The 57,671-nt window shown below is 44.0% G+C and carries 39 protein-coding genes and 1 pseudogene; 35 read left to right on the top strand and 5 right to left on the bottom strand.

Annotation, left to right across the window (positions count from 1 at the left end):
- Positions 1–84: 84 nt before the first annotated feature.
- Positions 85–1,671, bottom strand: coding sequence for an asparagine synthase B (gene asnB, locus T515_RS10780; protein ID WP_036610905.1), 1,587 nt, complete (start codon positions 1,669–1,671; stop codon positions 85–87).
- Positions 1,672–2,006: 335 nt separating this feature from the next.
- Between asnB and T515_RS10775 the strand changes: the two genes are divergently transcribed.
- The 31 genes and pseudogenes from T515_RS10775 (at position 2,007) to T515_RS10625 (ending at position 49,283) form a co-directional block, all read left to right on the top strand.
- Complete coding sequence (locus T515_RS10775; protein WP_036610902.1) at positions 2,007–3,206, top strand: LL-diaminopimelate aminotransferase; 1,200 nt, start codon at positions 2,007–2,009, stop codon at positions 3,204–3,206.
- Positions 3,207–3,480: 274 nt separating this feature from the next.
- The gene (locus T515_RS10770; RefSeq protein ID WP_242839367.1) at positions 3,481–4,734 is read left to right on the top strand and encodes a glutamine synthetase family protein; all 1,254 of its coding nucleotides are present in this window, start codon (positions 3,481–3,483) and stop codon (positions 4,732–4,734) included.
- Between the two features lie 132 nt (positions 4,735–4,866).
- Positions 4,867–5,469, top strand: coding sequence for an ANTAR domain-containing response regulator (locus T515_RS10765; protein WP_036610900.1), 603 nt, complete (start codon positions 4,867–4,869; stop codon positions 5,467–5,469).
- 164 nt (positions 5,470–5,633) lie between these two features.
- On the top strand, positions 5,634–7,742 hold the full coding sequence (locus tag T515_RS10760) for a glutamine synthetase III family protein (RefSeq protein ID WP_036610897.1): 2,109 nt from the start codon (positions 5,634–5,636) through the stop codon (positions 7,740–7,742).
- A gap of 25 nt (positions 7,743–7,767) precedes the next feature.
- Positions 7,768–12,411, top strand: a complete 4,644-nt coding sequence (gene gltB, locus T515_RS10755) for a glutamate synthase large subunit (RefSeq protein ID WP_081832780.1) — start codon at positions 7,768–7,770, stop codon at positions 12,409–12,411.
- 280 nt (positions 12,412–12,691) lie between these two features.
- Positions 12,692–14,698, top strand: coding sequence for a methyl-accepting chemotaxis protein (locus T515_RS16690; protein WP_051671651.1), 2,007 nt, complete (start codon positions 12,692–12,694; stop codon positions 14,696–14,698).
- A gap of 421 nt (positions 14,699–15,119) precedes the next feature.
- Positions 15,120–17,669 carry an MMPL family transporter gene (locus T515_RS10745; RefSeq protein ID WP_036610895.1) on the top strand — a complete coding sequence of 850 codons (2,550 nt, stop codon included), beginning with the start codon at positions 15,120–15,122 and terminating at the stop codon, positions 17,667–17,669.
- On the top strand, positions 17,653–20,778 hold the full coding sequence (locus T515_RS10740; RefSeq protein ID WP_036610892.1) for a hypothetical protein: 3,126 nt from the start codon (positions 17,653–17,655) through the stop codon (positions 20,776–20,778). Before T515_RS10745 ends, T515_RS10740 begins: the two co-directional genes overlap by 17 nt.
- Before the next feature lie 196 nt (positions 20,779–20,974).
- The gene (locus T515_RS10735) at positions 20,975–22,306 is read left to right on the top strand and encodes an MATE family efflux transporter (RefSeq protein ID WP_036610889.1); all 1,332 of its coding nucleotides are present in this window, start codon (positions 20,975–20,977) and stop codon (positions 22,304–22,306) included.
- Positions 22,307–22,594: 288 nt separating this feature from the next.
- Complete coding sequence (locus tag T515_RS10730; RefSeq protein WP_036610888.1) at positions 22,595–22,885, top strand: co-chaperone GroES; 291 nt, start codon at positions 22,595–22,597, stop codon at positions 22,883–22,885.
- Between the two features lie 133 nt (positions 22,886–23,018).
- Positions 23,019–24,641, top strand: a complete 1,623-nt coding sequence (gene groL / locus T515_RS10725) for a chaperonin GroEL (RefSeq protein ID WP_036610886.1) — start codon at positions 23,019–23,021, stop codon at positions 24,639–24,641.
- Between the two features lie 376 nt (positions 24,642–25,017).
- Positions 25,018–25,509 (top strand): DUF6106 family protein, encoded by a 492-nt coding sequence (locus T515_RS10720; protein ID WP_036610884.1) that lies wholly within the window; start codon positions 25,018–25,020, stop codon positions 25,507–25,509.
- Between the two features lie 233 nt (positions 25,510–25,742).
- Complete coding sequence (locus tag T515_RS10715; protein WP_036610883.1) at positions 25,743–27,377, top strand: dicarboxylate/amino acid:cation symporter; 1,635 nt, start codon at positions 25,743–25,745, stop codon at positions 27,375–27,377.
- 231 nt (positions 27,378–27,608) lie between these two features.
- A complete protein-coding gene (locus tag T515_RS10710) occupies positions 27,609–29,111 on the top strand; it encodes a class I SAM-dependent DNA methyltransferase (protein ID WP_036610881.1) in 1,503 nt (500 codons plus the stop codon).
- Positions 29,112–29,305: 194 nt separating this feature from the next.
- Positions 29,306–30,274, top strand: coding sequence for a site-specific tyrosine recombinase/integron integrase (xerA, locus tag T515_RS10705; RefSeq protein WP_036610938.1), 969 nt, complete (start codon positions 29,306–29,308; stop codon positions 30,272–30,274).
- Positions 30,275–30,308: 34 nt separating this feature from the next.
- The gene (locus T515_RS10700; RefSeq protein ID WP_036610879.1) at positions 30,309–31,352 is read left to right on the top strand and encodes a restriction endonuclease subunit S; all 1,044 of its coding nucleotides are present in this window, start codon (positions 30,309–30,311) and stop codon (positions 31,350–31,352) included.
- Between the two features lie 650 nt (positions 31,353–32,002).
- Positions 32,003–33,181, top strand: coding sequence for a restriction endonuclease subunit S (locus T515_RS17130; protein WP_081832779.1), 1,179 nt, complete (start codon positions 32,003–32,005; stop codon positions 33,179–33,181).
- Positions 33,182–33,194: 13 nt separating this feature from the next.
- Positions 33,195–33,410 carry a DUF3791 domain-containing protein gene (locus tag T515_RS10685; protein ID WP_036610876.1) on the top strand — a complete coding sequence of 72 codons (216 nt, stop codon included), beginning with the start codon at positions 33,195–33,197 and terminating at the stop codon, positions 33,408–33,410.
- Positions 33,407–33,886, top strand: a complete 480-nt coding sequence (locus tag T515_RS10680; protein ID WP_036610873.1) for a DUF3990 domain-containing protein — start codon at positions 33,407–33,409, stop codon at positions 33,884–33,886. The genes T515_RS10685 and T515_RS10680 overlap by 4 nt, the downstream gene beginning before the upstream one ends.
- A 3-nt stretch (positions 33,887–33,889) precedes the next feature.
- Entirely contained in the window at positions 33,890–34,114 is a 225-nt protein-coding gene (locus T515_RS10675; protein ID WP_036610869.1) for a hypothetical protein, read from the top strand.
- A 151-nt stretch (positions 34,115–34,265) separates the two neighbouring features.
- Positions 34,266–34,421: pseudogene (locus T515_RS18470) on the top strand (hypothetical protein); the annotation flags it as partial.
- A 156-nt stretch (positions 34,422–34,577) separates the two neighbouring features.
- Positions 34,578–37,946 (top strand): DEAD/DEAH box helicase family protein, encoded by a 3,369-nt coding sequence (locus tag T515_RS10670; RefSeq protein ID WP_036610866.1) that lies wholly within the window; start codon positions 34,578–34,580, stop codon positions 37,944–37,946.
- Between the two features lie 318 nt (positions 37,947–38,264).
- Positions 38,265–40,190 (top strand): clostripain-related cysteine peptidase, encoded by a 1,926-nt coding sequence (locus T515_RS10665; RefSeq protein ID WP_036610864.1) that lies wholly within the window; start codon positions 38,265–38,267, stop codon positions 40,188–40,190.
- A 346-nt stretch (positions 40,191–40,536) separates the two neighbouring features.
- Positions 40,537–42,003: an IMP dehydrogenase gene (guaB, locus tag T515_RS10660; RefSeq protein WP_036610862.1), complete on the top strand. Its 1,467-nt coding sequence runs from the start codon at positions 40,537–40,539 to the stop codon at positions 42,001–42,003.
- 250 nt (positions 42,004–42,253) lie between these two features.
- Positions 42,254–44,341: an NAD(+) synthase gene (locus T515_RS10655; RefSeq protein WP_036610860.1), complete on the top strand. Its 2,088-nt coding sequence runs from the start codon at positions 42,254–42,256 to the stop codon at positions 44,339–44,341.
- Between the two features lie 102 nt (positions 44,342–44,443).
- On the top strand, positions 44,444–45,232 hold the full coding sequence (locus tag T515_RS10650) for a TrmH family RNA methyltransferase (protein ID WP_036610858.1): 789 nt from the start codon (positions 44,444–44,446) through the stop codon (positions 45,230–45,232).
- Between the two features lie 149 nt (positions 45,233–45,381).
- Entirely contained in the window at positions 45,382–46,392 is a 1,011-nt protein-coding gene (gene argF, locus T515_RS10645; protein WP_036610931.1) for an ornithine carbamoyltransferase, read from the top strand.
- A gap of 9 nt (positions 46,393–46,401) precedes the next feature.
- The gene (locus tag T515_RS10640) at positions 46,402–46,707 is read left to right on the top strand and encodes a DUF6637 family protein (RefSeq protein ID WP_051671650.1); all 306 of its coding nucleotides are present in this window, start codon (positions 46,402–46,404) and stop codon (positions 46,705–46,707) included.
- A 114-nt stretch (positions 46,708–46,821) separates the two neighbouring features.
- Positions 46,822–48,030, top strand: coding sequence for an RNA polymerase sigma factor RpoD (rpoD, locus tag T515_RS10635; protein WP_051671649.1), 1,209 nt, complete (start codon positions 46,822–46,824; stop codon positions 48,028–48,030).
- A gap of 87 nt (positions 48,031–48,117) precedes the next feature.
- Positions 48,118–48,882 (top strand): epoxyqueuosine reductase QueH, encoded by a 765-nt coding sequence (locus tag T515_RS10630; protein ID WP_242839366.1) that lies wholly within the window; start codon positions 48,118–48,120, stop codon positions 48,880–48,882.
- 104 nt (positions 48,883–48,986) lie between these two features.
- Positions 48,987–49,283: an HPr family phosphocarrier protein gene (locus T515_RS10625; RefSeq protein ID WP_036610856.1), complete on the top strand. Its 297-nt coding sequence runs from the start codon at positions 48,987–48,989 to the stop codon at positions 49,281–49,283.
- A 186-nt stretch (positions 49,284–49,469) separates the two neighbouring features.
- Here T515_RS10625 and T515_RS10620 read toward each other — a convergent pair whose 3' ends face one another.
- Positions 49,470–50,330 (bottom strand): Mrp/NBP35 family ATP-binding protein, encoded by an 861-nt coding sequence (locus tag T515_RS10620; RefSeq protein WP_036610855.1) that lies wholly within the window; start codon positions 50,328–50,330, stop codon positions 49,470–49,472.
- A gap of 254 nt (positions 50,331–50,584) precedes the next feature.
- Positions 50,585–51,469, bottom strand: coding sequence for a LysR family transcriptional regulator (locus tag T515_RS10615; RefSeq protein ID WP_036610854.1), 885 nt, complete (start codon positions 51,467–51,469; stop codon positions 50,585–50,587).
- A 588-nt stretch (positions 51,470–52,057) separates the two neighbouring features.
- Between T515_RS10615 and T515_RS10610 the strand changes: the two genes are divergently transcribed.
- The 4 genes from T515_RS10610 to T515_RS10595 all read left to right on the top strand — a co-directional run bounded on the left by T515_RS10610 (position 52,058) and on the right by T515_RS10595 (position 55,857).
- Positions 52,058–52,531 carry a LeuD/DmdB family oxidoreductase small subunit gene (locus tag T515_RS10610; protein WP_036610853.1) on the top strand — a complete coding sequence of 158 codons (474 nt, stop codon included), beginning with the start codon at positions 52,058–52,060 and terminating at the stop codon, positions 52,529–52,531.
- A gap of 1 nt (position 52,532) precedes the next feature.
- Positions 52,533–53,780 (top strand): 3-isopropylmalate dehydratase large subunit, encoded by a 1,248-nt coding sequence (locus T515_RS10605; protein ID WP_036610852.1) that lies wholly within the window; start codon positions 52,533–52,535, stop codon positions 53,778–53,780.
- A 163-nt stretch (positions 53,781–53,943) separates the two neighbouring features.
- Positions 53,944–54,435, top strand: coding sequence for a LeuD/DmdB family oxidoreductase small subunit (locus T515_RS10600; RefSeq protein WP_036610851.1), 492 nt, complete (start codon positions 53,944–53,946; stop codon positions 54,433–54,435).
- A gap of 177 nt (positions 54,436–54,612) precedes the next feature.
- A complete protein-coding gene (locus T515_RS10595; protein WP_036610848.1) occupies positions 54,613–55,857 on the top strand; it encodes a 3-isopropylmalate dehydratase large subunit in 1,245 nt (414 codons plus the stop codon).
- A 137-nt stretch (positions 55,858–55,994) separates the two neighbouring features.
- On the opposite strand, the gene T515_RS18465 is transcribed toward T515_RS10595, so the two are convergent.
- Both T515_RS18465 and T515_RS10590 read right to left on the bottom strand, forming a co-directional pair.
- Positions 55,995–56,078, bottom strand: coding sequence for a putative holin-like toxin (locus tag T515_RS18465; RefSeq protein ID WP_242840089.1), 84 nt, complete (start codon positions 56,076–56,078; stop codon positions 55,995–55,997).
- A 189-nt stretch (positions 56,079–56,267) separates the two neighbouring features.
- Positions 56,268–57,383: a ribonuclease H-like domain-containing protein gene (locus tag T515_RS10590; protein ID WP_036610843.1), complete on the bottom strand. Its 1,116-nt coding sequence runs from the start codon at positions 57,381–57,383 to the stop codon at positions 56,268–56,270.
- Between the last annotated feature and the right edge of the window lie 288 nt (positions 57,384–57,671).

Here is a 57,671-nt window from a genome sequence, read left to right as displayed (position 1 = left end):
TTCTGTATCTGCCTCCGATTAATAATCGGGGGGAGCCCCTAGGGCTTAAAAGAAGTAAAATGAATCCTTAAGGGTTAATCCATCTTACTTTCCGGAATCTCCGTAGTTTGAAAGAACTCTTGCGGACGGATCGTTTACATTGCAGCCCGGCCATGTTTTGTTGGGCATCCAGAAATCAACTACCATTTCTGACTGGCCGGGATAGTACTTCTCAAATATCTCACGGAAAAGAAGAGATTCCTTTGTGAAAGGTGTGGCATGAGTGTACTTACCGCACTTTTCCTTAAACTCTTCGTCAGTGTAATGAGCCTCTGCATACTCTGCGATGTCATCCTTTAATGAGTGACCTACGGCATCGGAGAATGCTGCTTTTTCACGCATGAGGATGCTTTCCGGAAGGATGTGATCCTTTTCAAATGCGTGACGAAGGAGATATTTACCCTTGTTGTATTTATTGAGTTTCTTCTCAGGATCGATGTGCATTACGTAATCAACGAAATCAAGGTCACCGAAAGGAACTCTTGCCTCCAGAGAGTTTACGCTGATACAGCGGTCTGCACGAAGAACGTCATACATATGAAGCTCACGTACACGTTTCTCTGCTTCCTTCTGGAATTCCTCCGCAGAAGGTGCGAAATCAGTGTATTTATATCCGAAAATCTCGTCAGAGATCTCGCCTGTAAGAAGAACGCGGATGTCAGACTGCTCATGAATTGCTTTACATAAAAGGTACATACCGATAGAGGCACGTACGGTGGTGATATCGTAGGTTCCCAGTGCTGCAATAACAGGCTCGATGGCATTGACAACCGAATCCTTGTTAATGATTACTTCGTGGTGGTTTGAACCGATAAAGTCCGCAACCTCACGGGCGTACTTAAGATCGATGGCGTCAATGTCCATTCCGATGGCATAGGTCTCGATGGGCTTGTTAAGAAGTTTTGCGGAAATGGCACATACAAGGGATGAGTCGAGACCTCCGGAAAGAAGAAAACCAACCGGTGCATCTGCATCCAGACGCTTTTCCACACCCTTTACGAGAAGATCATGAATATGGGATGAGATAGCATCCATGTCATCGGAGCAGTTATATTTGTTTACTTTTGAAATGTCATGATAGCAGTGGAACTCCCCATCCTTATAATAATGTCCGGGTGGGAAAGGCTTGATTTCATGACAGAGACCTACCAGGTTCTTGGGTTCTGAGGCAAATGTCATAATACCTTCTTCGGTGGTTCCGTAGTAAAGAGGACGGATTCCGAAAGGATCCCGGGCTGCGATGTAGGAGCCTGTCTCTGCATCATAAATCACAAGTGCATATTCAGCATCCAGCATTCTGAACATATCTGTGCCGTATTCTTTGTAAAGAGGGAGAAGAATCTCACAGTCTGAATCTGATTTGAATGTATAGCCCTCTGTTATGAGGCGTTCCTTCATTGAGCGGAAGCCGTAGATCTCACCGTTGCAGACTACCCATGAACCGTCAAGATTGAAAGGCTGCATTCCGGCTTCATTAAGTCCCATGATGGAGAGACGATTGAAACCGAGGTAGCCGTTACCTGTGTCAACTATTCTTGTTGCGTCAGGTCCTCTTGATACAGTTTTTAAGAGCGCTGTTTTTACGACTTCATACTGTGCGCGCTTGTCACAGAATCCAATGATACTACACATATTGATACTCCCCTGAAAAAAATGATATAACGCAAAGACGGCAAAGGAAGCCCGGTGAATTAAACCGACTCCTTTGCCGTCTTTATGGCTCAAAATTATTACGCAGAGGAAAGTGAATGTCAAGAGAAAAATTACCGGCTATGACTGCCATGAAAAATAGTGATTTGAAAATCCCTTGACATAACCGGCACTTACCGTATAATTAGCGAAAAGGGCAACGGCGTCCTGGTTATGTACCAGATGCTTGTTGCCCTTTTTTAGTGTATAAGTCTTGTGTCAGCGGAGCAATGCGCAGGACTTATATATAGATGTGGAAAATACTGGGGAGTATAAAAATGTCTACAAAGATCAATCAAAATTATCTGAAGCTTAATGAAAGCTATCTTTTTTCGGAGATTGCCAGACGAATACGTGTATGGCAGTCTGAAAATCCTGAAGTATCAAATAAACTTATCCGTATGGGAATAGGAGATGTAACCAGACCCCTTCCCAGGTCAGTGGTGGACGCGATGATCACTGCGGCAAAGGAAATGGGAGAGGCAGAGACATTCCGGGGATACGGACCTGAGCAGGGCTATGACTTCCTTAAAGAAGCAGTCCGCAAATACTATACAAAATTTGGTGTAGAGCTTGATTCTGACGAAATCTTCATTTCAGATGGAGCCAAGTCTGATCTGGGAAATATCCTTGATCTTTTCGATAAAGACAATACAGTCCTTGTTACGGATCCTGTATATCCGGTTTATGTGGATACTAATATGATGGATGACCGTAAAGTTATCTTCGCCATGTCTTCCGAGGAAAATGATTTCCTGCCCATGCCGGCACCGGAATATAAGGCTGACATCATCTACCTTTGCAGTCCAAACAATCCTACAGGAGCTGTATACAACAGAGAATCCCTTGCAAAGTGGGTAGAGTTTGCAAAGGAAAACGGCTCCATCATTCTTTTTGATGCAGCTTATGAATGCTTTGTTACAGGAGATTATCCACACAGTATCTTCGAGATACCCGGAGCAAGGGAGGTTGCCATAGAGTTCTGCAGTCTTTCAAAGAAGGCAGGCTTCACCGGCACAAGATGCGGTTATACCATTGTTCCTGATACTCTGGAACGTGAAGGTGGAAATCTCAATAAGATGTGGCTTCGCCGCCAGACAACAAAATTCAACGGAGTCAGCTACATCACCCAGAGAGGAGCGGAGGCTATTTTTTCACAGGAAGGTGAAAAGGAGATAGAGGAGAATATCCGGTACTATCGTGATAATGCAAAGATCATCACTGATACCATGGATAAGCTTCATATCTACTACACCGGAGGAAAGAATTCTCCGTATATCTGGCTTAAGTGTCCCGGAGATATGGACAGCTGGAGCTTCTTCGACAGGCTTCTGAAGGAGGCCTATGTTGTAGGAACACCGGGAGCGGGTTTCGGAAAATCGGGAGATAAGTTCTTCCGTCTCACAGCGTTTTCAACTCATGAGAATACAAAGGAAGCCATGGAGCGATTTGAAAAATTCGTTATGAAAACAAGATAAACTGATATGTATCAGTTATAGTTTAGACGGGACAGGATTTTTTAAAGAGTCAGAGGGGGAACCATATAAGACCGTAAAGCTGAGGCGAGAAAAATCAGAATTGGATTCCCTCTGACTCGAAAAGTCATTGATCCACAAACATAACTATTTTAGAACAGCGAGTTAAATAAAAATGAGTTTCGACAATACAATTTTTAATTCCTATGATAATATTGTGTCAGACTTTGATCGTAAGTCTGACACACAACGCCGGTCCTTTGAGGCGAATGATTTCATGGAGGGACTGACGTTTCCGAATATAGAGGTGAAAGACATGAATTCCTACGAAGATGTCCTCGAGTTTGTTGAAGAGGAAAATGTCAAATTTATAAGACTCGCATTTTTTGATGTATTTGGAGTCCAGAAAAACATTGCAATCATGCCGGATGAGCTGAAAAGAGCTTTTACGGAAGGTGTAAGCATTGACGCAAGTTCAGTTGCCGGATTTGGTGCAGAGGTTCACTCGGATCTCTTTCTGAGACCGGATCCCACTACCATGTCTATAGTGCCGTGGAGACCTATAGACGGAAGAGTTGCCAAGATGTTCTGCGATATAGAGTATCCGGACGGAAGTCTCTTTCAGAGAGACAGCCGATGGCTTTTGAAGCAGGCTGTGAAATTTGCAGAGGAAAAGGGATTCCGTATTAACTTCGGAACAGAGGTTGAGTTCTACATCTTTAAGCTGGATGAGAACGGAAACAGAACCACGATTCCTCAGGATATGGCCGGTTACATGGACATAGCACCTGAAGATCACGGTGAGAATATAAGAAGAGACATCAGCCTTGCCCTTGTGGATATGGGTATAAGACCTGAGTCCAGCCACCATGAGATGGGACCGGGACAGAATGAGGTTGATTTCAGATATTCAGATCCGCTGATGGCTGCGGACAATGCTTCTACATTTAAGTGGGTGGTAAAATCCGTTGCTCATTCAGACGGAGTCTGGGCAGATTTCAGCCCGAAACCTATTCCCAACAAGCCGGGTAACGGAATGCATATAAATATTTCCGTAGAGGCCAGGGACGGACAGGACTACACAAAGTATTTCATGGCAGGAATCATGGAGCACATCCGTGAGATCTCGCTTTTCCTTAATCCGACAAGAGAGAGCTATGAGAGACTCGGTGATATGAAGGCGCCGAAGTTCGTAAGCTGGTCAGAACAGAATCGTTCACAGCTTATTAGAATTCCGGCAACGAGATCACAGCTTAAGAGGATAGAGCTTCGTTCTCCGGATCCTATGGCTAATCCGTACCTCGCATTTACGCTTCTTATATATGCGGGAATTGATGGTATAGACAGAAAGCTGCAGCCTATGGAGCCTCTTGATGTGAATCTCTTTAAGGCAGATACAACAGTAACCGACAGTCTCAAGAGACTGCCTCAGTCTCTTGATGAAGCTATCGCTTACGCAAAGGGGTCAGACTTTGTGAGAACACTTCTTCCGGAGGGATATCTTCAGGCATATTCCGGGGAAGAGCTGTAGGGATTTTTATCGAATCAGATTTATTTCCAATAGTACTGTAGTGTTGATTTGTACGGTACAGTGTTTTGGAAAAATGGGCATGTTTTTTGAGGATTTCAGGTACTGCAAAAGTACCGTTTTAGGGAGATAAACATGGAGAGAGCGGAGCAAGGGAGCAGCGTACTCATCGCGGCGGCTGCTGAAAAGATTGCTGTCCAGATCAAGGGTATACTGCCCGCGGGATTTGGAAAAGTCTCATTTCAGCCATCCATGACGAAGCTTAAGCAGAAGCTTACGGAAGAGAGGTACGACATCATCATTATCTGCACGCCTCTTCCGGATTACGGACTTCAGTCTGTTATAGATCTGGCTGCCAAATATCCGGCTTCGAGCATACTGATGCTGGTGGACAAAGACGTTTACCAACAGGCAGTTTACCGTGCCGGAGATTCCGGAATCATGATGCTGGCGAGACCGCTGAGTGCCGCAGGTTTTACGGCAACAGTCAGACTTCTCGGTACTGTGAGCCGGAAGATGCAGAGCCTTTATAATGAGAATCTGAAGCTTCAGCAGAAGCTTTCGGATGAGCGTTATATCTCAAGAGCAAAGGGACTGCTCATAGAGAAGGAGGGCATGACCGAAGGGGAGGCCCACAGATTCCTGGAGCAGCAGGCTATGAATACTTCCGTTACCAAACGTGAAGTGGCCATGAAGGTCATCCGGGAAAGCGGAAGGATAATCATTAATAAAATGTGATTTCACGGCTTCTGTCATGGGAGCTTTTGAAATATATATGCGGTTTTCATTAAGCCGCAGGTAGACATTAACATAATACAGAACATGTAAACTAAGAGGACAATGGCGTTCCACGAGATATTTCGTGCGCTATTGTCCTCTTTTGAATTTTAAGGAGGAAAGCTATGAGTACATCAACTATTTCTGAAATTTACGGAAGTCTTGTTTTCAGTGACAAGATCATGAGGGAGAGACTTCCCAAGGACATCTATAAGGCCGTTCACAAGACTATCCAGAACGGTACACATCTGGAAATAGATGTTGCTAATACAGTAGCTGCAACCATGAAGGAGTGGGCCCTTGAAAAAGGTGCTACACACTACACTCACTGGTTCCAGCCGATGACGGGTCTCACTGCAGAGAAGCACGACAGCTTTATAACCCCGACAGCAGATGGCGGTGTACTTCTTGAATTCTCCGGAAAAGAACTCGTTAAGGGCGAGCCGGACGCTTCATCCTTCCCATCAGGCGGCCTTCGTGCCACATTTGAAGCAAGAGGCTATACCGCCTGGGACCCATCTTCACCGGCATTTATAAAGGACGGAACACTTTACATTCCGACAGCATTCTGCTCATACACAGGAGAAGCTCTTGATAAGAAGACACCTCTTCTTCGTTCCATGGAGACTCTAAGTGAATCTGCAACAAAGCTTCTTCACATCCTTGGAAAGACAGCAGTCACAAGAGTAGACACCACAGTGGGATCAGAGCAGGAGTACTTCCTTATAGACAAGGATCTCTATAAGGACAGAGAGGATCTTCTTCTCACAGGCCGTACACTTATCGGTGCATCGGCTCCAAAGGGACAGGAGATGGAGGATCACTACTTCGGAGTTCTGAAGCCAAAGGTTTCCGCTTTCATGCATGATCTTGATGAAGAGCTCTGGAAGCTGGGAATTCCCGCAAAGACAAAGCATAATGAGGTTGCTCCTTCACAGCATGAGCTGGCACCTGTTTTCGAAACAGCAAACATAGCAGTTGATCATAACCAGCTCACCATGGAGATCATGAAGAAGGTGGCAGACAAGCATAATTTCGCATGTCTCCTTCATGAGAAGCCATTTGAGGGAATCAACGGTTCAGGTAAGCACAACAACTGGTCCATGGTTTCATCCGAGGGTGAGAACCTTCTTGATCCCGGCAAGACACCTGAGAAGAATACACAGTTCCTTCTGTTCTTAAGTGCCATCATCAAGGCTATCGATGATTATGCAGATCTCATGAGAGTATCCGTTGCCACAGCCGGAAATGATCATAGACTCGGTGCAAACGAGGCACCGCCAGCCATCGTTTCTGTTTATGTCGGAGATGCTCTTGAGAAAGTTCTTGAGTCCATCGAGAATGATGAAGCTGATTTCAAGTCAGATGCGGCAGCACAGATGGAGACAGGTGCTCACGTACTTCCTCATTTCAGAAAGGACAACACCGACCGTAACAGAACATCACCATTTGCATTTACAGGAAATAAGTTTGAATTCCGTATGCCGGGTTCATCACTTTCAGTTGCAGACCCTAACATCGTACTTAACACAGCTGTAGCTGAGGCTATCGACTATATAGTTGAGAGACTTTCAGGAGTTCCGGAAGAGAAGGTTGAAGAAGAGGCAGGAAAGCTCATAAAGGAGCTTGTTGATAAGCACAGAAGAATCGTATTCAACGGAAACGGCTACACAGACGAGTGGGTTGAGGAAGCAGAAAGAAGAGGACTCTACAACCTTAAGTCCCTTCCTGCAGCTATGCCCAGACTCATCGCAGCAAAGAACAAGGAGCTTTTTGTAAAGCATCACGTATTTACAGAAACCGAGATCGATTCAAGATATGAGATCTTCCTTGAGAACTATTCAAAGACCATCCGCATCGAGGCACTTACCATGCTTGAGATGGTAAAGAAGGACTTCACAGAAGGTCTTCTCAAGTATCAGACAGAGGTTACAGCAACAGCCCTTTCCAAGAAGCAGCTTCTTTCAGGCGTATCATGCGCACTTGAAGCAGGAATCCTTGAGAGACTTGACAGGGAGGCAGAGGAGATCAGAAAGGGAGTAGACAAGCTTGAAGCAGATCTTCTCGTAACAGAAGGTCTTACAGACAGCCTTGCCCAGGCAGTTGCATATCATGACAGTGTTCTCGCAGACATGGATGCTCTGAGAGTACATGTTGATAAGGCAGAGAGCATGATTCCTGAGAGCTGCCTGCCATATCCTACATATTCAAAGCTTCTTTTCTCATTGAGATAAGAAAAAAACCGGGGAGTATATATAAATGGAGAATTATCAAAATTTAAACCAGGAGTCCAATGCAGCAAACGGTAACTGCTACACAGTACCGGAGGAGCTTCGGGGCCACAATACCTTATGGAGGCCGGTTTCCGGGGGACATCCGGAGGAACTTGGCAGCGATGCCTGCGGTATCGGAACAGTGGTTAATATCGACGGCACAAAGGACACAAAGGTCCTTGACGATGCCCTGCATATCGTCGAGAAGCTTGAGCACAGAGCCGGAAAAGATGCCAGCGGAAAGGTTGGTGACGGTGTCGGAATCCTTCTTCAGATAAGTCACGAGTTCTTTAAAAAGGCTGCAAAGAATGCAGGTATAGAGCTCAAGGAAGAAAGAGATTACGGCGTGGGCATGTTCTTCTTTCCGGAGGATGAAAAGAAGAGAGCATTTGCAAAGCGCATGTTCGAGGTTATCGCAAAGAAGAACGGACTTACCGTGCTTGGCTGGAGAGCTGTTCCCACACATCCTGAGATTCTCGGCAAGGTGGCCCTTGATTGTATGCCCTGCATCGAACAGTGTTTTATCGCAAGACCTTCCGGTGTGGAAGCAGGAATAGATTTTGACAGACGTTTATATGTACAGAGACGAGAGTTTGAACAGTCATCGGAGGACACGTATATCTGTTCATTAAGTTCCCGTTCCATCGTTTACAAGGGAATGTTTCTGGTGGGACAGCTTCGTGCCTTCTACGATGACCTGAGGGACCCGGACTATAAGACAGCCATCGCCATAGTTCACTCCAGATTTTCAACAAATACCACTCCAAGCTGGGACCGCGCACATCCTTATCGTATGCTTGCCCATAACGGTGAGATCAATACCATCCGGGGAAACATTGACAGAATGCTTGCCCGTGAGGAGACCATGTCAGGACCTTTCCTTGAGAAGGAAGTTGAGAAGATATTCCCGGTGGTTGACAGAAACGGTTCCGATTCCGCAATGCTGGATAATTCCCTTGAGTTCCTTTACATGAACGGAATGGAACTGCCCCTTGCCATGACAGTCACCATTCCCGAGCCATGGAAGCACAACCGCTTCATGGATGACAAGAAGAAGGATTTCTATCATTATTACGCAACCATGATGGAACCCTGGGACGGACCGGCAGCCATCATTTTCTCAGACGGAGACGTGGTGGGAGCAACTCTTGACAGAAACGGTCTGAGACCATCGAGATATTACATTACCGATGACAACAGACTGATACTTGCTTCAGAAGTGGGAGTTCTTGACATTGACCCTAAGCATATAGTTGAAAAGTCAAGACTTCAGCCGGGCAGAATGCTTCTTGTGGATACAAAGGAGAAGAGAATCATTTCTGATGATGAAGTAAAGAGGCATTTCGCCGAGGCCCATCCTTTCGGAGAGTGGCTTGACAGAAATCTTCTCCATCTTGAGGATATCAAGATTCCGAACCACAAGGTTGAGACTCACAGTAAGGAGCTCCGTGGCAAGCTTTACAAGGCCTTCGGCTATACCTATGAGGATGTGAAGTCCATCATTCTTCCTATGGCTCAGAACGGTGTTGAGGACACAAATTCCATGGGACACGATACGCCTCTTGCGGTTTTTGACAAGAGACATAAGCCCCTGTTCTGTTACTTCAAGCAGCTGTTTGCCCAGGTTACAAATCCGCCTATCGACTCTCTTCGCGAGAAGGTGGTTACGGATACAACTGTATATCTCGGTTCTGACGGAAATCTCCTTCAGGATAAGGCGGAGAACTGCCGTGTGCTGGAGATTTCAAACCCTATTCTCACAGGGGTTGAACTTCTGAAGATAAAGGAGCTTAATGCTCCCGGCTTCAAGACTGCGGTAGTTTCTTTACTTTACTATCAGAATACATCTTTGGAGCGTGCCATCCAGCAGCTTGAAATTGCTGTGGACCGTGCATACCAGAGAGGCGCTAACATTATCATCCTGAGCGACAGGGGAGTTGACGAAAACCATGTGGCTATTCCGTCACTTCTTGCGGTAAGTGCAGTGGAGCAGCATCTTGTCCTTACAAAGAAGAGAACTGCAGTATCCCTGATTCTTGAGTCGGCAGAGCCAAGAGACGTGCACCAGTTTGCTGCCATCCTTGGATTCGGTGCCCGTGCCATAAATCCTTATCTTGCACATGAGTGTATCGCCGAGATCATTGATGAAGGACTCCTTGATAAGGACACTCATACTGCCATCGAGGACTACAACAAGGCGGTAATGGGAGGCATAGTCAAGATTGCAGCCAAGATGGGTATTTCAACCCTTCAGTCCTACCAGTCTGCAAAGATTTTTGAGGCCATCGGACTCAGCCGGAAGTTTACGGATAAATATTTTACAGGAATCGTTTCAAGAGTTGGCGGTATCGGTATTCCGGAGATCTCAGAGAGTGTCAACTGGAGACATGAGCTGGCCTTTGACCCTATGGGGGTGAACGGTAATGTGGAGTCTGAATTTGTAAACTTCAACGGCAGCAATTTCTGCCGCGGAAAGGACTTTGAGGATCATTTCTATAATCCAAAGACCGTCATGGCGCTTCAGAAGGCTGTGCAGAAGGGGGACTACAAGAAGTTCAAGGAATACACTGCCATGGTGGATGATGCTTCAGTTCCCCACACACTTCGCGGTATCATGAAGTTTGTCCCGAAGAACAAGCCCATCCCTCTCAATGAGGTTGAGCCGGTGGAGTCCATTGTTAAGCGTTTCAAGACAGGAGCAATGTCTTACGGCTCCATTTCTCTTGAAGCCCATGAGGCTATGGCCATCGCCATGAACCGTCTCGGCGGAAAGTCGAATTCCGGTGAAGGCGGTGAAGATCCGGGAAGATACGGAACAGAGAGAAATTCTGCCATCAAGCAGGTGGCTTCCGGACGTTTCGGAGTTACGGGCTCATACCTTAATTCCGCAAACGAAATACAGATAAAGATGGCTCAGGGTGCAAAGCCCGGTGAGGGCGGACATCTTCCGGGGAAGAAGGTTTATCCATGGATTGCAAAGACCAGATTTTCAACTCCGGGAGTGTCACTGATTTCTCCGCCGCCTCATCACGATATCTACAGTATCGAGGATCTGGCACAGCTTATCTATGACCTTAAAAATGCAAACCGCCGTGCCCGCATATCTGTAAAGCTTGCTTCTGAAAACGGTGTAGGAACCATCGCCTGCGGTGTTGCCAAGGCAGGAGCCCAGGTTATACTCATAGCGGGCTATGACGGAGGAACGGGAGCAGCCCCTATGACTTCCATTCACCATGCGGGACTTCCATGGGAGCTTGGCATAACTGAGGCTCACCAGACACTTATCCGTAACGGACTTCGCAACAGGGTAATGCTGGAGACGGACGGTAAGCTTATGACCGGTCGTGATGTTGCAATCGCAGCACTTCTTGGTGCCGAGGAGTACGGCTTTGCCACAACAGCACTTGTGAGTCTCGGATGTATGATGATGAGAGTCTGCCACAAGGATACCTGTCCTTTCGGTGTTGCAACCCAGAACGAGAAACTTCGTGCAAAGTTCAAGGGCAAGCCTGAGTATGTTATGAACTTCATGAAGTTCGTGGCAGCAGAACTCCGTGAGATCATGGCAGAGCTTGGCTTCAGGACTGTTCAGGAAATGGTCGGACGTACCGACTGTCTCGCAGTTTCAGAAGAGAGAACAGCGGTTTCGGAGAGAGCAAAGAAGGTTGATCTTTCGGCTATTCTTGATCCTGAATTTGCAAGTCTTCCTGAGAATGTACGTCACTTCGATCCTGAGCATGTTTATGATTTCCATCTGGAGAAGACATTGGACGAGGACGTACTTCTTCCTAAGTTCAAGGGGGCTTTAGAGAAGGGGGAGCATCACGAGGAAAAGGTTAAGGTTTCAAGCACAAACCGTACCTTCGGAACCATTCTCGGCTCAGAGATAACTGACAAATACTGGATGGGGGCAAAGACCCAGGAACTTCAGGATGATACCTTTGTGGTTGAAGCCTATGGCGGCGGCGGACAGTCCTTTGGAGCATTTATTCCAAAGGGTCTCACCATAAGACTGCACGGTGATGCCAATGATGGTTTCGGAAAGGGCTTAAGCGGCGGAAAACTGATACTTACCCCGAATCGTGAGAGCAGATTCCGTGCCTGCGAGAACATCATCGTCGGTAATGTTGCACTTTACGGGGCAACTTCAGGAAAGTGCTATGTTGAAGGTATCGCGGGAGAAAGATTCTGCGTAAGAAACTCGGGAGCAACAGCTGTTGCAGAGGGCTGCGGTGATCACGGTCTTGAGTATATGACAGGCGGCCGTGTGGTAATCCTTGGCCGTACCGGAAAGAACTTTGCGGCCGGTATGTCCGGCGGAATCGCCTATGTTCTGGATGAAGATCATTCGCTGTATCTGAAACTCAACAAGGATATGGTTCAGCTTCAGGAAGTGACAGAAAGGTATGACGTAAAGGAGCTTAAATCCATACTTAAGGACTATGTTCTGGAGACAAACTCTGCAAGAGGCATAGAGATACTTGAGAATTTTGAAGAGTTCCTTCCATCCTTCAAGAAGATAGTTCCAAATGATTATCAGAAGGTACAGAATGCGGTGAATCACTTCGAGGACAGCGGATCATCACCCCAGGATGCCGAGATGGAAGCCTTCAGGATGCTGTTCAGCTGATGGGATATAAGAAAATAAACTAACGAAAGGGGAATGCTCCGGGATTGACCGGGCATTCCCCTTTTATTATCGGAGTCACAGAGCGTGGGGAACAGAATTGATATTCTTTGCTTTATATTCTGATGGTTTCTGCCGACATATCTTTTAGCAAAAACCGTTCGTGAAATACATTTAAATCAGAACTTTTAATCAGATATCAGTTTTTAAGAAAACTGATAAGCATCATCAGCCGTAGGAGGTTGTATACCGGGCTGATGCTTCCGAAGGACAGGAGAAAGAGATGAAATTATTTAAAGCTAAAGAAGATGCTATGTCTCACAAAGGACCAAAGAGGAGTATAAGTGCGACCCTGCTGTTTATCCTCCTCCCCATTACCATACTCAGTATAGTATTTATTATTTTATTCTTAAGCGGACAGGCGGAATCCCAGATCAAGGAACATTCCATAAACATTCTTCAGGCAGAGTCGGATTATAATGCCGAGCGTTTCGGTGCCAGAATCATCAATGTTGTTGCCAGAGCAGAATCATTTGCAAAATCCGCAGAATCAGCGGAGTTCCCGGACAGAAAGGCTTATCAGGACTTCATGAGCGCCTCCAACAAGATGGGTGACCTTGATAATCAGGGAATATACACCGGTTTTATGGATGGAGAGATGCTTTATGCTGATTATACCGAGGTTCCCGAGGGTTACGACCCCAGAGCAAGAGGCTGGTATAATGATGCACTTAACGATAACTATGAAACCTTTACAGAGACAGCTCCCTATGTGGATGCTCTTTCGAACAAGCTTTGCGTATCTTTCATAAGAAAGATCAATCTTAGAGACGGTTCCTATGGTGCCTGCGGTGTTGACATATTCCTGGATGAGATTGCAAACGAAACTGCAACCCTCACTCCCATGAACACCGGAATGACTGCCATCGTCGCTGACGGAATGATACTTGGAAATCCCGATGCGTCCATAAACGGTAAGATGGTTTCGGAAGCCGGTAATGACCTCCTTGCGGAAGCAGTTGAAAAAGTCACTGTGGGTAATCAGCTGGCGATTAAATATGGAAAGGATACTTACTATGTTGCGGCTTCCAAGGTTCCGAATACCAGCTGGGTTCTGTATTCAACCGTAAGAGAGGGAAGTGTTCTTGCAAAGCTTAAAGCTTTCCAGAAGATCTGCTATATAATCATGGTGGTGATCATTGCAGTCATAGTAATTGCGCTTCTTCTTGTTATAAACACTGTCATTACGACGCCTCTTAGAAAGGTTACCGTTGCGGCGGAGCATATTTCTGAAGGTGACTTCAATGTTGCTCTTCCTACAGAGTCTAAAAATGAGATAGGCCAGCTGGCTGTTGCTTTCAGCAAAACGACCCATCAGCTTCAGAACTATCAGGGATATATTGATGAAATCTCCCAGGCCCTTTCTGATATTTCACAGGGTGAGCTCAATGTCAAACTGGAGAAGGAGTATGTTGGCCAGTTCAGTAAGCTGAAGATCAATCTGGACAATCTGGTAACTCAGCTTCGAACAGTTATCGGATCCATCATGAATTCTTCAAAGCTCGTGGATGGTGGTGCAAATCAGATCTCATCCGGAGCCCAGGGACTTGCACAGGGCGCTACAGAACAGGCCAGCTCCATCGAACAGCTTTCTGCAGAGATCAATGAGATCAATGAAGCTACCATTCACATGGCGGAAAGTGCACGTACGGTTGAAGAGCAGATTCACAATGCTGAGGAGCAGATCAATACAAGTAATAATCAGATGATTGACCTTCGAAAGGCTATGGAGGACATAACGGATAAGTCACAAAGGATTTCATCTATTATTAAGACCATCGACGACATCGCATTCCAGACCAATATTCTCGCACTCAATGCCGCAGTAGAGGCAGCCAGAGCAGGAGCAGCCGGAAAAGGTTTCGCAGTTGTAGCCGATGAAGTTCGTAACCTTGCGGGTAAGTCGTCAACAGCGGCTCTTGATACCTCTAACCTTATTACGGAAACCATTGCCGCGGTTCAGACCGGAGACAAACTCACAGAGAAGACTGCAAGTTACCTTAAGAGTACTCAGGAATCAACGGAGAAGGCTGTTCAGCTTATCGCAGAAATCACAGAAGCCACAGAGAATCAGCAGAAGTCTCTGAATGGTGTAAAGCAGGGCATCGATCAGATCTCCAGCGTGGTTCAGACCAATGCAGCAACCGCGGAGCAGAGTGCGGCAGCAAGTCAGGAACTCACCAGACAGGCAGGCGTCCTGAACGACGAGGTCAACAAATTCAAGCTTTAATCTTCAATTTTAGGATTCCGATAAAGGTCGAGCGAGAGGGGATCCATATAAGATCGAGGCGCGCTGAAGCGGAAAAATCAAAAATCAGGTCCCTAAGTGGCTCTAGGCCCTCGCCAATGTCTGAGTTTTCTTTGTGAAAACTCGGACTTGGCGAGGGATCTAAGGAAAAAGATACCAAGAGCCTCTAAGAGACCTGATTTTGTTTTTTTCTCGCCTCAGCTTTACGGTCTTATATGGATCCCCTCCAGCTCTTCTGAAAATTCTAATTTGGCTGAATTATTATAGTTTTTCTAACTTATTATGTTCTTGAGATGGACGAAATAAGATTAAAGGGCAGGTGTAGGCGTTGTTTCCGAGGGGGATATACTGCGCTTATACAGACTCTGAAAAAAGACGGGTATTTAGAAAGAGAGTGTGGGGTATGGAAAATCGGCAATCACCCTTGGTGGCCATCTGTTCTTTTATCGTGGATAAAAGAAATCTGTTTTTTCTGATCTATATCATATTGATCATCTTTTCGCTTTTTTCACAGAACTGGGTGTCTGTGGAAAATGATCTTTCGGCTTATCTCAGTGAAGATACGGAAACCAAACAGGCCATGAATCTGATGGAGAGTGAGTATACTACCTTCGGATCTGCCAAAGTAATGGTTTCCAACCTGTCTCTAAGAGAGGCTTTTTCCGTATGCGATATCATCAAAGGTACACCCGGGGTATTTGAAACCGGATTTCTTCCGGAGTATCTGAATCCTGCATCAGGAGAAATAGCCAAAGAAGATGAGGAACTTACCATAGATGAAATACGGGAGCATTATAATGATTCTTCTGCGCTTTTTGATGTAGTCTTTAAATACCCGGAAGAAGATGAGAGGTGTCTTGAATCCCTGAATGCACTGAAGGCTTCCCTTGAATCCTATGATCTTCATGTTTCAACAACGCTTGGGGATGCCCAGGCAGAAGCCATCGAGGAGGAGATGCAGGTCATCATCGTCATCGTTGCGGCTGTTGTGGTTCTGGTACTGATTCTTACCTCGGAAACCTTCGGTGAAGTTCCTGTGCTTCTTATGACCTTTGGTTCCGCTGCGCTTATCAATAAGGGAACCAACTACATGATGGGAACAATCTCATTTGTTTCAAACTCGGTGGCCATTGTCCTGCAGCTGGCGCTTTCCATCGACTATGCGATTATTTTCTGTAATCATTTCAAGGAACAGAAAGAGTTTTATGAAACCCGTGATGCGGTAATCATAGCTTTGAGTCACTCCATACCGGAAATTACTTCAAGTTCACTGACAACTATTTCCGGCCTTCTGGCTCTTTTATTCATGGGCTTTGGCCTTGGAAGAGATCTGGGACTTACCCTTACAAAATCAATCATCATAAGTCTCTTTGCGGTATTCACTCTGATGCCGGGTCTTCTTGTGCTGTTTTCAAATCTCATGATGAAGACAAAACACAAAAATCTGGTTCCGAAGATTCCCTTTGTGGGACGTTTTGCCTATGCAACCAGGAAATTTATACCGCCGGTTTTTCTGGTGGTCATCATTGTGGGTTATTTCATTTCCTCAAAATGCCCTTATGTTTACGGATATTCAAATCTGAAAACTCCTATAAGGAGCGCTGCCCAGATTACCGAGGATATGATACGGGATACTTTCGGCAGCAACAATCTCATAGCCATAAATATACCCAGTCATGATTACTATAAAATCTCGCGCCTTGCCGCATCTCTTGAATCAATGCCGGAAGTGAAGAGCGTAACGTCTCTTGCCAATACCGAAGCCAAGGGGGGCTACATGGTTTCACAGCCTCTTTCACCGAGACAGTTTTCCGAGATGGCGGATCTTGACTATGATGTGGCTGCCATGGTTTATAGCATGTATGCTTCAGACAAGGATGAATACGGTCATATTATAGGAGGAATCGATAAATATAAAATACCATTCATCGATGTGTTCATGTTCCTGCACGATAAGATAGATGAAGGATATGTGGATCTTAATGAGGAGGACCGTGCCGATATTGACGAGACCTTCGATAAGCTTTTGATGGCAAAAAAACAGCTTCGGGGAGATAGCTACGAAAGAATACTTGTATATCTCAATCTGCCTGAGGAAAGCGACGAGACTTTCAGCTTCCTGAGAGGGCTTCATAAGAAGATAGACCCCATATTTGAGGAGGAGATGGACAAAAATCCTGCTGATAAGGTATTGATCGTGGGTGAATCCACCTCTGAAATGGATCTGGGAAGTCAGTTTGAAACCGATAATATCATAGTTTCGATAGTTTCCTTACTGTTTGTGCTTGTGATCCTGCTGTTCACCTTTAAATCGGTAGGCATGCCGCTGCTTCTTATCATGGTCATTGAGGGGTCCATTTTCATAAACTTCTCTTTCCCTACCATAATGAAGGAAAACATATTCTTTATCAGCTACCTTATCGTTTCTTCGATTCAGATGGGTGCAAATATCGACTACGCAATAGTCATCGGCTCACGTTATGACGAGAACCGGAAGACCATGGGACGTAAGGAAGCCATCATCGAAACCGTGAATTTTGCCTTCCCGACTATCATTACTTCAGGTTCGATACTGGCTATAGCAGGAACCGTTATCGGATTCCTTACATCCGACGGAGCCATCGCAGGTATAGGACAAAGCATTGGACGTGGAACACTGCTTTCGATGTTTCTGGTTCTGTTCGTTCTGCCCCAGATTCTTCTTTTGGGAGACAGGATCATCGCCGTGACGAAGTTCTCTGTGGCAAGACCTATAAAGGCAAGGGCAGAAAGCGGAATCATCAGGGTTGACGGAAGGATCACCGGACATATCGACGGTCAGATAATCGGTACGGTTCATGGTATCGTGCGGGGAGATGTACGGGCCTCCATCATTTCAGGAGATATACGGAAACTTGCGGAAAATGAAGGTCAGAATATCGAGGAGTTTATGGATCATGAAGAAAATGAATAAATATATGGTAAAAGCCTCCGTATTTTTTTTGATGCTCCTGGCCATTCAAGTGACGGTATCCGGAATTATAATCGCGGCTGAGGCTTCACATACCTTTGATATCGATTCCATGGAGGACTATAAAAACTTTGCGAAGCAGTGCCGGTCGGATGTCTGGTCCGAGGGAATGACAGTTAATCTGAATACGGATCTGGATTTCTCTTCCGAAAGCATATTTCCGTCGATATCATACTTTAACGGGAATTTTCAGGGAAATAATCATAAGATCACAAATGTAAGATCAGAGAATCCCGTATTTCGCACCATAGGTTCCGACGGTTCCGTGCGTAATCTGGAGCTTACATCGGTGAATACATCGGAGCGTGATAAAACTGCTGCTTTTGTATCGGAAAATTATGGCACTGTGGAGGGCGTTACAGTAAACAGTTCCGTCAGCGGAAAGAATACGGCCGGAATCCTTGCCGCAGTAAACGGTGAGACAGGAATCATCAGGTCCTGTTATGTATCGGGTACTCTGGAGGGGGACAATGGAACCGGCGGTATAGCCGGGAGAAACGCGGGGCTTATTGATGACTGTACAAGTTCTGCACTGGTCAATACTTCGGTGCGGGAGTCGGGGGTATCCACTGAGGATATAAAGGATATTCTGGAAAATATACTGATAACCCGATCCATCAATAATGTGGAGAATTTCAAAACAAGAATAGATACAGGAGGAATCGCAGGATATAACCTTAAGAGCGGGACTATTAAGAATTGTGAAACCTCCGGGACCACGGGATACAGTCATTTGGGTTATAACACCGGGGGTATAGCCGGAAGAAACGGAGGCACCATAGAGAATTCCGTGAACAAAGGAGCCGTTTTCGGGCGAAAAGACACCGGAGGCATAGCGGGACAGCAGCAGCCGGAGATCACGCTGGATTTCTCCAGGGACGTGCTGGCTTCAATGTCCGAAGAGATAGATGCCATAAATCTTCTGGTGACGGATACCTTAAATACCACAGAGGGTATAACCAACAGCACCTATGCGAGACTGAACGGGATATCAAAAACTCTTACAGAGGTAAAGAATTCCACCAATACCATATACAATGCTTCTCTTGACCGTTTTGATGAACTATCGGAATCCATAAACACCAATACGGAGACCATACTTGATGCAACAGGCTCTATAGGTGATGACATGGGATATCTTGATGACAGTCTTGACAGTCTCAGCAGTATGTCTGACAGTTTAAGTGCATCCATAGATGATCTTGCCTATGCATTTTCCATGTCAGATGCGGATAAAAATGCATTGATAGCACAGAACAATCAGCTTAAGGAGGATCTGAACTACAGCAGCAGTTTTGTGAATGAAGCCAAAAACAATCTTTTGCCGGAAGTTCCGGAGGAAAGACAGGCAAAGGTTTCGGAAGGCCTTACACACATAAACCGGATGGCCGGGGATATACAGGCCATGAAAACCATTCTTGAAGGACTTAGGACCAAGAGGGATCTCATTGCTTCCGGCTCTGTGGAGACGGATCTGGCTCACAGGGATGCCGCCCTCGAGGCTTCCGTGAGCAATATCCTGGATTCCCTCAGTGATATGGATTCGGCATCTTCCCGTCTGTCAAAATTCAGTTCTTCTGTAGGAGGAACCCTTTCCGGTCTTGCCGGCAATGTCAACATTCATATGGAAAGTAATCCTGCAGTACGTGCGGCAGGAGACAATCTCTATGCACAGCTTGACAGCCTTTCTTCGCAGCTTGACAGCCTGAGCGCCTTCGGACGGGATGACAGCATTGAGGTGCTTCAAAATCTTGAAGCCATAAACAACCGTTTCAACAGCATTACCGGGCTTCTCCGTGATGAACGGGATCGCTTAAGCGACAGATTGGATGAGAAGGACCTTTTTAAGGACGTCTCAAATTCCGAAAACTCAACCTCCAAAATCTACCGCTGCAGAAATGCGGGAAACATTTCCGGCGATATAGGAGTCGGTGGGATAGTTGGTACCATGGGAATAGAGTTTGACCTTGATCCTGACAAGGATATCCATAGATCAAATGACCGTTCTCTTAATTACAGCTTCGGAGTTTCAGCTGTGGTGATGGAATCCGAAAATCTGGGAAGTGTCGAAGGCCGGGGCAACTATGCCGGAGGCATCTGCGGAAAGATGGAGACGGGGTTAATCTCCGGTAATAAGAATACAGGTGATGTGGAGGCCCCGGACGGGCATTTTGTTGGTGGAATCGCAGGCTTTGCAGATGGAGAACTTAATAATAATACTGCAAGATGCCGTGTTACCGGAAAGAAAAACGTTGGCGGAATCAGCGGCTACGGCACAACACTACGGAATAACAGCGCAGCTGTCAGTATCCTTGGAGAAGAGGAGTATGCCGGGGCTGTTTCCGGGCAGGTTGAGAAGCTGGATGGGGCTCAAATCAAGGACAATGTTTACTTCGGAGGCAACTACGGAGCCATCGACAACATAGACTATGCGGGACTGGCGGAAGAGTCATCAGGCCCCATAGGTACGCTTCTTGTACAGTTCAGGATGGGAGGCTTGCTGCTTGATATGCAGGAAGTAAAGCCCGGAACCATGCTGAAGGATGTGCCCTTCCCTGAGCCTGAGAAAAAGGAGGGTTTCTTCATACAGTGGGATGCTCCCATGGATACTGTCATAGAGGATGATCTGGTGGTTAATGCCTCCTACTATCTGCCGGTGGCCCTTCTGAATGCACCTCTTAACTATAAGGACAGCAGTAAACCGGTGCTCATGGTGGACGGTCAGTTCATGGAAAAAGATGCACTTGTATTCTCGATGCCTGAGGAAAACCACTATCTGGTAGAAATTCCTGAAGACGGTCTTCCGGAGCGGAAGATCCGCGTGCATAAACCTGAGTTTTTAAGCTGCAGCTTTACGGTGAACGGGCGAAAGCAGGCTACGGAGGACTTCGGAGACTACCTTGTCTTTGTCACCGGGGAAAGAAAGCTTGATATCCTGATTACAAAGGATGAGCTTCCTTTAGGAAAAATTGCTGTTGCCATTGCAGGGGTAGTGATTCTTACGCTGCTGATAGTTTATAAGAAACGTTCAAAGCCGCGTGGCGTCCATTAATATACGGATAGCCTGCGTCGTAAAAATCCAGAAATGAGATCCCTAAGGAAGAAGGTACTGTACCAATTCCGATAAGGGGTCTCATTTTGATTTTTATATTTTGGTTTTATGGCTGTTATTCGCTAAATGCTGTTGTAAAATCTGTGGTGCCAAATTAAAATTTGGGGATAGATTATATATTTTACGGGAGGCAGCATTGGCACAACACAATTTATCCAAGGGCAATCTTTTACATAATATGATATGGTTCTCACTGCCGTATCTTCTAAGTTTCTTTCTGCAGACACTTTACGGGCTTGCAGATCTTCTTATAGCCGGGCAGTTCAACGGTGCGGATGTGATATCCGCGGTTTCCATAGGTTCACAGGTCATGCATATGGTAACGGTGATGCTGGTTGGACTGGCCATGGGTTCAACTGTCATGATCGGACAGTTCGTGGGGGCTGAGGATGAGAAGAAGGTGAGCCGCGCCATAGGCAACACTGTGACGCTTTTCGCAGGAGTAGCAGCGGTGGTTACGGTGCTTCTCCTTATGACCATACACCCCATAGTTTCGGCTCTTTCCACTCCGATTGAGGCGGTGACCGGAACAGTCAGTTATCTCACCATTTGTTTCGCCGGTATCCCGTTCATAGTGGCTTATAACATTCTTAGTTCCATTTTCAGAGGCATGGGGGATTCGAAGAGTCCCCTTATGTTTATAGCTATAGCCTGTTTCGTAAATATAGTTCTTGACTTTGTTTTTATGGGACCGATGCATATGGGAGCCTCCGGTGCCGCATACGGGACGATTCTTGCCCAGGGGGTAAGTGTTATCATTGCTTTCACAGCCATAGTAAAGAAAAAACTGTTTGAGGTGCATCTTTCGGATCTCAGGCCGGACAGGTTTGTTCTGGAAAAGATACTGGGGGTGGGAGTTCCTATTGCCTGTCAGGACGGATTTATCCAGATCTCTTTCATCCTTATTACGGTCATAGCCAATCAGCGGGGCGTAGACATTTCCGCTGCTGTAGGTATCGTGGAAAAGACCATCAGCTTCCTGTTTCTGGTTCCCTCCAGTATGCTGTCTACAGTTTCGACAATTGTTGCCCAGTCCGTGGGGGCGGGAGACAGGGTTAGAGCCCGTAATACTCTTAAGTACGGTGTGATAATGTCTTTCTCCGTCGGTGTGTTCTTCGCGGTACTGTTTCAGTTTATTTCCCCCTGGTTTTTCAGGATGTTTACGAATGACCCTGTTGTTAAGGAATATGCGGTGCAGTATATGCAGACCTATGTTATCGACTGCGCGGTAGCGGGAGTGCATTTCCCGTTCTCCGGATTCTTCAGTGCCTGCAACATGTCCATACTGGGATTTATTCACAATATCCTGTCTGTGGTTTTTGTGCGTGTTCCGGGGGCATGGCTTGCCACTAAAATGTATCCGGAAACTCTGTACGCCATGGGACTTGCGGCACCGGCAGGATCGTTTTTAAGTGTTATCATATGTGTGCTGTTTTATCTGCATTATAAAAATAAAGGGAAGTTCTGATTTCAGGGCATGGTCTTCGGATCATGCTCTTTCTTTTTTATGTGAAATAAATGTGAAAACTGCAAATTGTTAGCACTCGATGCTTGACGTTGCTAATAATGCGTTTTATAATACGATTTGTTGCTGGAGATAAGATTTATATATCAAAAGCACAAAGGTAAGGATAGTAAGGTTATCGGTTTTTTGTAATCCGGTGCCCATGAGGGTTTTCACAAAGGAAATGTAGAAACATTAACCGAAAACCCGCATACAAAACCTATGAAGGTAATAAATTAGGAGGTCAATCAGATGAAGTTAGTTCCATTATTTGACAGAGTAGTTCTTGAGAAAGAGAAGATGGAAGAGACAACAGCCAGCGGTATCGTTCTTCCCGGACAGAATGACAAGGAGAAGCCCGGTCAGGCAGTTGTTGTTGCAGTTGGTCCTGGCGGAGTTGTTGACGGAAAAGAGATCACAATGCAGGTTAAGGCAGGTGATCACGTTCTTTTCTCAAAGTATGCAGGTTCAGAGGTTGAGATCGACGGAACCAAGTACACTGTTGTTAAGCAGAACGACATTCTCGCTATCGTAGAGAAATAATTGAATATTTATCGGTCTTTCAGGATGATGGAGACATTGTTATGGAAGACCGGAGGAACATAGACAGAGATTTCCCGTCGTGAGGTGTCATGGAATGACAGCGCAGGGCGGAGACATTTAGGAGGAATTCAAAATGGCTAAGGAAATTAAGTATGGCGTTGAGGCCAGAAAAGCACTTGAAGCCGGTGTAGACCAGGTTGCAAATACAGTTAAGGTTACTCTTGGACCTAAGGGAAGAAACGTAGTTCTTGATAAGAGCTATGGTGCTCCGCTCATCACAAACGATGGTGTTTCCATCGCAAAGGAGATCGAGCTTAAGGATGCATACGAGAACATGGGTGCACAGCTCGTTCGTGAGGTTGCATCAAAGACAAATGATGTTGCCGGTGACGGTACAACAACTGCTACAGTTCTTGCACAGGCTATCGTTAAGGAAGGTATGAAGAACCTCGAGGCAGGTGCAAACCCTATCATCCTTCGTAAGGGTATCCACAAGGCAGTTAAGGCTGCTGTAGAGTCAATCAAGGCTCAGTCTTCAAAGGTAAAGGGCAAGGAGCAGATCGCTAAGGTTGCAGGTATTTCTGCAGGTGACGAGCACGTTGGTGAGATGGTTGCCGACGCTATGGATAAGGTTTCCAAGGACGGTGTTATCACTGTTGAGGAGTCAAAGACCATGCTTACAGAGCTCGATGTAGTTGAAGGTATGGAGTTCGACAGAGGATATATCTCAGCTTACATGTGCTCAGATATGGACAAGATGGAAGCAAATCTTGACGATCCATATATCCTTATCACAGACAAGAAGATCTCAAACATTCAGGATATCCTTCCTGTACTTGAGAACATCGTAAAGAGCGGCGCTAAGCTTCTCATCATCGCTGAGGATGTTGAGGGTGAGGCTCTTACAACACTTATCGTAAACAAGCTCCGTGGAACATTCAACGTTGTTGCTGTTAAGGCTCCAGGCTACGGTGACAGACGTAAGGAGATGCTTCAGGATATCGCTATCCTTACAGGCGGACAGGTTATCTCTTCAGATCTCGGCCTTGAGCTTAAGGATACAACTATGGAGCAGCTTGGACGTGCCAAGTCAATCAAGGTTTCCAAGGAGAAGACAACCATCGTTGACGGTGAGGGTCAGAAGGCTAACATTGAGGCTCGTATCGCTGAGATCAAGCAGCAGATCGCTACAACAACTTCTGATTTCGACAGAGAGAAGCTTCAGGAGAGACTTGCAAAGCTTTCAGGCGGTGTTGCAGTTATCCGCGTAGGTGCTGCTACTGAGACAGAGATGAAGGAAGCAAAGCTTCGTATGGAGGATGCTCTCAATGCTACTCGTGCAGCAGTTGAAGAGGGTGTTATCGCAGGCGGCGGATCAGCTTACATCCACGCTCAGAAGTCAGTTGAGAAGGTTGTTGAAGAGCTTGAGGGCGACGAGAAGACAGGTGCAAGAATCATCCTTAAGGCACTTGAGGCTCCTCTTTACACAATCGCTTCAAACGCAGGTCTTGAGGGCGCAGTTATCGTAAACAAGGTTAAGGAGACTCCGGACGGACAGGGCTTCGATGCTCTTCACGAGGAGTATGTAGATATGCTTGAGGCAGGAATCCTTGATCCTGCAAAGGTTACAAGAACAGCACTTCAGAATGCAGCATCAGTTGCTTCAACACTTCTTACAACAGAAGCTGTTGTGGCTGATATAAAGGAACCTACTCCCGCTCCAATGCCAAACCCAGGAATGGGCGGAATGATGTAAGTGCATAAAGCCCGGTCGCAGAACGGAAGGGCGTTGAAAGCTCGCTTTCAAAAGCACTTACGTTCTAGCGACGCTAACAGATATCGAAAATAAGCGCGCCAGCGCGGTTTGAGATATCTGTTAGGATTGCGAGAGCGTTAGCGGAGCAATCCGTAGGGCTTTATGCAAAGAGTGTAAAGAGCCCTGTTAGGATTGCGAGAGCGTTAGCGGAGCAATCCGTAGGGCTTTATGCTTGTAGAGGGAAGCGTCATTATGTTTGCACCTCGAATATAAATTTCGTATAATTAAGCTCGGACTGCGAAAAAGCAGTTCGGGCTTTTTTCTAAACTAAAAGATATGCCGATGAATCATATGACCCGGCGGAACGGAGAGATATATGGATGAATATGTAGAGCACATGGTGAAAAGAAATGATCCTGTTTACTGGAAGGCAGCCTTTGTGGGAGCTTTGGTTCTTACGGTGATATCACTGTTTCTGGCACTTCAGTATGCCTTTGCACTGCTTTTGCTTCTTGCAATGATTGCCGCAGACTATGGGATATGGCTTTTTTCAAGTGTAGAATACGAATACACTTATTTCGGCGGAAGTTTCGAGCTGGATGAAGTTCTTAACAAATCCCGCAGAAGAAAGATCGTAGAGACAAACGCTGAGGAACTGGTTCTTTTTGCACCGAAAAACTCGGATGCAGCAAAGACTGAGATGGGAAACGCAAAGATTCTCGACTATTCCGGCAACGGCCCTGAAGATAAGAAATATGCATATATTTATGTCAGAAACGGAAACAAGGTATGTATGTATATCGAGGGCAATGATGAGCTTGTGAAGCAGGTGAGAAGAAATACACCTCAGAAATATAAAGCATATTAAGGAAACACTTTAATCAGCGTTTTCCTGAAGCAAAGACTGTCGCATGAAGGATAAAAAATCCGGATGCGGCAGTTTTTTTATAGATGTGCACCCTTATGAGGATTATATCACGAAAAAATTATAAGAAATCCGATGGTGACGATAAAACTGATATAGCAATTTACTGACATTTTTAATGCATGAAACAACGATATGTTTAAAAAGTGAATTCAATTGTAAAATAGGAGGCGGGGATGAAAGAATTTACTGTAAGAGTGTCGCCGGAGCAGGGAAACTTAACTAATGCCATAGAATTTATAGAAAACAGGCTGACAGAATGCAAGACCGGTGTCAGGGACAGGTCAAAGGCAGTGCTTCTTGCGGAGGAGTATCTCGTTGAGCTCTTTAAGGTTACAAAAGAAAATCGTCCTGTGATCATACGTGTAAAAAGATTTTTGGGAAAAACCACCATAACACTTATGAGTGAAAGCAGGAATGAAGTAAAGGTAGGGACAGTGAATTTCATTCCTGACTTCGACTACTATGAATCCGCTCCCAATGCCGAGGCTGCTATAAGGAACATGATAATCAATGCCAACAGCGATATTATCAGACAGAGCTACAGAAACGGAACCAATAAGATTGTCATAACTGCGGGAATATCAAGTCAAAAGAATCTTATAAATGTTTTGTTTTCAATGCTTCTTGCGGTAATCCTTTGCAGCTTCATGAGAATTGCATTAAGCGGCAATATATGTAACGCAATAAATGAATATGTGTTTATGACAATAAAGACCATATTCTTAAATGCTTTAAAAGCAGTTATTGCTCCCCTTATATTCTTTTCCATTGCTGCGTCGGTTTCTTCCATTACAGATCTCAGTGAATTGGGGAAGATAGGTGTCCGTGTCATGGGCTTTTATGCCATGACTACCTTTGTAGCTACCATAGTTGCATTTACTGCATACAATATCATAAATCCGGGAACCTTTAATGAATTTTCGTACATGATAAGTGAAACACAACAGGTCGGAGAACAGGAGGCGGTCAGCATCCTTGATACGATTATCGGGATAGTTCCTGACAATTTTGTTGGTGCCTTTGTTGATTCCGCTACACTGCAGCTTATTTTCCTTGGCATACTTGTTGGAGGAGTGGTGCCGCTTATGGGTGAAAAGACTGAGAAAATCACTTTTTTTATCTCTGCGGCAAACGATGTGTTTCTTAGGGTGGCTTCTGCCATTACAAAGTGTCTGCCTATAGCAGTGTTTGCTTTTATAGGATCTATGGTTATGACTATGGATTTCCATTTGATAAAGACACTGCTGTCATTGTTCTTCTGTATCTTACTTGGAATGATAGTGATGCTGGTGTTCTATTTAACCATAGTTTTTATTATGACAGGAAGCAATCCTTTTGATTTTTTTAAAAATGCCGTACCGGCCTGGCTAAATGCTTTTGCACTGTCTTCAAGCAGCGCTGCCATGCCGTTTACTATGGATACCTGTGATAAAAAGCTTAATATTTCTCCCAAGCTGTATTCATTTTCCATTCCACTTGGAGCAACCATAAATATGGATGGATTTGTAGTAGTCCTTACTATCTCCACGCTGTTTCTGGCAAAAGTGTTCGGAGTTGAATTATCGGGCGGCGAGATCGTATCTTTGATAGTGACTATTGTCTTACTTTCTTTTGGAGCTCCTGGAATACCCGGTGTTTCAACCATATGTATGTCAGTACTTCTTATGCAGTTCCATGTGCCTATGGAAGCACTTGCGATTTTTATAGGTATCGATGCCATAACAGATCCTCTTAACACTGCCAATAATGTGTTTGGTGATATCGTAGGAACCTTTTGCGTGGGAAAAAGAAATGGGATGATGAAATGATGACAAACATTAAAGAACGGACTTTTCTTGTTTTTAAGAGATTTTCTGAGTAATATAATATCACCGAGATTTACATTAACCTTCCGACTATAGAATCGATGAAGAAATGAAGTTTAATGAGTGGGAAGCTCTGCTTCCCACATTTTTTATCAGGAGTATAATGATGCATGCTTAGATTGGAAGGAAAAAAACATCTTGGTATAAAGCATAATAAGATATGGGAGAAAACCAATGATTACAGGTGAGCTGAAAAATAAGATAGACGGGCTTTGGGATGTATTTGCGGCGGGAGGACTTGTGAATCCGCTGGAAGTCATCGAACAGATTACATATCTTATGTTCATCAGGGATTTGGATGATGCAGATAACAAGAAAGAGAAAGAAAGTGCCATGCTGGGTATTCCCTACAAGAGCATCTTTTCTGAGGAAGTAAAGATAGGTGAACGAACCATAGACGGAAAACAGCTTAAGTGGTCAGTGTTCCATGATTTTCCTGCCGGCAGAATGTATACAGTGATGCAGGAGTGGGTATTTCCTTTTATAAAGGGACTTCACAGCGACAAAAACAGCGCGTATTCCAAATATATGGATGATGCCATCTTCAAACTGCCGACGCCTTTACTTCTTTCCAAGGTTGTTGACTCTCTTGATGAAATATATCAGCTAATGAGTGAGATTCAGTCAACAGATGTGCGCGGTGACGTATATGAGTATATGCTGAATAAAATTGCCTCATCCGGACGTAATGGTATGTTTAGAACACCTAGACATATCATCCGAATGATGGTGGAAATAATTGATCCGAAAGCTGACGAGATCATATGCGACCCGGCCTGCGGAACCTCGGGTTTCCTGGTATCAGCCGCAGAGTACCTCAAGGAAAAACGAAAAGAGGAGATATTCTTCAACAAAGATAAGAAAGCTCATTACATGAATTCCATGTTCCATGGTTTCGATATGGACAGAACCATGCTTCGTATCGGCGCAATGAACATGATGACTCATGGAATTGAGAATCCTTTCATAGAGTACAGAGACAGTTTGTCAGATCAGAATCCTGACCACGACAAATATTCTCTGATCCTTGCGAATCCGCCTTTTAAGGGAAGTCTCGATGCGGAATCTGTATCGGGAGACCTTCTTAAGGTATGTAAAACCAAGAAAACAGAGCTTCTGTTTTTGACGCTTTTCCTTCGTATGCTGAAGGTGGGAGGAAGATGTGCTTGCATCGTTCCTGATGGCGTCCTGTTCGGTTCATCAAAAGCCCATAAGGATATCCGTAAGGAAATCGTGGAAGAGAACAGACTGGAGGCGGTTATCTCCATGCCGTCAGGTGTTTTCAAACCATATGCCGGAGTATCAACGGCCATTCTGATCTTCACCAAAACAGGTCATGGCGGAACAGATAAAGTCTGGTTCTATGACATGACAGCGGACGGATTCAGCCTTGATGATAAACGTAATCCGGTGGCGGAAAATGATATACCGGATATCATAGAAAGATATAGAAATCTTGACAAAGAAGCAGAAAGAAAGAGAACAGAGAAATCTTTTATAGTTCCTAAAAACGAAATCGTAGACAATGACTACGACCTTTCAATCAACAAATACAAAGAAGTTGAGTATCAGAATGTGGAGTACCCGCCAACAGAAGAAATCATGGCAAATATCAAAGCTATAGAAGCAGATATCGCAAGAGAGATGGAAGAACTTGAGAAACTGTTGAAAGCATAACAAAAATCCAGTTGGTCAAAATAAAATGATCAACTGGATTTTTTTATCAGGAAATTTCTTGTTTGGATATTATCTTGGATTTCGCTTTGACCACTAAAGCATAGGTCTATTTTATGAAAAATTTGTTAATGGCCGAAAGTGATTATAGTAAAGAGAATGGTTGAAGGATGCTGGTAATGAAAGGGCGTACCAGCATGGAGGAAAAGGTTGTAACCATTCTTAATGAAATGTCAGAGTATCTCTCGGTTCCGCAAATGAAAAAGCTTCAGGAAGTAATGCTGAGAGTTTTTGCGGAAAGAGAAGAAGAGAAGAAAGAAATTCCGAATTCAGAATATCTTCGTATGTTCCTTGATGCCAAAGCCATAGAAGGATGTTCTGAGAGAACTATACAGTATTATCGTGTAACCGTTGAAAAAATGCTTCAGCAGCAGGAACTTTCTGTCAGGAGAATAACTACCGAGGATATGAGACATTATCTTTCTGATTATCAGAAAATCAATAATTGCGGGAAGGTTACAGTAGATAACATTCGCCGCAATATCTCAAGCTTTTTTTCGTGGCTCGAAGAAGAAAATTATATCTTGAAAAGTCCTATGCGACGTATTCATAAAATAAAAACCAATCAGCAGGTCAAAGAAGTGATATCCGATGAAGATATAGAGAGGCTTCGTGACAACTGTTCCTGTAAGAGAGATCTTGCCATAGTTGATCTGCTTTACTCCACCGGAATACGTGTAGGGGAACTTGTTAATCTCAATGTTTCCGATATTGACTTTGAGGAGCGAGAATGTGTTGTGTTTGGAAAAGGCGGTAAGGAGAGAAAAGTCTACTTTGATGCTAAGGCAAAGCTTCATTTGCAAGACTATCTTGAACTGAGAACCGATGAAAGTCCGGCTCTTTTTGTGACTCTCGATGCGCCGAATGAACGACTTAAAATCAGTGGAGTGGAGATAAGACTCCGGGAGCTTGGAAGAAAGACAGATCTTCGGCGTATTCATCCACATAAATTCAGAAGAACCATGGCAACCCGTGCAATCGATAAAGGTATGCCTATAGAACAGGTTCAGCGGATACTTGGACATTCGCAGATAGATACAACTATGCGATATGCAATGGTGAATCAGGCTAATGTTAAATCATCTCATCAAAAATATATATCATGAGAGGATTCAAATTGATATTTGTAGGGGATGATAGATGAGAGTAAAACTTGAAGATGTTTGTGAGCGTGGATCATCAAATTTAAAACAGTCAGATATTATAGATGCCACGGGAGATTATCCTATTTATGGAGCATCGGGATATATCGGAAATGTTGATTTTTACCATCAAGATAAGCCATATGTTGCTGTAGTTAAGGATGGCGCTGGAATAGGAAGAACAACATTGCATCCAGCTAAATCTTCAGTGATTGGCACGATGCAGTATTTGCTGCCTAAAGAAAATGTTTTGCCTGAATACCTTTGCTATGTTGTTAGGTATATGCACCTTGAAAAATATTTTACTGGTGCAACTATACCGCATATATATTTTAAAGATTATAAAAATGAGCAATTCAATTTAGATTCATTAGAGAGACAAGCAGAGATTGTAGATATCCTTGGTAAATGTGAAAGAGTAATTGCATCAAGAGAAGATGAACTTCAAAAACTCGACGAACTCATCAAAGTCCGATTTGTCGAGATGTTTGGGGATCCAGTTCGGAATCCCAAAGGATGGAATACTTACAAGTTGGAAGACTGCTTGGAAAGAATAGATAATGGTAAGAGCTTTGTGTGTTCCGATAAAGCAAGAATGGGTGATTATCCTGCTGTTTTGAAATTAAGTGCAGCTACCTATGGTGATTATCGTCCAGATGAGAACAAAGCTCTTTTGGATGAAAAAATGTTTGTTGAAAGTGCTGAGGTTCATAAGGGGGATTTGCTATTCACAAGAAAGAATACGCCTGAACTTGTTGGAATGGCAGCTTATGTAGATGAAACGCCGGCAAAACTGATGATGCCAGATTTGATATTTAGATTAGTCCCAAATGAAAAGATGGATGCGATGTTTTTATGGCAACTTATAAATTGCAAGGAATTCAGACCGGTTATTCAGAGCGTTTCGGGTGGATCAGCTAAATCAATGTCGAATATATCAAAGGAGAGACTGGGGAAGATTTCAGTAATCTGTCCACCGAGAAAGCTACAGGAAGAGTTGATGCCTTTTATTCACCAGATCGACAAATCAAAAGTTGCATAGAAGAAATTTAAAAACATAAAACGATAAGTAACAAATAAGTGCTATATTTAAGATGTGTTAAAAATCAAATTGATATTTGTCGAGGTGACGAGGAGTGCGCAGACAAGATGGCAACGGCTGCCGGGAGCTTGTTCACGGGCAGAGGATTGGCAGATTGGATGCCATAGTCCCATAGTCCGACAGGACGCATGAGGATGAAGCGAAGCGGAATCCTAATGAGCACGACAAGAACTCTATATTACAACTGAATATTTGTTTGACGATAACGAGTGGCGATGATAAAATAATTATTGAAAAGAAGTGCTACCGGTAGACGGTTAGCCCAGTATTGATTAGTTATAAAGATAACCGCTCAAAGTTTCCTAGGCTCGGGCGGTTATTTTTGTGTCTTGGAATCATGCTTTCCACGATTATAGCCAAGACTATAGAACGTTGCACATAATGCAAGTACTGCAATCAAGTCATTAATAGTGAGCATATTCAAGATCCTCCATTTGAAAGATTTCTCAAAAGAGATTTCTATGATAAACAGAGGTCACAGTCCTCTGGAGAAGGACTAACCGCCTACCGTTGCTACGGGTAGCACAGATATATTATAGCAAACAAATGTTCTCGAAACAATAAGAAAGAAATATTTGTAGGGATGATATATGGAATATAGGTTAGATGAAATATTTGATCTTCAGATGGGTAAAACACCATCAAGAAATAATCCTGAATATTGGAATTCTGAAGATAATAAATGGATATCAATAGCGGACTTATCAAAATGTGGTAAGTATATTGAAGAAACAAAAGAATACCTATCTGATAAAGCTGTAAATGAGAGTGGTATCAGTTTAATTCCGGCAAACACGGTTATAATGAGTTTTAAGCTGTCAATTGGTAAGACGGCTATAACTTCTGAGCCGATGTACTCGAATGAAGCAATTATGTCATTTAGAGACAAGCATGTTGTGGGTATTCTTCCGGATTACATATATTACATGTTTTCTGGTAAAAACTGGGAAGAGGGAACCAATAAAGCTGTTATGGGAAAAACTCTTAACAAGGCTACATTGTCTGGAGTTAAAGTAAGTATCCATGATATAGAAAGACAGCGTGAAATAGTAGATGTTCTCGATAAACTTAGTTCTGTAATAGATAATAGACAGCACGAATTATACAAACTTGATGAGCTTATCAAAGTCCGATTTGTCGAGCTCTTTGGTGATTTGAATATAAATAATATGGGGTGGGATGAAAAGCCTCTTTTAGACGTTTGTAACCAACTAAAGAGATATCCTACTTTCTGTAATATGGAATATATAGAACATGGAACAAGAGTGATTAGAATTGGAAATATCCTTTTGGATGGCCATATGGATATTGATGAGGCAAATTATGTTTTTGTATATGATACAGTTAATGATGATTTTCCAGATACTGTAATTGAGAAGTATGATATTGTTATGGCTGTTAGAGGAGATGGTTCAGCAGCGAAAAGAATAGGTATTATCCAAGAAGACAAATTAATTGGAGCCAATATAAGTCCGAATCTTATACGTATACAAGCTAACCCCAATATAGTTGATCCGATTTTCTTATTTTACTATCTTACTGGTGAAGTTGGGCAAAAGAGACTAGATGCATATGTAAATAAAACAGCAAAGAAAAATATTGCGGCAAAAGACATTGCGAAAGTTATTACGCCGATTCCGGATATGGAGTTACAAAAAGAATATGTTGGGTTTGTAAAACAAGTCGACAAATCAAAAGTTGCCGTTCGAAAGGCGCTTGATGAAACTCAAAAACTGTTTGATAGTCTTATGCAGGAATACTTTGGCTGATGAGGGAAACGATATGAATAAAGAGTCGTTTGCATTTGTGATTTATATGATACATGCATGTGCTAATAAATGGGGGAAATTACCATCAGAAGTTTATGCCCTATTAAATAGCGTAAACTGCATAGATGATTTTTTGGTTACGCATTATGATGTGCTGCATACTCAAAGTACATCATATGTAGTTGAGGATATAAAAGATTATCTGATTACAAGAGGTGTTACGATATGATTGTGTACCATGGAAGCATTGAGATAGTTCAAAATCCGGATATTAATCATTCGTATCGACCTCTTGACTTTGGAAAAGGGTTTTATGTGACAACTGTAAAAGAACAAGCTGAAAAATGGGCAAAGCGTAAAGCAGATATTTTTAATAAAGCTTATAGCATAGTGAATTCATATGTTATGTCGGAAGATATGGGAGATCTGCTGCATAAAACATTTTCTGAAGATCTGATTGAATGGATTGATTTTGTATGTGACTGCCGGGCTGAAGGCACAGAATATCTAAAGTACGATGTTATTTCAGGAAAAGTTGCGAATGATAAAGTATTCAGAGTGGTTGATATGTATCATCAGGGAATATGGGATAGAGATAGAGCACTAAAAGAGATTAGAATATATGAAACCTATGATCAAATAGCATTTATTACTCAAAAGTCGATAGATAAGCTACTTAAGTTTGATTCATACTATGAGGTTTAAGCTATGGATGAAAAAGTGCTGGAGCAGGTGTATCAGGAAAGTCTGGAGGAAAGAATTATATCCTATATTGCAGAAGATAATTCTTATTCTCTGGAAAAGGCCATGGCAATTTATTATAAAAGTAAGTTAGCTGATAAAATACATTTAGGTAAAGATGGTATTCAATACTTGGATTATAAAGTTCTTGCAGAAATACTTAGAGAAACAGAACCGGAACTGTTTACTTGAAAAAGGCATTATTATACTAGATTCATTGATGCATTTAGCAAGAAGGGAAGATGCTTTATGTGTTACACGACAAACGAGATCAAAGAGAATACAGTTCCGATTGCCCGAGAGTATGGTGTAAAACGCATGAGTCTGTTCGGGTCTCAAGAATGAGCCGAAGTATGCATATAAACATACCATTGGTAATCAAGAACAATATACTTATTCACAACAGCTTGTGGACTTTTTGATAAGTGAAATAAGGAAGAATCCTACTGGCTTTGTTGAAAGTCTTAAGAAAAGAAAAAAGATAACCCCAGGCACATAGGAATGCTCAGCCTTCAAAGACCTACCCCATTCTGGGACCCAGCGTTATTCCTTCACGAGTTATCTGTGAGAGTATATTACAAGAAAAAATGAAATAAAGCAATAAAATTGTTATTAATTTTAGGAATAGTTTTTTTAAAGATAAGGGAGTTTCATCATGACAACGAACTTTGACTATTTGAAAAAAGAACAGAAATTCAACAGCTTTTCAGATGTTGCTATTTCTGCTGAAAAGATCATACTTATGGATCCTGAAGCCAGCATCATCAATAGTCGTCGTGCCATGGAATTTGCCGTGAAGTGGATGTATTCCGTTGATAAGGATTTGGCGATGCCGTATCAGGACAATCTCCAAAGTCTTATGAATGGAGAGGAGTTCAGAGATCTCGTGGGACCGGATATCTGGAAACGCATGGACTTTATAAGAAGATGCGGGAACAATGTTGCTCACAGCGGAAAGAGGCTTGGCCGTGATGAGGCCATGCTCTGTCTTGAAAATCTCTTCATATACCTTGACTATATTGCATACTGCTATTCGGAAGAGTATGAAGAACGGGAATTCACCAAAAATCATATTGATGAAAGAATCAGGAAAAGTAAGGAATCCCGTGAACAGTCAGCTGCAACTAAGGCTGAACTTGAAAAGGAAATAGCAAATGCCGCTCGTAAAGAGCTGGATTTAAAGAAGCTTAGGGAGGAGAATGAGTCTCTCAAAGAAGCATTATCCGCTCAAAGAGCTGAGAAGCAGCAGACCTATGTTCCGAAACCTTTGGATCTTTCTGAATATAAGACAAGGAAGATCTATATTGACTCTATGCTCATCGGTGCCGGGTGGACCGAAGGAAAAGACTGGCTTAATGAAGTGGAACTCTTCGGAATGCCTAACAAGTCGGAAGAGGGGTATGCGGATTATGTGCTTTATGATGATGCGCATAAGCCACTTGCTGTGGTGGAAGCAAAAAGAACCTGCGTTGATGTGGCAAAAGGACGGCAGCAGGCTAAGCTTTATGCGGATATCATCGAGAAGGAGTGTGGCAGAAGACCTGTTGTTTTTTTGACTAATGGCTTTGATACAAGAATAATTGATAATCAGTATCCGGAACGAAAGGTTTCTGAAATTTACTCAAAAAGAGATTTGGAGAAGCTTTACAATCTGCAGTCAATGAAGACAAGCTTAAGTCATGTAACTGTAGATAAAAACATTGCCGGCCGATACTATCAGGAGGCTGCCATAAAAGCGGTCTGTGACAGCTTTGACAAGAAGAACAGGAGAAAAGCGCTTCTCGTTATGGCTACAGGTTCCGGCAAAACAAGAACGATTATAGCTCTCTGCAAGGTACTTTTAGATGCTGGATGGGTAAAGAATATTCTGTTCCTCGCTGACCGTAATTCTCTGGTAACCCAGGCTAAACGTAATTTTGTAAATCTGCTTCCGGATCTTTCCTGCACCAATATATGTGAGGAGAAGGATAATTACAATTCTCATTGTGTTTTCTCTACATATCAGACCATGATGGGATGCATCGATACGGTAAAGGACGAAAAGGGAAAGCTGTTCACCAGCGGACATTTTGATTTGCTGATTTGTGATGAGGCCCACAGGTCCATTTACAACAAATACAAAAACATATTTACATACTTTGATGCGCCCCTGGTTGGACTTACAGCTACACCTAAGGATGAGATAGATAAGAATACCTACTCGGTTTTCGAACTTGAAAACGGAGTGCCTACCTATGGCTATGATCTGGCTCAGGCGGTTAAGGACGGGTATCTGGTTGATTATATGTCAGTGGAAACGAAGCTCAAGTTCATAGAAGAGGGTATAAGCTATGCAGAGCTTTCTGAGGAAGAGAAGGCTGTATATGAGGATACCTTTGAGGATGAAAACGGTGAGCTTCCGGAGCGTATCAGCTCTGCGGCCCTCAATACATGGCTTTTTAATGATGACACCATAGAGCAGGTACTGAAAATCCTTATGAGGGATGGCCTGAAGATAAGATATGGTGAGCGGATAGGTAAGACTATAATATTTGCAAAGAACCATGACCATGCTGAGAAGATTCTTGAAGTTTTCAACAGAATGTATCCTGAACTTTCGAAAGGAACAAACGGGCAGGCATTTGCCAAGGTGATCGATAATTATATGACCTATGCACAAAGTGCTATCGATGAATTTTCGGATTCGAAGAAGCTTCCGCAGATAGCTATTTCCGTAGATATGCTTGACACGGGTATAGATGTGCCGGAAGTACTGAATCTGGTTTTCTTTAAGAAGGTCATGAGTAAGGCAAAGTTCTGGCAAATGATAGGTCGCGGAACCAGGCTTTGCCCGGGACTTATAGATGGAGAAGATAAGAGTAAGTTCTATATCTTTGATTTCTGCGGTAACTTTGAGTTCTTTAGGATGGGTGCAGGAAAGGCAGTATCAAACGTAATAGCAATTCATGGTGCGGTATTTAATCTGGAATTTCAGATAGCTTATAAACTTCAGGATATAAACTATCAGGTTGACAAGCTGATAGAATACAGAAAACGTCTTGTGGAAACCATGAGTGGAAAGGTGAAAGAACTTAATCGAGAGAACTTTGCGGTGCGGCAGCATATAAAGTATGTTGATTTGTATTCATCCGAGAGTAACTATAACTTACTTTCTTATGAAGATACACTTTTGGTCAGAGAGGAAGTGGCTCCTCTTATACTTCCTGATGGCGATGAAATTTCGGCAGTTCGTTTTGATGCCTTAATGTATGGGTTGGAACTGGCTGAGCTTATGGGGCGTGGATACGGACGATTAAAGTCTGATCTTATGAAGAAAGTGAGCAGTATAGCTTCTGTTGCCAATATTCCTGAGATTCAAGCGCAAAAGGATTTAATTACAAGGATTCTTGACACAGATTATGTTGAACGGGCAGGAATTGAGGATTTTGAGCATATAAGAGAAAAACTCAGAAATCTCATGAAGTATCTGCCTCATGATAAGGTACGATATGACACGGATTTTACGGATGACATTTTAGATGTGCAGTGGAATGCTTCCGAACTCGATAATGATGAACTAAAGAACTATAAGGCAAAGGCGGAATACTACATCAGACAGCATCAGGATAACATTGTCATAGCGAAGTTGAAATCCAACAAACCGCTAACATCTTTTGATATTGAAGCTCTGGAGAATATTCTTTGGAAAGAGGTCGGGACCAAAGAAGATTATGAGAAAGAGTATGGACAGAAACCGCTCGGCGAATTTGTACGTAGTATAGTAGGGCTTGATATGAATGCTGCAAAGGAGGCATTTTCACAGTTTTTGGAGAATTCGAGTCTTGATTCGAGGCAGATTTATTTTGTGAATCAGATAGTCGAATATATCGTCCATAACGGAATGCTTACAGATTTCAGTGTTCTTCAGGAGTCACCGTTTACGGATCAGGGAAGTGTAGTTGATATCTTTACGGATCTTTCTGTTTGGGCATCCATCAGAAAAGTCATAGACGGTATAAATCAAAATGCCGGAGCTGTGGCGTGATCAAACATTGAATAATAAAAACTTTGGTGCTATCATGGTTAGCGAAAGCTAACCGGGCTCTGCGCAAAGTAATTTAATACGTGAGGAGTCGGAAACCGGCTTCTCACCGAGGGTATAAGAGCTGAGTATGAGAATGCGGAAGCTGCATAGGACATATATGATGGCGCCAGAGTGAAGGCGTGATACTTACAAAATAATTACGAATGTTATAGAACAGACTTTTTTTGTTAAAGCCTGTTCTTTTTTTGTATGGATAAATTCAGCCAAAGTAATACGCAGATAAGGTAACATTAGAAGCATAAATGGAGGATCAGGTTAATGAGGGAATTTAAGAGTAGAAAAAGAAATGACGATACGGAGGAAAGACAGGACTTAAAGGAAAGGATTCTGGACTTTGTTGCCGGTAATCAGAAAAAGGTAATGATCCTTGCCGTAACTTTTGGAGCGATTATTACATTTTCGCTCGGCATGCTGACTGTTCATATGATGAACAGAGCGACTGTCGGTACAGATATAAAGCAGCAGGTGGCTGAGGTTGAAACCACCGGGGAGATAATTAAAATAACAAGCGATGAAGGACTCACCATATCATCCGATGATAATTCGGAGGAGGAAACTGCGGCAATACAGGAAAAGGGAAACGAGAATACTGTAAACGGCAAAGAAAAAGTTTCTTCTGATGCTTCAAAGGCAGCCGGTGAAGGAACTGCGAAGGCAGACGCATCAAAAACATCAGGGACAGGCTCATCGGCAAAGACTCAGAGTGCTTCATCACAGGCAGGCAGTGAGAATGCTTCTAAACAGTCCGCATCAGCTTCTGCGGCTGCTTCTTCAGGAGATACAGTTAAGGGCACATTTGATACGGCTTCTGCGAAGTTCGATAAGAATTCGGACGGAAGTGAAGTAAAGAAAGAAGAGACTTATCTTGTGCTCAACAATGAGAGTGAGACCAAAGCATCACATGACGTGATAGGTGAGGCTCCTACCGGAGAGACAGAGGCGGCAACCAAGGAGACGGTTTCATCTTCATCAGACTCCGGTGAAAGCACGGTTGAGCTTCCTTTTGACAAGAAGAAACTCACTGTTCTTGTATATATGATAGGATCATCTCTTGAGTCGAAATCAAACCTTGCGGCCAACAGCATCGTTACCATGCTGACAGGAAACGTGGATACCAACAAGGTCAATGTCATCATCGAGACAGGCGGAACAAAGAAGTTCCACAATATCTCCACTGCAGATCATAAGTTCGACGAGTCGAAGATCCAGCGATGGCTTGTAGACGGAACCAAGCTCAGATTCCTTGGAAATGCCGGAGAAGCAGAGGGAAACAGCATGACTTCGGGAGAGACATTGGAATCCTTCTTAAAATATGCAAAGAAGAACTTCCCTGCCGGAAGATATGAGGCGGTTCTCTGGGGCCAGGCCGGAGGCCCTGTAAACGGATTCGGATATGATGAGGTAAATTCATCTTCGGGCCAGCTTTCGGTTTCAGGCATTTCAAATGCACTGTCCAATGCCGAGATGGATCTTGACCTTCTTCTTTTTGACGCGAGACTTATGGGTGCCATGGAGTCGGGATATGCCCTTGCTTCTCATGTGGATTATATGATTGCCTCTGAGGACAATGAGTATTCCATTGGCCTTAACTATACCAACTGGTTCAACGGAATCAGTAATGATCCGTCCATGTCGGCAATCGATCAGGGAAAAATCATCCTTGATGATTTTATAAAGGACAACAAGGGTAAGGGCGACGGTATGCAGAATGTTGTAGGCGCGTACTCAGTCATAGACCTTAAGGCATTGAAGCGCAATACTTCGGATAAGTTAAAGAATCTTGCAGAGCTTCTCAAGGCGGCTGAAAAGACAGAAGACGGAAGAGATCATCTGAGACAGGCCGGAAAAGAAGCTTATGAATTTGCCGAAGCATACAGCTATGATCTTGTGGATATCTGCAGTTTCCTTTCTGCCATTGAAGAGAACTATAAAGGAGAGGGACAGAACGGAATAGACTATGGCGAGATAAGAGATGCGGCGAAATCTTTGAAGGCATCTGTGGAGAAGGCGGTGGAAGTGTGCCGCTATGTTACTCCGGATGATGACGGCGGAGTATCCGGACTCACCATTTATTTCCCTCAGCAGGATACAGATTCCGAAAAGAAAAAGAGTATGATATCAAGATATGAGGATCTATCCTTCAGCACCTCATATCAGCAGCTTATAAAGCAGTATGCGCATTGACGAAAAAAATGCAGGACATAAGGGCTGATTAGGAGATATTACACATAAGAAATGCTGATATAACAAAAATAAAGCGGCTGATAAAGAAATTTCAATAGAATATCGGTTATATGAAGAAAAAAGGAGGGTTGATTTTAAATCCTCCTTTTGTTATACTCGTTAAAATTTTATAACAAATACATACAACGTTGACTCGCTCGAGATCCTTTTTTCATTGGATTTGGGCATTTTTTTTAGGCAAAGGCAGTGTTGCGGCTGATTAGAGCTCAGCATTTCAGTCGGTGACTGTGGAAACAGTCAGAGACAAAAACTGTTATGCCTTAGGCGTTATCGAAAGGAGATTCTCATGGCCAAGATCATAGGTGATGGCATTACATTTGATGATGTGCTTCTCGTTCCTCAGTATTCAGAGGTGGTTCCAAATTCTGTTGATGTTTCAACTTATCTCACAAAGTCCATTAAGTTAAACATTCCGTTCATTTCCGCAGGTATGGATACAGTTACGGAGCATCAGATGGCTATTGCTATGGCACGTTGCGGCGGTATAGGTATCGTTCACAAGAACATGTCCATCGAGCAGCAGGCAGAAGAGGTAGATATGGTTAAGCGTTCTGAGAACGGCGTAATCACAGATCCTTTCTTCCTGAGCCCTGAGCATACACTTAAGGATGCCAACGACCTTATGGCCAAGTTCAAGATCTCCGGCGTACCTATCACAGTGGATCGTAAGCTTGTAGGTATCATCACAAACAGAGACCTCGTATTTGAAGAGAACTTCAACAAGCAGATCAAGGAGTGCATGACTTCCGAGAATCTCGTTACTGCAAAGGAAGGAACAACTGTTGAGGAAGCTAAGCAGATCCTCGCAAGAGCAAAGGTTGAGAAGCTCCCTATCGTTGATGATGAAGGAAACCTCAAGGGTCTCATCACGATAAAGGATATCGAGAAGCAGATGAAGTATCCGAATTCAGCAAAGGATTCCCAGGGAAGACTTCTTTGCGGTGCTGCTCTCGGAATCACTGCCAATGTTGTTGATCGTGCAGCTGAGCTCGTTAAGGCACACGTTGACGTAGTTGTACTTGATTCTGCTCACGGACACAGCGGAAACGTTATCAAGTGCGTATCTCTCCTTAAGGAGAAGTTCCCTGACCTTCAGATCATTGCAGGTAACGTTGCTACCGGCAAGGCTACAGAGGATCTCATCAAGGCCGGAGCTGACTGCGTAAAGATCGGTATCGGACCTGGATCTATCTGTACTACACGTGTAGTTGCAGGTATCGGTGTTCCTCAGATCTCAGCGGTTATGAGTGCTTACGAAGTATCTTCAAAGTACGGAATTCCAATCATCGCAGATGGTGGTATCCAGTACTCAGGTGATGTTGTTAAGGCTATCGCTGCCGGTGGAAACACAGTTATGATGGGTTCAGTATTTGCAGGCTGTGACGAGGCTCCGGGTGAGTTCGAGCTTTATCAGGGACGTAAGTACAAGGTATACAGAGGCATGGGTTCCATGGGTGCCATGAAGCAGAAGAACGGCTCAGCAGACCGTTACTTCCAGGCCAATGCCAAGAAGCTGGTTCCTGAAGGAGTTGAGGGACGAGTTGCATACAAGGGCAAGGTTGAGGATACCATCTTCCAGTTCGTTGGAGGACTCAGAGCAGGTATGGGTTACTGTGGTGCCAAGGATATCCCTACACTCCAGAAGACAAGTGAGTTCGTAAAGATTTCAAGTGCTTCACTCAAGGAGTCACATCCACATGATATTCATATCACAAAGGAAGCTCCTAACTATTCAGTAGAGGATAATGGCTAATATCCGCATTTCAACGAAATGCGGATGCCCCCAGGCGGCGAGGCTGTTTCGGCGTAAGCCGAAATCAAACGAAAATGCCCGGCGCGAAGCGCCATTTAATGGCATTTTCTCATTGCTAATATCCGCATTTCAACGAAATGCGGATGCCCACCCAGATAATAAAGGCTGTTCCTTTCGGAACAGCCTTTTATATTAATGTCTATTTCTGTGTGATATAATATGCAGGCAAATAAATCACTGGGAGGTTTCCATGGTAGAAGGATTTATAAGAGTGGCATCGGCAACACCGAAGATAAAGGTTGCGGATGTTTCGTTTAATAGAGATGCTGTTTTAAAATATATTGATGAAGCGGAGAAGCATGGAGTCAGGCTCATTGTATTTCCGGAGCTGGTGCTGACAGCATACACCTGTGCAGATCTGTTCCATCAGACGGTGCTTATTGACAAGACCATGAAGGCGCTGGATGAGATTGCGGAAGCAACAAGAGGAAGAGGTATGGTCGCAGTGGTGGGAACACCCTATCTCATGGATCATAAGCTTTATAACTGTGCAGCGGTTCTTCACGACGGACATATTCTGGCTGTTATTCCAAAGAAGAACCTTCCGAATTACGGTGAGTTCTATGAAAGAAGATGGTTCACGCCGGGCAGAGAGGAAGTAAGATATATCACCCGGACATCCGCAGTGACGAAGGAGGTTTACACCATTCCATTCGGAATGAACATCCTTCTTGAAGCGGAGGATTTTCCGGAGTTCATACTTGCTGCTGAGATCTGCGAGGATATCTGGGTTCCGAATCCGCCGTCAACCACCCACGCTCTTGCGGGAGCTACTGTTATTGCCAATACTTCCGCATCGGATGAGACCGTCGGAAAAGACAGTTACCGCCGTGAACTTATCCGTTCCGCAAGTGCCCGTCTTGTAGCAGCCTATGTTTATACCAATGCCGGAGAAGGTGAGTCCAGCACCGACCTTGTTTTCGGAGGGCAGGACATAATCGCAGAAAACGGCACCATCCTTAAGGAAGGAAACAGATTTGAAACAGGGCTCTATATAGCAGATGTGGATCTTCAGAAGATAGTTCAGGAAAGAGCACGTATCACAACATATCCGGATATCGATGAATGTCTCAGAGACAGGTATGATGTGGTGAGATTTTCCTTCAATAATCCCGGAGACGCGACTATGCCGGAAGAAAAGCCATTCTCTGAGGGAGCAGCTGCCGGTGATTCGGAAAAACATGAAGAGACAGGAAAGTCATTAAAGAATAAGCTTCTCCTTGATGCTGCTGATCTCAGAAGATTTGTGGATCCGAAGCCCTTCGTTCCGGGAAATGTGCTGGAAAGAAATCAGCGCTGCGATGAGATCTTTACCATTCAGGCCATGGGGCTTAAGAAGAGGCTGGAGCATATCGGCTGCAAGAGCGCAGTGATCGGAATATCCGGAGGACTCGACTCGACCCTGGCCCTTCTCGTAACAGCGAGAGCTTTTGACATGGCGGGGATTCCGAGAGAGAACATCATTTCGGTCACCATGCCTGCCTTCGGAACAACGGACCGTACCTATAACAATGCTGTTACACTGACAAAAAGGCTCCACGCAACACTCCGTGAGATAAACATTAAAGCTGCGGTTCTTCAGCATTTTAAGGACATCGGTCATGATCCCGAGGATCATTCCGTGACTTATGAGAATTCCCAGGCCAGAGAGCGTACCCAGATTCTTATGGATATCGCGAACCAGACAGACGGAATCGTCATCGGCACCGGGGATCTCAGTGAGCTGGCTCTCGGCTGGGCAACCTACAATGGTGATCATATGTCCATGTATGCCGTTAATGCAGGTGTTCCGAAAACACTTGTGAGATACCTTGTGAAATTCGTTGCCGATACATCGGAGGATAAAGATTTAAGCTCATGTCTCAATGATATCTTTGAGACTCCGGTTAGCCCTGAGCTTCTTCCGCCTACAGGTGACGGTCAGATATCCCAGAAGACAGAGGATCTGGTGGGACCATATGAGCTCCACGATTTCTTCTTATATCAGATACTTCGTTTCGGATTCAGCCCGAAGAAGGTATATGCGCTGGCGCTTAAAGCATTTTCTGAAGAAAACCAGAAATCAGCAGGGATTTCCGAGGTGGAAACCTATGATGCCGGGACCATATATAAGTGGCTTAACAAGTTCTACTGGAGGTTCTTTTCACAGCAGTTTAAGAGAAGTTGTCTTCCGGATGGCCCAAAGGTTGGTTCTGTTGCCGTATCGCCCCGGGGTGATTTGAGGATGCCCAGTGATGCGGTGGCGAAGCTTTGGGTAGAAGAGCTGGAAGAAATATAAAAAAAGAATTTTTTTTAGTTGAAAAAGTCTAAATAGTGAGCAATATTTATAGTGCACACTTTTTAGACTTTTTTATTGTCTTTGTATCATATGGGGTAAAAATTGGAAAAAATCACATCTACCGGAAACAAGTTCATAAAGGAAGTGAGAGAGCTTGAAAAGAAAGCCAGGGCGAGACGCGAGAGCGGTTTTTTTGTCGCTGAAGGTGAAAGGCTCTGCAGTGAGATTCCTTATGAAAATATAGTACGGGTATTTGTGACTCCCGATTATAAAGGACGTATGCCTAAGGGCATGGCGGCGGATGAAAAAGGTAATGCTGCATCAGGAAAGGTTCCTGTATTCGAAGTTTCAGACCAGGTCATGGAGTACATGTCGGATACCAAGACCAGTCAGGGGATACTCGCAGTTGTAAGGCAGAAGCATTATAAAGCTTTATCCGGAGATTTCTTTATAATTTTGGATACTCTTCAGGATCCCGGCAATATGGGAACTATATTCAGAACGGCTGAGGCAGCAGGTGTTGATGGCATAGTCATGAACCGTAACTGCGTAGATATTTATTCGCCGAAGGTCGTCAGGGCAACCATGGGTGCCATGTTTCGTATGCCCTTCCTTATAAGTGAGGATCTTCCTGCCGAGATAAACAGGATGAAGAGTCAGGGGGTTTCCGTTTATGCGGCTCATCTCAAGGGAGAAAAGAAGCATTGGGAGTTTGATTACAAGACGCCTACTGCATTTATGATAGGAAATGAAGGCAATGGTCTGAGTGATGAGATTGCAGCATTGGCAGATTCGTATCTGAGGATTCCGATGATGGGAGAAACAGAGTCGTTAAATGCAGCTGTTGCAGCAACTGTATTGATGTATGAGGCAGTCAGACAACGTGCATAGGTAAAAAATTCTTGAGCAGGTATAAAGATAACCTGTCATGCATTTTCAGTCATTCGCCGGTACCGGCGGATTATACGGTAATATGCCGGGGGATCATGTTTTCGTGATCTGTGTGTGGAGTGGCTGATACAAGTGAGGAGGAAGCTATGATAGATTTGACCGGAAGAGATTTTTTGAAACTTCTTGACTATTCACCTGAGGAGATCAATTATCTTCTCGATATCGCCGCTCGTTTAAAGGCTGAGAAGAAGGCGGGTTCAAAGGACGGTAAACCACTGCACGGCGGAGATTTTACCGGAAAGAACATAGCCCTTATCTTTGAGAAAAACTCCACAAGAACCAGATGCTCTTTTGAAGTGGCTGCATTTGACCTGGGAATGGGGGCAACTTATCTTGGACCCAGCGGTTCACAGATCGGAAACAAGGAATCAATTGCCGATACAGCCAGAGTCCTTTCAAGAATGTACGATGGTATCGAGTATCGTGGATTTGAGCAGGAAATAGTTGAAGAGCTTGCAAAGTACAGTGATGTTCCGGTATGGAACGGCCTCACAAATGAGTTCCATCCTACTCAGATGCTGGCAGACATGCTCACCATTCGCGAGCATAAGGGTGATCTCAAGGGTCTGAAGCTTGTATATATGGGTGATGCCCGTTATAACATGGCTGATTCATATATGGTTACCTGCGCAAAGCTCGGCATGCATTTTGTGGCATGTGCTCCTGAAGAGTACTGGCCAAATAAGGATCTTATAAAGACCTGTCAGGAGGTTGCGGCAGAGAATGGCGCAATTCTTGAATTCACAGAGGATGTGGAGAAGGCTTGTACAGATGCGGATGTGATCTGCACCGATGTATGGGTATCCATGGGAGAGCCTGACGCGGTGTGGGAGAAGAGAATACGTGATCTTGGTCCGTATCAGGTGAATGAAAAAGCATTTTCATACGCAAAGAAGGATGCTATTTTCCTTCATTGCCTCCCGGCTTTCCATGATACCAATACAAGAATCGGAAAGCAGATATATGAAAAGTACGGACTTAAAGAAATGGAAGTTACAAATGAGATCTTTGAGTCAGAGCATAGTGTTGTGTTTGACGAGGCTGAGAACCGGATGCATACAATCAAGGCTGTGGTCTATACGACACTTGGAGGAAAATAAGGAGGTTAGATGGCAAAAGTTAATACCGTATCACGAGGGACATCAAGACAGCTTGATATCGTTCATATAGTTCTGGGTGTCATCATTGCAGTTATGGCAATCATGGCATTTACGAATCCGGTTGAGAACATGGTGTTGTTCCCTTTGATTTTTTTCGCTGCGGCTATTTTGAAGATAGTCTGTGGTGTTACGGTGATAATAGGCGCCAACTCGGATCATGACCGGAAGTTTCATGTAAGAGGATCTTTTCAGATATTTATAGGAGTGATCATTTTGGGGATAGGGATCATTTCTGCAGTATCTATTTGGTTCTGAGGGACGCGGCAGTGAAATTCTGCAGGTGTTCCGCAATCGATGATTATCGAAAAAATATCCGGGTCGTAGACATTGAGCACTTTTAGATGACTATGATCTAAAAAGGAGTAGAGGATGGCTAATAAAAAAACAATAGACGAGGCAGCTTCCAATGTTTCAGGCAAGAAAGAACTCAGCAAAGAGGAGCTTGTAAAGAAGATCGAGGCTCTCTGCAAGAAGGCACTGAAGAACAAAAATTCCATCGATCAGGCTGATATAAATGAGATGTTCGCAGAGGATAAGGTCACTGAGGAGCAGATGGAAAACATCGGAAGACTGATAGAGAACCGGGGAATAGAGATCAATCCTATCGTCGACGAAAGCCTTTTGAAAGTTATGGAAGCAGGGGTGCTTTCGGTTGATTCCGATGACGACATCGAACCTATTGATGATGAGCTTGAAAAAGAGGAAGAGGAAAGTGTAGATCTTGATGCGGTAGATCTGCTGGAAGGAATCGGAACGGAAGATCCGGTTCGTATGTACCTTAAGGAGATAGGTACAGTTCCACTGCTTACCGCAGATGAGGAATACAGTCTTGCCATGCGTAAGGCGAACGGAGATGAGGATGCAAAACAGCGTCTCATCGAGGCGAACCTTCGTCTGGTTGTTTCCATTGCAAAGAGATATACCGGTAGAGGCATGAGCTTCCTTGATCTTGTGCAGGAGGGAAATCTGGGACTTATCAAGGGTGTTGAGAAGTTTGATCCCGAGAAAGGATTTAAGCTTTCGACTTATGCAACATGGTGGATCCGTCAGTCGGTAACCAGAGCTCTTGCTGATCAGGCCAGAACCATTCGTGTTCCTGTTCATATGGTTGAGACCATCAACAAGATGTCAAAGATGCAGCGTAAGCTGACACTGGAGCTTGGATATGAGCCAAGTGTAAAGGAGCTTGCAGATGCACTTGAGATGACAGAGGAGAAGGTGCAGGAAATCATGCAGATCGCACGTGAGCCGGCATCTCTGGAGACACCTATCGGTGAAGAGGATGATTCAAATCTTGGGGATTTTGTTGCTGATAACAATATCGTATCTCCGGAGGGAAATGTTGAATCTGTAATGCTTCGTGAGCACATCGATACCTTGCTTGAAGACTTGAAAGAGCGTGAGCGTCAGGTTATAGTTCTCAGATTTGGACTTGAGGACGGACATCCCAGAACCCTTGAAGAGGTTGGTAAGGAGTTCAATGTAACCCGTGAACGTATACGTCAGATTGAAGCGAAGGCCTTAAGAAAGCTTCGTAATCCGGTGCGTTCAAAGAGAATCAGAGATTTTTTACAGTGATTCTGTTCTTGAAATTCAGAAAACATATAGTGTATAATTGCAGCCGGCTCTTTTTGAGCCGGCTTTGTCAGTTAAGAGGATTAATAAGTGGAATATATCAAACCTGAACCAAATACAAAAAATTATCAGCAGATGCTGGATAAGATTATAGAGTCCTGGCAGAATGATCCTGAAAAGAGTGTAAGAAGACCCAGACTTCTTATGCACAGCTGCTGTGCTCCCTGTTCAAGCGCTGTGCTGGATTATCTTTGCAGATATTTTGATATAACATTGTTTTACTATAATCCCAATATATCCACTGAGAAGGAGTTTGATCACAGAGTTTCGGAGCTGAAAAGACTTATACATGAGATGGGTATAGACGTGGAAAGAACCGATGAAGCGGGAGTAAAGCTCGGAGCTGTTTCGGTGGTGGTACCGGCCTATGACCATAAGGAGTTTTTGAGCATTGCCAAGGGACATGAAAAGGATCCTGAGCGAGGCGAGAGATGTCATCTTTGTTATCGGCAGAGGCTTGAAAAGACTGCGGATTATATGGATGAAATGAGAAGTAAAGCTTCGGAGAGTAATGAAGATCCGGTTCAGGCGTACGATTATTTCTGCACTACACTTACCATATCACCGATGAAGTCTGCGGAGATACTCAATGTTATCGGAGCTGAAGTAGGAGAAAGACATGATGAGAATTTCCTGCCTTCGGATTTTAAGAAAAAGGGCGGATATCAAAAATCTATAGAATTGTCCGGAAAATATGATTTATACAGACAGAATTTCTGCGGCTGTGAGTTTTCAAAAGCTGCCGGTGAGCGTGAACGTGCAGAGCGGAAGGTTTTTAATCAGGAACACGCCTGACGATGGTTGATATTGGTGGAAATTCGATTGATTTTGATGTACAATGCACCTTAATGGACGGTATGTGCATTTAGAATTTTATTATTGTTAGAAGAGGAAGACACATGGTATCAGGAGAAGTATCCGTAGTAAATGAATCAGGATTACATCTTAGACCTGCAGGAGTATTGACACAGACCTGCATTAAGTATAAAAGTAATATATATTTGTATAACGGTGATCGAAAGATCGTTGCGAAATCTGTTCTTAATGTTATGGCTGCCGGCGTAAAGCAGGGAGCACATCTCAGAGTAGAGTGTGAGGGACCTGATGAGGCAGAGGCACTTGAGGCTGTTATCGAGGCGATTTCTTCAGGACTTGGAGAAGGCAAGGAGTACAGCAGTCAGGACAGATTGTATTGAATCAGATGGAATTATGCCTTCGCGAAGAGCATTTAATGGCATTTTTTCGATGTAAAATTTGGTTGGTAAGCAGGTAACGGGCACTTAATAAGGGGTGTTGGCTATCTGATTAAAAAAAGCGCGGCTGGGAGTGAACTCCCAGCCGCGTTCTATATACGCATTTCTGCGAAATGCGCATGACGCTTGTCAAATCTCTTCAACAGCCTTTACTGCATCCTTTATCTCAGGGAGGTCGATGGCCTCAACGGCACCGGCATCCATATAAGCTGAATTCTTAGGATCCATAGGTAACTTGGCAAGTACCTTAAGGTTGTTCTCGGCTGCAACCTCGTCGATATGACTCTCGCCGAAGACATTGATCGTCTCTCCGCAGTGAGGGCACTTGAGATATGACATGTTCTCGATGATTCCGATGATAGGTACATTCATCTTTGTGGCCATGTTGACAGCTTTCTTTACGATCATGGATACAAGCTCCTGAGGAGATGTAACGATGATGATTCCGTCAACAGGAAGTGACTGGAATACTGTGAGAGGAACATCACCTGTTCCGGGGGGCATATCCACGAACATGAAGTCGATGTCCTTCCAGTTCACCTCTGACCAGAACTGCTTAACCGCCTGAGCAATGAGTGAACCTCTCCAGATGATAGGATCTGTTTCGTTTTCAAGTAAAAGATTGGAAGAAATGATCTGAATTCCGTTTGCGGATCTGTCAGGAATCATCAGCTTTCCGTCTTCTGTAACACCTACACCGTCATTTGAAAGTCCGAATGCCTTAGGAATAGAAGGTCCGGTGATGTCGGCGTCAATGATAGCGGTTTTGTATCCGGCTTTATTTACGCCCGAAGCCAGGAGAGAGGTAACGGTTGACTTGCCGACTCCGCCCTTTCCGGAAACAATTCCGATAACCTTTTTTACGCTGCATCCATCAGCGAGTTTTGCCTTGAAATCAGGTGTTCCGCCATTTCTGGATGGACAGTTGCTTCCACAGGAACTGCAGTTGGAATCGCAGGAACCGGGTGTCTTGTTCTCTAAATCTGCCATATATATAAACTCCTTCTGAAAAAATCGTCACAGGTTTTAGTTTTATAATGCCGATGTCATTCCTTCAGACATCGCATATCCCCTGAAACTTGATCTCTGAGCGTTAATGTTCGATTGCGCTCAATGAATGATTCTACCATAGAAAAAGGCCATCGTCCATGAGACGATGGCCTAAATACAGTACATAAGTTAAGAGTCAGACGTCAGTGTGTACTACAAGCCTGCTTGTAAGGATGCACTGAAATCCGGGCTGTTTAATCCAAAACACTCAGGAATGCATCGAGAGACTTTGAAGTATTTCCTGTATTGAAAACGAAACCGATGTTTCTTGACGGGATAGGGAGCTGTAATGGAAGTTCAACCAGAGTTCCCTCATTGATTTCTTTCTGAACAAGCTCACGAACTACACAGCTTACACCGATGCCTATCTTTGCAAACTCGATGAGAAGATCCATGGTGGTTACTTCAAGGATCTGTGAAGGTTCGATGTTCATGGCCTTGAAATAGTCATCTATATGACGCCTGGTCATATTGTTCTGGTCCAGGAGCATGAGATTGGCTTCTTCAAAGACATTGAAATCAGGACCGCAGATGGATCTCAGATTCTCAAGGTACTGAGGTGTGGCAACGAAAACGTCGTGAATCTGTCTTGAGTGTACGAAACGGATCTCAGGACGTCTTGATTTTGGCTCTGCTGTAAGACCCACATCGATTTTCTTCTGCTCAATGAGGTTAAGTGTCTGAGCTGTAGCCTGGGTATTTACGGACACACGGATATTGGGGAACTTTTCCATAAACTTCTGAAGGTACGGAAGAAGGATATAACGGCACAAAGTGTTTGAAACACCGATCTGAATGTGTCCGATGTTGAACTCCTTCATACGCTTAAGTTCGACTTCTGCATTGTTAATGTTGTCAAATGCATCCTTTATGTACTTATAAAGGATCTGTCCTTCTTCTGTTAATGTTACTCCTCGAGAATTACGGTGGAACAGCTTGGTGTCGAGACCGTCCTCAAGTTTAACAATAGACTTGGAAATCGCCGGCTGTGAAATATAGAGTTTCTTGGCGGCCTTTGAGATATTGCCGCAGCTTGCAACTTCATAAAAAATCTTGTAGCCTGATAAATTCTGATCCATCTTGTGTCCCCCTTCTTTCGGTGCCTGATAAATTCGATGCAAGTGTCAAAACTTACAGTTGCCAGGGAATGGCAGTGTAAGGGATGATCTGCATCGAGAGTAGAAAGGGCAATACGCCCACTTCCTGTGTTGCGCATTGCGATATTCCTCGTATAAATCGAAATCATCAGTAATATAACACAGGTTGCCGCTATAACACAAGATTATTTATTGCATGTATAAATATAACTATGAGGCCCTTGAGACGATTTTTTGGGGTGGTATAATAACTTTAGAACATGATAATCATCATAAACATATATTAGAATTATATAATGGCAGATGTTATAGTTGTTTTAACTGAGTTAATTAAGTGATTTTGCCTAAAATTTGTTAAGTATTTACTGCATAAGTCCGGTATCAGACGGCAAGCTTGCCTGCCGGAATGCACAGACATCTGTAGCATTGCGAGAATTTGTGGCAGGTTTTCGCAGAAAACCTGTCATGCAGCGTCAGCCCTTCGCGAAGCGAACTAAATGGGCTGACGTTCCCAAGAGCGTCAGTGGAGCAATGCGTAAGACTTATGCATCATTTGAACAGGAGATTTATATGGGAAAAGTATTTAAGTACGGAAAGGATGTAGATACAGATCAGATCATCGCGTCTCAGTATCTTCTTTATCCGACCATCGAAGAAATGAAGGTTCACACCTTTGAGTCACTGGATTCTGAGTTCATTAAATGTGTAGAACCCGGAGATTTTATCGTTGCAGATGAAAATTTCGGTTGCGGATCGTCAAGAGAACAGGCTCCCGCAGTGCTGAAGGCCTGCGGAATCAAAGCAGTTATAGCCAAGTCCTTTGCAAGGATCTTTTACCGCAATTCCATAAACCTGGGAGTTCCGGTCATCGTATGCAGCGATATCTATGATCATGTGAAGAACGGAGACGAGCTTATCCTCAACATGGATGAGGGTTATGCGGAGGTTTCCGGCGTGAAGTACAGCTGCACCAAAGTTCCGGAGTATATGAAGAACATCCTCGATCAGGGAGGACTTTTGGCTTCATTGGAGAAGGAGATCTGATATGGGAATGACAATAGCCGAAAAGATAATTGCAAGAGCTGCAGGTGTGGAGGAAGCCCATGCAGGCAATATCTATGTGGTGGAGCTTGACCATCTTATGAGTAATGATGGCACCACACATCTCACTATAGATATGTACAACAAGCTTACGAATAAGAAAATCTACGATAAGAACAAGCTTATCTGGATCATGGATCACAATGTTCCCTGCGACAGTCCGAAAACAGCCGCTTCACAGAAGAAGATGCGTGATTTTGCAAAGGAGAATGGCATCACGCTTCACGAAGGGGACGGAATATGTCATGAGCTGATGATCGAGAAGTACGTAAATCCAAAGGAGCTTATCTTTGGAGCAGACAGCCATACCTGTTCTTACGGGGAACTTGGGGCTTTCGGTACCGGGGTAGGATGTACGGATTATCTTTATGCAATGGTTACAGGAAAGTCATGGGTGCTTGCACCTGAGACTCTGAGATTTAATCTGACAGGTGAACTTACAAACGGCGCCACAGCAAGAGACCTGATACTTACCATTATAGGAAAGATAGGTGCCAATGGAGCTAACTACAAGGCCATGGAATTCGTGGGACCCGGCATGAAGAACCTTACCATGTCAGACAGAATCTGTATCTGTAATCTCTGTGTTGAGGCCGGTGCAAAGACTGCTCTTATGGAGGTTGATGATGTAGCTAAGGATTATCTCAGGGAGCATGGACGTGAGGCCTGTGACGGCTTCGTAAGTGATCCGGATGCAAAATTCGAGAAGGTCTATGACATTGACATGACAGAGATAGTTCCGGTTGTGGCAAAGCCTCATTTCGTTGACAATATTTCTCCCGTTGAAGAAGTGAAGGATGTTGAAATAAACGAAGCTTTTTTAGGCTCCTGCAATAACGGCCGTATCGAAGATCTGAGACTGGGGGCATCCATCATCAAAGGAAAGAAGGTGGCACCGGGAGTCAGATTCCTGGTTTCTCCTGCAAGCCGTGACGTGTACGAAAAGGCTTTGGAGGAAGGAATCATTGACATCTTTATGGAAGCCGGAGCCATAGTGGTGAACTCAAACTGCAGTGTATGCTGGGGAAGCTGCCAGGGTGTTATCGGTGAGGGAGAGACCCTCATCAGTACCGGAACCCGTAACTTTAAGGGCAGAGCCGGAGATAAGAATTCCTTTGTATATCTTGGCTCGGCGGCTACAGTTACCGCATCTGCCATAGCGGGAAAGATCATTGGAGCCGACAGGCTGTAAGATGGGTTACCGACTTTTGACAATTACATCATTATATTTTAGTTGATGGTGAGTCAGGGTATATGAGAATCATATACATGTTTATTGAAGTGGTTTGATACCTCATATGAGGTGGTATTTTTCCGATCCGGAATTTGTTTCAAAAAAGAAATTGGAGGTTTGAATGGCATCATTTACAGGAAAGGTTTTTGTTCTGGGGGATGATATAGATACCGACATCATCATTCCTACAGAGTATCTTGCATTAAAAACTATAGATGATATGCGACAGTATGGATTTTATCCCCTTCGTCCGGAGCTTCCGTCACTGATACAGAAGGGCGACATAATCGTAGCAGGAAACAATTTCGGCTGCGGCTCATCAAGAGAGCAGGCACCGGAGGTCATTAAAGCCCTTGGAGTCAGATGTGTTATCGCGAAGTCCTTTGCAAGAATCTTCTATAGAAATTCTATCAATAACGGACTTCTTCTTATAGAGAGCAGTGATATCCAGGACGTTGTCAGAGAGGGAGACGAGCTCACAGTTATCCCCGGACAGGAGATTCAGCATAAGGGAGCTTCCTATAAAATCGGCTCCCTCCCGGATAATCTCATGGATATCCTGAATGACGGCGGACTTGTGAACGCAATGAAGAAAAGGAACGGAGTTATATAACTGCGCCTTGATTTATCGAAACTGATTAGTGGTGTATAGAGGCTGTACATTCGGAAAAGATTATCATCCGGATGTCGGATAAAACAACATCAACGGATGGAAAAACGAATAAATATGTACTGAAGTACAGGCTGATAATAGAACCACAGAACACAGGACGTTGAATTTGGAGGAAATATGGGAGCAACGCTTATTGAGAAGATCATCAGAAGAAACGTTCATGATGATAGTGTGAAGGCCGGAGACATTGTATTTGTAAAGCCTGACAGAGTTATGATACATGATATTTTCATCCCGTTTGTTGCGGACAAGTTCCGGGAGATGGGATTCAAGAAGGTCTGGGATACCGATAAGGTGGTCATCATTTACGATCACATGGTTCCTGCCAGTCAGGTGGATGATACAAGACACTTCAGACGCGGTGATGAGTTCGCAAAGGAGCAGGGAATAGGGCATATTCACAGAGCTGACGGAATATGCCATCAGCTTATGCCGGAGCTTCGTTATGCGCAGCCCGGAAATATTGTTTTCGGAACAGATTCACATACTGTAACTTATGGTGGCGTAGGAGCCTTTTCCACGGGAATCGGTTATACAGAGATGGCGGGAATCCTTGGAACAGGAGAGCTCTGGATCAAGGTGCCGGAGACCATAAGGATAAACATTAACGGAAAACTGAGAGAGGGAGTTACCTCAAAGGATATCATTTTAAGGATCATTGGAGATCTTACTGCGGCAGGAGCCACCTATAAGGCTATGGAGTTCGCAGGGGATACTGTGAGGGAAATGTCTGTTGCATCAAGGCTTACCATGGCCAATATGACTATCGAGGCCGGTGCAAAGTGCGGACTGTTCTATCCGGATGAGAAGACAGCTGAGTTTTCGGGAGTGCCTTTTGATGAAGAGCACGGATGCTTCACCGATGACAATGACGGAGACTATGCAATGGTACTTGATTATAAAGCAGAGGATTTCGTTCCCGTGGCTGCATGTCCGTCACAGGTTGACAAGATAAGACCCGTTTCGGAGCTTAGGGATATAAAGATCGATCAGGTATTTATCGGTTCATGTACAAACGGCCGTCTTGAGGATCTTCGTGCTGCGGCAGAGATACTTAAAGGAAAGCATGTAGCACCTTTTGTGAAGCTTATCGTAACTCCGGCCAGTCGTTCCGTTTATCTTGATGCGGTTCATGAGGGCATCATGAAGATATTCAATGATGCCGGGGCCATCATCATGAATCCCGGATGCGGTCTTTGCTGTGGACGTTCAGGCGGAATTCTTACTGACGGCGAGACAGTAGTTGCCACAAACAACAGAAATTTCCTCGGACGCATGGGTACCAATAAGGTTAATATCTACCTCGCGTCTCCTGTTACAGCAGCTCACAGCGCGGTGGCAGGATATGTGACAAGCGTTTGAAGATATATTATGTGAAATATCTTGTAATCCGGATGATTCTAATTTATTATTAAGACATAAAGAGTGCTTGCCGTAGACAGTTAGCCCTTTGACAATTAGGTTAAGATAAACCGCTTAGTTTTCCAGGCTGAGGCGGTTTATTTTTTTGCAATCTTATAAACAAGACCGATGATAGCAACGATTAAAATTCCAAACTGGAATAAATCAGAATAACTTACCATGGAGACCTCCTTCCCGGAGGGCTTAACAAATCCCTCCAAATAGAGGGCTAACCGCCTACCGCAAGGGCAAGCACCGTTATGAGTGTATCATGAGAATCAGAAGCAGCATATAGTCTGTTTTTAGACTATATGCTGTTCATGAAGGTAGTAAGAATTATTATTTCTGTGGTGATGACTACATAAAAATCACTATATCTTCAACTTCAGTTGTCTGATGACTGAACGAAGATAGGCTTCTGCCAATTCGCCATCCTGAAACAGCTCCGGTGTAAATTGGGTGAAGGATAGCTTGTCTTTATATTCTTTTAAGAGAGCCGGGGAAAAAATCGGCTCCGTTTCCGGAAGAAAGATGCCGGATACCTTCTGATAACATGTCTTTGCAGTGGCTTTCTTTCTGTGGCTCCGATCCACGAACTCAGCCAAAGATCTGTGTATGGCTCTGTCCTCCATGGGGAGGTAATAGTAGTCACTGTAGTTTGGATAGAAGAACTTTAGCTCTCCTTCATATAGGTCTATGCAAAGGTTGAGCTCCGGGCCGGAAAGATTTATAAACCAGTTTTCGAGGTTTACGTCGATTGGTATAGGAACGGAGATTTCTGTCTTTTCATTGTCTGAATCCCTGAAGCAGCTGTACCTGAGACTTAAAACCCGCCGGTTGTCTGTGGGATGTTTCACTACTTCCTGTGACAGTAATGAAAAATCAGCCTTTAAAGCGTAGATGTAGTTCAGTATAGGAAGCACATTCGGCATATTTTCGATATCTTCGAAGTTGTGAAGCAGGAGACAGTCCAGCAAGTCCTGAGACCTGTCTTTCTGCCACTGAAAGTAGACATTGATGAGTTCCCCACCTGAAAACCTGTCTTCACGATTTATCCCCAGGAACTTTTCACAGGTCTTAAGCTTCAGGTTCTCGAGGCCCAGAAGCTTTTTCAGAGGCCTTATCTTTTTCAGTATGTCATAGCTCTCGACACCGTCAAAGGTGCAGGGCAGTCCATACTGCTCAGCCATATGTGCAAGGAAGGGAATGTCAAAGCCGTCTCCGTTAAAGGATATAAGCACCTTTTTTGAAGACAAAAGGGTGAAAAAGTTTTCGAGTACTGTGACTTCGTCTGCTACGTCCTCGCAAAAATACTGTATGAGCTTCCAGCCGTCATCATAAGTCAGGAGACCTATAAGGTAAAGCCCTGATTTCCATGATGAGAGACCGGTGGTTTCTATATCAAAGAACATGATGTCTTCCACCGGAGCTATAAGAGACAAATCAAATGCTGTTGTCAGTTCTATGTTTTTTTCTATTCGAAGCAAAATAATCCTTTCTCTCAGCAAAACAAATTGTCATAATGAATAGGGTCATGTACGGTTCAATATTTGATCCTTTAAAACGTTATGACCATCAGAAAAATCCGATTGAATCCTGACCGACAGACCGAGTCTAACACAGTATGGAAGGATGGTCAAAAGGATATGTGGCATTCACAGAACATTTGTGCTAACATACTCCCATCTTTGACAGTACAAGTGTCTATTAAGTCTCAGGATTGGCTCTATAAGCCATTCCCGAGACTTTTGTTGATTTTCGCGAAGTGCGTAATT

It is taken from the genome of Oribacterium sp. P6A1, from assembly GCF_000702885.1.
Taxonomy (GTDB): Bacteria; Bacillota; Clostridia; order Lachnospirales; family Lachnospiraceae; genus Oribacterium.
The sequence above is the reverse complement of the archived record's forward strand: the minus strand, read 5'-3'. Positions and strand labels throughout refer to the sequence as shown.

Excerpts from the sequence above, each read along its gene's own strand:
- asnB (WP_036610905.1), bottom strand. The coding sequence starts at position 1,671 with ATGTGTAGTATCATTGGATTCTGTGACAAGCGCGCACAGTATGAAGTC.
- T515_RS10775 (WP_036610902.1), top strand. The coding sequence starts at position 2,007 with ATGTCTACAAAGATCAATCAAAATTATCTGAAGCTTAATGAAAGCTAT.
- T515_RS10770 (WP_242839367.1), top strand. The coding sequence starts at position 3,481 with ATGGAGGGACTGACGTTTCCGAATATAGAGGTGAAAGACATGAATTCC.
- T515_RS10765 (WP_036610900.1), top strand. The coding sequence starts at position 4,867 with ATGGAGAGAGCGGAGCAAGGGAGCAGCGTACTCATCGCGGCGGCTGCT.
- T515_RS10760 (WP_036610897.1), top strand. The coding sequence starts at position 5,634 with ATGAGTACATCAACTATTTCTGAAATTTACGGAAGTCTTGTTTTCAGT.
- gltB (WP_081832780.1), top strand. The coding sequence starts at position 7,768 with ATGGAGAATTATCAAAATTTAAACCAGGAGTCCAATGCAGCAAACGGT.
- T515_RS16690 (WP_051671651.1), top strand. The coding sequence starts at position 12,692 with ATGAAATTATTTAAAGCTAAAGAAGATGCTATGTCTCACAAAGGACCA.
- T515_RS10745 (WP_036610895.1), top strand. The coding sequence starts at position 15,120 with ATGGAAAATCGGCAATCACCCTTGGTGGCCATCTGTTCTTTTATCGTG.
- T515_RS10740 (WP_036610892.1), top strand. The coding sequence starts at position 17,653 with ATGAAGAAAATGAATAAATATATGGTAAAAGCCTCCGTATTTTTTTTG.
- T515_RS10730 (WP_036610888.1), top strand. The coding sequence starts at position 22,595 with ATGAAGTTAGTTCCATTATTTGACAGAGTAGTTCTTGAGAAAGAGAAG.
- groL (WP_036610886.1), top strand. The coding sequence starts at position 23,019 with ATGGCTAAGGAAATTAAGTATGGCGTTGAGGCCAGAAAAGCACTTGAA.
- T515_RS10720 (WP_036610884.1), top strand. The coding sequence starts at position 25,018 with ATGGATGAATATGTAGAGCACATGGTGAAAAGAAATGATCCTGTTTAC.
- T515_RS10715 (WP_036610883.1), top strand. The coding sequence starts at position 25,743 with ATGAAAGAATTTACTGTAAGAGTGTCGCCGGAGCAGGGAAACTTAACT.
- T515_RS10710 (WP_036610881.1), top strand. The coding sequence starts at position 27,609 with ATGATTACAGGTGAGCTGAAAAATAAGATAGACGGGCTTTGGGATGTA.
- xerA (WP_036610938.1), top strand. The coding sequence starts at position 29,306 with ATGGAGGAAAAGGTTGTAACCATTCTTAATGAAATGTCAGAGTATCTC.
- T515_RS10700 (WP_036610879.1), top strand. The coding sequence starts at position 30,309 with ATGAGAGTAAAACTTGAAGATGTTTGTGAGCGTGGATCATCAAATTTA.
- T515_RS17130 (WP_081832779.1), top strand. The coding sequence starts at position 32,003 with ATGGAATATAGGTTAGATGAAATATTTGATCTTCAGATGGGTAAAACA.
- T515_RS10685 (WP_036610876.1), top strand. The coding sequence starts at position 33,195 with ATGAATAAAGAGTCGTTTGCATTTGTGATTTATATGATACATGCATGT.
- T515_RS10680 (WP_036610873.1), top strand. The coding sequence starts at position 33,407 with ATGATTGTGTACCATGGAAGCATTGAGATAGTTCAAAATCCGGATATT.
- T515_RS10675 (WP_036610869.1), top strand. The coding sequence starts at position 33,890 with ATGGATGAAAAAGTGCTGGAGCAGGTGTATCAGGAAAGTCTGGAGGAA.
- T515_RS10670 (WP_036610866.1), top strand. The coding sequence starts at position 34,578 with ATGACAACGAACTTTGACTATTTGAAAAAAGAACAGAAATTCAACAGC.
- T515_RS10665 (WP_036610864.1), top strand. The coding sequence starts at position 38,265 with ATGAGGGAATTTAAGAGTAGAAAAAGAAATGACGATACGGAGGAAAGA.
- guaB (WP_036610862.1), top strand. The coding sequence starts at position 40,537 with ATGGCCAAGATCATAGGTGATGGCATTACATTTGATGATGTGCTTCTC.
- T515_RS10655 (WP_036610860.1), top strand. The coding sequence starts at position 42,254 with ATGGTAGAAGGATTTATAAGAGTGGCATCGGCAACACCGAAGATAAAG.
- T515_RS10640 (WP_051671650.1), top strand. The coding sequence starts at position 46,402 with ATGGCAAAAGTTAATACCGTATCACGAGGGACATCAAGACAGCTTGAT.
- rpoD (WP_051671649.1), top strand. The coding sequence starts at position 46,822 with ATGGCTAATAAAAAAACAATAGACGAGGCAGCTTCCAATGTTTCAGGC.
- T515_RS10625 (WP_036610856.1), top strand. The coding sequence starts at position 48,987 with ATGGTATCAGGAGAAGTATCCGTAGTAAATGAATCAGGATTACATCTT.
- T515_RS10620 (WP_036610855.1), bottom strand. The coding sequence starts at position 50,330 with ATGGCAGATTTAGAGAACAAGACACCCGGTTCCTGCGATTCCAACTGC.
- T515_RS10615 (WP_036610854.1), bottom strand. The coding sequence starts at position 51,469 with ATGGATCAGAATTTATCAGGCTACAAGATTTTTTATGAAGTTGCAAGC.
- T515_RS10610 (WP_036610853.1), top strand. The coding sequence starts at position 52,058 with ATGGGAAAAGTATTTAAGTACGGAAAGGATGTAGATACAGATCAGATC.
- T515_RS10605 (WP_036610852.1), top strand. The coding sequence starts at position 52,533 with ATGGGAATGACAATAGCCGAAAAGATAATTGCAAGAGCTGCAGGTGTG.
- T515_RS10600 (WP_036610851.1), top strand. The coding sequence starts at position 53,944 with ATGGCATCATTTACAGGAAAGGTTTTTGTTCTGGGGGATGATATAGAT.
- T515_RS10595 (WP_036610848.1), top strand. The coding sequence starts at position 54,613 with ATGGGAGCAACGCTTATTGAGAAGATCATCAGAAGAAACGTTCATGAT.
- T515_RS18465 (WP_242840089.1), bottom strand. The coding sequence starts at position 56,078 with ATGGTAAGTTATTCTGATTTATTCCAGTTTGGAATTTTAATCGTTGCT.